The 46,041-nt window shown below is 67.4% G+C and carries 41 protein-coding genes, 1 tRNA gene and 1 pseudogene; 27 read left to right on the forward strand and 16 right to left on the reverse strand.

From position 1 onward, the window contains the following. Positions 1-267 (forward strand): annotated as a pseudogene (locus CHC08_RS40875) (inositol-3-phosphate synthase); the annotation flags it as partial. A gap of 100 nt (positions 268-367) precedes the next feature. On the opposite strand, the gene idi reads toward CHC08_RS40875, so the two are convergent. After that, complete coding sequence (gene idi, locus CHC08_RS40880; protein WP_089212767.1) at positions 368-949, reverse strand: isopentenyl-diphosphate Delta-isomerase; 582 nt, start codon at positions 947-949, stop codon at positions 368-370. Between the two features lie 128 nt (positions 950-1,077). Between idi and CHC08_RS40885 the strand changes: the two genes are divergently transcribed. Next, the gene (locus CHC08_RS40885; protein WP_089212768.1) at positions 1,078-2,376 is read left to right on the forward strand and encodes an MFS transporter; all 1,299 of its coding nucleotides are present in this window, start codon (positions 1,078-1,080) and stop codon (positions 2,374-2,376) included. On the opposite strand, the gene CHC08_RS40890 is transcribed toward CHC08_RS40885, so the two are convergent. Both CHC08_RS40890 and CHC08_RS40895 read right to left on the reverse strand, forming a co-directional pair. Next, a complete protein-coding gene (locus CHC08_RS40890; protein WP_245878881.1) occupies positions 2,330-3,586 on the reverse strand; it encodes an adenosylmethionine--8-amino-7-oxononanoate transaminase in 1,257 nt (418 codons plus the stop codon). The genes CHC08_RS40885 and CHC08_RS40890 overlap by 47 nt on opposite strands. After that, positions 3,556-4,953: a CCA tRNA nucleotidyltransferase gene (locus CHC08_RS40895; RefSeq protein ID WP_089212769.1), complete on the reverse strand. Its 1,398-nt coding sequence runs from the start codon at positions 4,951-4,953 to the stop codon at positions 3,556-3,558. The genes CHC08_RS40890 and CHC08_RS40895 overlap by 31 nt, the downstream gene beginning before the upstream one ends. Before the next feature lie 160 nt (positions 4,954-5,113). Here CHC08_RS40895 and CHC08_RS40900 point away from each other — a divergent pair, with 160 nt between their 5' ends. The 8 genes from CHC08_RS40900 (at position 5,114) to trxA (ending at position 14,314) form a co-directional block, all read left to right on the forward strand. Continuing rightward, positions 5,114-5,635, forward strand: coding sequence for an aminoacyl-tRNA deacylase (locus CHC08_RS40900; RefSeq protein WP_089212770.1), 522 nt, complete (start codon positions 5,114-5,116; stop codon positions 5,633-5,635). 46 nt (positions 5,636-5,681) lie between these two features. Then, on the forward strand, positions 5,682-7,820 hold the full coding sequence (locus CHC08_RS40905) for a DUF6049 family protein (protein WP_089212771.1): 2,139 nt from the start codon (positions 5,682-5,684) through the stop codon (positions 7,818-7,820). A gap of 21 nt (positions 7,821-7,841) precedes the next feature. Beyond that, a complete protein-coding gene (gene murJ / locus CHC08_RS40910) occupies positions 7,842-9,446 on the forward strand; it encodes a murein biosynthesis integral membrane protein MurJ (protein WP_089212772.1) in 1,605 nt (534 codons plus the stop codon). A gap of 195 nt (positions 9,447-9,641) precedes the next feature. Continuing rightward, on the forward strand, positions 9,642-11,174 hold the full coding sequence (locus CHC08_RS40915; protein WP_089212773.1) for a protein kinase family protein: 1,533 nt from the start codon (positions 9,642-9,644) through the stop codon (positions 11,172-11,174). A 114-nt stretch (positions 11,175-11,288) separates the two neighbouring features. Further along, positions 11,289-11,936, forward strand: a complete 648-nt coding sequence (sigM, locus tag CHC08_RS40920; RefSeq protein ID WP_089212774.1) for an RNA polymerase sigma factor SigM — start codon at positions 11,289-11,291, stop codon at positions 11,934-11,936. Continuing rightward, positions 11,926-12,861 carry a zf-HC2 domain-containing protein gene (locus CHC08_RS40925; protein WP_089212775.1) on the forward strand — a complete coding sequence of 312 codons (936 nt, stop codon included), beginning with the start codon at positions 11,926-11,928 and terminating at the stop codon, positions 12,859-12,861. Before sigM ends, CHC08_RS40925 begins: the two co-directional genes overlap by 11 nt. Before the next feature lie 155 nt (positions 12,862-13,016). Next, on the forward strand, positions 13,017-13,949 hold the full coding sequence (trxB, locus tag CHC08_RS40930) for a thioredoxin-disulfide reductase (protein WP_089212776.1): 933 nt from the start codon (positions 13,017-13,019) through the stop codon (positions 13,947-13,949). Between the two features lie 41 nt (positions 13,950-13,990). After that, positions 13,991-14,314, forward strand: coding sequence for a thioredoxin (gene trxA, locus CHC08_RS40935; protein WP_089212777.1), 324 nt, complete (start codon positions 13,991-13,993; stop codon positions 14,312-14,314). Between the two features lie 290 nt (positions 14,315-14,604). Here the strand turns inward: trxA and CHC08_RS40940 are convergent, their stop codons facing one another. Continuing rightward, positions 14,605-15,225: a GNAT family N-acetyltransferase gene (locus CHC08_RS40940; protein ID WP_089212778.1), complete on the reverse strand. Its 621-nt coding sequence runs from the start codon at positions 15,223-15,225 to the stop codon at positions 14,605-14,607. A 295-nt stretch (positions 15,226-15,520) separates the two neighbouring features. On the opposite strand from CHC08_RS40940, the gene CHC08_RS40945 reads away from it, so the two are divergent. From CHC08_RS40945 to CHC08_RS40955, 3 genes are all read left to right on the forward strand, one after another. Further along, entirely contained in the window at positions 15,521-16,753 is a 1,233-nt protein-coding gene (locus CHC08_RS40945; RefSeq protein ID WP_245878884.1) for an aminotransferase-like domain-containing protein, read from the forward strand. Between the two features lie 394 nt (positions 16,754-17,147). After that, a complete protein-coding gene (locus CHC08_RS40950; protein ID WP_089212780.1) occupies positions 17,148-18,101 on the forward strand; it encodes a D-alanine--D-alanine ligase family protein in 954 nt (317 codons plus the stop codon). A gap of 703 nt (positions 18,102-18,804) precedes the next feature. Further along, on the forward strand, positions 18,805-19,863 hold the full coding sequence (locus CHC08_RS40955) for a threonine aldolase family protein (protein WP_089212799.1): 1,059 nt from the start codon (positions 18,805-18,807) through the stop codon (positions 19,861-19,863). Positions 19,864-20,698: 835 nt separating this feature from the next. Here CHC08_RS40955 and CHC08_RS40960 read toward each other — a convergent pair. The 8 genes from CHC08_RS40960 to rpmH form a co-directional block, all read right to left on the reverse strand. Beyond that, positions 20,699-21,679: a ParB/RepB/Spo0J family partition protein gene (locus tag CHC08_RS40960; RefSeq protein WP_089212781.1), complete on the reverse strand. Its 981-nt coding sequence runs from the start codon at positions 21,677-21,679 to the stop codon at positions 20,699-20,701. A gap of 73 nt (positions 21,680-21,752) precedes the next feature. After that, entirely contained in the window at positions 21,753-22,679 is a 927-nt protein-coding gene (locus CHC08_RS40965) for a ParA family protein (RefSeq protein WP_089212782.1), read from the reverse strand. Between the two features lie 179 nt (positions 22,680-22,858). Next, positions 22,859-23,557 carry a 16S rRNA (guanine(527)-N(7))-methyltransferase RsmG gene (gene rsmG, locus CHC08_RS40970; protein WP_089212800.1) on the reverse strand — a complete coding sequence of 233 codons (699 nt, stop codon included), beginning with the start codon at positions 23,555-23,557 and terminating at the stop codon, positions 22,859-22,861. A 159-nt stretch (positions 23,558-23,716) separates the two neighbouring features. After that, complete coding sequence (locus CHC08_RS40975; RefSeq protein WP_089212783.1) at positions 23,717-24,220, reverse strand: Jag family protein; 504 nt, start codon at positions 24,218-24,220, stop codon at positions 23,717-23,719. Positions 24,221-24,255: 35 nt separating this feature from the next. Beyond that, complete coding sequence (yidC, locus tag CHC08_RS40980; RefSeq protein ID WP_089212784.1) at positions 24,256-25,206, reverse strand: membrane protein insertase YidC; 951 nt, start codon at positions 25,204-25,206, stop codon at positions 24,256-24,258. Positions 25,207-25,210: 4 nt separating this feature from the next. Continuing rightward, positions 25,211-25,489: a membrane protein insertion efficiency factor YidD gene (gene yidD / locus CHC08_RS40985; RefSeq protein ID WP_089212801.1), complete on the reverse strand. Its 279-nt coding sequence runs from the start codon at positions 25,487-25,489 to the stop codon at positions 25,211-25,213. Beyond that, positions 25,489-25,893, reverse strand: coding sequence for a ribonuclease P protein component (gene rnpA / locus CHC08_RS40990; protein ID WP_338055729.1), 405 nt, complete (start codon positions 25,891-25,893; stop codon positions 25,489-25,491). Before rnpA ends, yidD begins: the two co-directional genes overlap by 1 nt. An 81-nt stretch (positions 25,894-25,974) precedes the next feature. Then, on the reverse strand, positions 25,975-26,112 hold the full coding sequence (rpmH, locus tag CHC08_RS40995) for a 50S ribosomal protein L34 (RefSeq protein ID WP_089212786.1): 138 nt from the start codon (positions 26,110-26,112) through the stop codon (positions 25,975-25,977). A gap of 533 nt (positions 26,113-26,645) precedes the next feature. Here rpmH and dnaA point away from each other — a divergent pair. From dnaA to CHC08_RS41050, 12 genes are all read left to right on the forward strand, one after another. Continuing rightward, a complete protein-coding gene (dnaA, locus tag CHC08_RS41000) occupies positions 26,646-28,382 on the forward strand; it encodes a chromosomal replication initiator protein DnaA (RefSeq protein WP_420823609.1) in 1,737 nt (578 codons plus the stop codon). Between the two features lie 574 nt (positions 28,383-28,956). Beyond that, positions 28,957-30,096, forward strand: a complete 1,140-nt coding sequence (gene dnaN / locus CHC08_RS41005; protein ID WP_089212788.1) for a DNA polymerase III subunit beta — start codon at positions 28,957-28,959, stop codon at positions 30,094-30,096. Positions 30,097-30,171: 75 nt separating this feature from the next. Next, positions 30,172-30,903: a 3-keto-5-aminohexanoate cleavage protein gene (locus CHC08_RS41010; RefSeq protein WP_089212802.1), complete on the forward strand. Its 732-nt coding sequence runs from the start codon at positions 30,172-30,174 to the stop codon at positions 30,901-30,903. 32 nt (positions 30,904-30,935) lie between these two features. Continuing rightward, positions 30,936-31,877: a phosphogluconate dehydrogenase (NAD(+)-dependent, decarboxylating) gene (gene gnd / locus CHC08_RS41015; protein ID WP_089212789.1), complete on the forward strand. Its 942-nt coding sequence runs from the start codon at positions 30,936-30,938 to the stop codon at positions 31,875-31,877. Positions 31,878-31,979: 102 nt separating this feature from the next. Beyond that, positions 31,980-33,185 carry a DNA replication/repair protein RecF gene (gene recF, locus CHC08_RS41020; RefSeq protein WP_089212790.1) on the forward strand — a complete coding sequence of 402 codons (1,206 nt, stop codon included), beginning with the start codon at positions 31,980-31,982 and terminating at the stop codon, positions 33,183-33,185. Beyond that, on the forward strand, positions 33,175-33,939 hold the full coding sequence (locus CHC08_RS52075) for a DciA family protein (protein WP_245878883.1): 765 nt from the start codon (positions 33,175-33,177) through the stop codon (positions 33,937-33,939). The genes recF and CHC08_RS52075 overlap by 11 nt, the downstream gene beginning before the upstream one ends. A 292-nt stretch (positions 33,940-34,231) precedes the next feature. Then, positions 34,232-36,175 carry a DNA topoisomerase (ATP-hydrolyzing) subunit B gene (gyrB, locus tag CHC08_RS41030; RefSeq protein ID WP_089212792.1) on the forward strand — a complete coding sequence of 648 codons (1,944 nt, stop codon included), beginning with the start codon at positions 34,232-34,234 and terminating at the stop codon, positions 36,173-36,175. Between the two features lie 31 nt (positions 36,176-36,206). Continuing rightward, the gene (gyrA, locus tag CHC08_RS41035; protein ID WP_089212793.1) at positions 36,207-38,717 is read left to right on the forward strand and encodes a DNA gyrase subunit A; all 2,511 of its coding nucleotides are present in this window, start codon (positions 36,207-36,209) and stop codon (positions 38,715-38,717) included. Positions 38,718-38,789: 72 nt separating this feature from the next. Further along, entirely contained in the window at positions 38,790-39,443 is a 654-nt protein-coding gene (locus tag CHC08_RS41040; RefSeq protein WP_089212803.1) for a DUF3566 domain-containing protein, read from the forward strand. A 139-nt stretch (positions 39,444-39,582) separates the two neighbouring features. After that, positions 39,583-39,656: transfer RNA gene (locus CHC08_RS41045), tRNA-Ile, on the forward strand. Between the two features lie 181 nt (positions 39,657-39,837). Beyond that, positions 39,838-40,287, forward strand: a complete 450-nt coding sequence (locus CHC08_RS48905) for a hypothetical protein (RefSeq protein WP_143653560.1) — start codon at positions 39,838-39,840, stop codon at positions 40,285-40,287. 199 nt (positions 40,288-40,486) lie between these two features. Further along, a complete protein-coding gene (locus tag CHC08_RS41050) occupies positions 40,487-41,254 on the forward strand; it encodes a hypothetical protein (protein ID WP_089212794.1) in 768 nt (255 codons plus the stop codon). Positions 41,255-41,537: 283 nt separating this feature from the next. Here CHC08_RS41050 and CHC08_RS48910 read toward each other — a convergent pair whose 3' ends face one another. From CHC08_RS48910 to CHC08_RS41065, 4 genes are all read right to left on the reverse strand, one after another. After that, positions 41,538-41,726, reverse strand: a complete 189-nt coding sequence (locus CHC08_RS48910; RefSeq protein ID WP_143653561.1) for a hypothetical protein — start codon at positions 41,724-41,726, stop codon at positions 41,538-41,540. A gap of 78 nt (positions 41,727-41,804) precedes the next feature. Next, on the reverse strand, positions 41,805-42,581 hold the full coding sequence (locus CHC08_RS41055) for an ABC transporter permease (RefSeq protein ID WP_089212795.1): 777 nt from the start codon (positions 42,579-42,581) through the stop codon (positions 41,805-41,807). After that, a complete protein-coding gene (locus CHC08_RS41060) occupies positions 42,578-43,516 on the reverse strand; it encodes an ATP-binding cassette domain-containing protein (RefSeq protein ID WP_089212796.1) in 939 nt (312 codons plus the stop codon). Before CHC08_RS41060 ends, CHC08_RS41055 begins: the two co-directional genes overlap by 4 nt. Positions 43,517-43,558: 42 nt before the next feature. After that, positions 43,559-44,536 carry a hypothetical protein gene (locus CHC08_RS41065; RefSeq protein WP_218825734.1) on the reverse strand — a complete coding sequence of 326 codons (978 nt, stop codon included), beginning with the start codon at positions 44,534-44,536 and terminating at the stop codon, positions 43,559-43,561. Positions 44,537-44,741: 205 nt separating this feature from the next. Here CHC08_RS41065 and CHC08_RS41070 point away from each other — a divergent pair, with 205 nt between their 5' ends. After that, positions 44,742-45,431, forward strand: coding sequence for a MarR family transcriptional regulator (locus CHC08_RS41070; RefSeq protein WP_089212797.1), 690 nt, complete (start codon positions 44,742-44,744; stop codon positions 45,429-45,431). Positions 45,432-45,818: 387 nt separating this feature from the next. After that, positions 45,819-46,041 (forward strand): nuclear transport factor 2 family protein (locus tag CHC08_RS41075; protein ID WP_143653562.1); only part of this gene is annotated, 223 nt, incomplete at its 3' end.

Genomic DNA, 46,041 nt, shown 5'->3' on the forward strand with positions numbered 1-46,041 from the left:
AAGTGGGCCTACGTCCGCCTGGAGGGCAAGTCCTTCGGCGACACCCCGCTGAACCTGGAGTACAAGCTGGAGGTCTGGGACTCCCCCAACTCCGCCGGCATCATCATCGACGCGGTCCGCGCCGCCAAGATCGCTCTGGACCGGGGCATCGCCGGCCCGATCCTGTCGGCCTCCTCCTACTTCATGAAGTCGCCGCCGGAGCAGTACTCCGACGACGAGGCCCGTGACTACGTGGAGAAGTACATCCGCGGCGAGGTCGAGCGCTGAGCCACGACCGGCCTGTACCGCGCCCAGGCTGAGCGTTGAACGACAAGAGCCTCCGCCCGTTCAGGGCGGAGGCTCTTCGCGATGTCCGGGTCCCGCGAGCTCAGCGGGCGGCCGGAGGAAGATCCGCGGGGTCGGCGACCGGCCAGCCGAGCGGATCGGCCCCGAGCCCGACGAGCTGGCGGACCTGCTCGCCGCACCACGGTGAGATCTCCAGGCTGTGATCGAGCACGCCGTCGGCGAACTCCTTCCACGGCATCCAGCGCACGTCCCCGACCTCGTCGGGATTGGGCACGGCATCGGCTTCGGCGAGCACCCGGTAGACCGGGCACAGCTCCCGCTCGACGATCCCGTTGTCCATGACCGCCCGATAGGAGAAGCGCGGCAGCAGCAGGTCGACGCCGCCGACCTTCAGGCCCAGCTCGTGGGAGAGCCTTCGGATCACCGCGTCCGGGAGCGGCTCGCCGGGCAGCGGGTGCCCGCAGCAGCTGTTGGTCCACACCCCCGGCCAGGTGATCTTGTGTGATGCCCGGCGGCTGAGGAGCACCTGCCCCTGCCCGTCGAACACATAGCTGGAAAAGGCCAGATGGAGGGGGGTGTCAAGGCCGTGCACCACGGCCTTGGCCGCCGTGCCGATCGCGTTTCCCTCGGCGTCGACAAGCACAACGTGTTCATCAGCTGTCACTCGATCGAGAGTACGTGATCATGCCGATCGGCGCACCCGATCACGGATACACAGGGGTGAATGTCGCAGGCACGTCTCAGGGATGTTCCCTATGCCTGAGTCAGGGTCATCACGCGTAGGCTAAGCGCGTGTCATTCGTATCCGATCTACGCGTCGTCCTGGAAGGCCGGGACTTCCGGCGGCTGTTCGGGACCCGTCTGGTCTCGCAGTCCTCCGACGGGATCTTCCAGTTCGCGGTGGCCGGATTCGCCTTCTTCAGCCCGGAGAAGAGCACGAGCGCCGTCGAGATCGCCACCGGCCTGGCCGTGCTGCTCCTCCCGTACTCGATCCTCGGCCCCTTCGTCGGCGTGTTCATCGACCGCTGGTCCCGGCGGCAGATCCTGGTCATCGCACCGCTGGTCCGCGGGGCACTGCTGCTGGCGGCCGCCGCGCTCGTCGTCGCGGACGCCCCCGACGCGGTCTTCTACGCCGCCGCGCTCGGCGTGCTCGGGGTGAACCGGTTCTTCCTCTCCGCGCTCGGGGCGTCGCTCCCGCACGTCGTCCCGGCCGACCGGCTGATGGTGGCCAACGCGGTCACCCCCACCTCCGGCACCGTGATGACCTTCGTGGGCGTGGGCGTGGGCTACCTGCTACGGACGATCTTCGGTTCCGACCACCGGGGCACGGCGGTGCTGCTGGTCGTCTCCGGCCTCATCTTCGGGCTCAGCGCGCTGATCGCCAGGACCATGGACAGAGAGCTCCTCGGGCCCGCCTACGACCCGAACCGGCCGCAGGCCCGCGAGGCCGTGCGCCACGTGCTGAGCGGCCTGGCCGACGGCGCGCGGCATCTCGTCCGCCGCCGGGCCGCCGCCGCCGCGATGGGGGCGCTGGCCACCCACCGGTTCATGTACGGCATGTGCACGGCGATGCTGATGATGCTCTCGCGCTACTACTTCGCCGAGAACGCCGAGGACGCGCTGACCGTGGTCAGCATCGTGGTCGCCACCTCCGCGGTGGGCTACTTCATGGCCATCCTGGTCACGCCGTGGGCGACCGAGCGCTTCGGCATCGAGACCTGGGTCACGGCCATGCTCGTCACCGCGGGAGTCCTGACACTGGCGCTCTGCGTGTCGTTCCACCAGTGGGGCTTCGCGGCCGCCGGCTTCGTGCTCGGCATCACCGGGCAGAGCATCAAGATCTGCGCGGACACGGCCGTGCAGCGGGACGTCGAGGACGCCTATCTCGGCCGGGCCTTCTCCATCTACGACATGCTCTTCAACGGCACCTACGTGCTGGCCGCGGCCCTGGCGGCGCTCCTGATGCCGCAGGACGGCAGGTCCCTGCTGGTGATGGGGCTCATCACCGCCGGCTACCTGGGCGGCGCGGTGCTCTACCGGATGATCACGCCGAACCGAGCGCTCGCGCCGCTGCCGTCATCGCCGTCGTGATCATTGGCAGGTCCTCGCCGATCGAGTAGGGCGGCATCGTGTAGAGCAGCCGCCCGAACGGGCGCAGCCAGACGCCATGCCGCATGACGATTTCCTGAATTCTCGTGACGTCGATGGGATCGTGGGCCTCGATGACCCCGATCGCGCCGAGCACCCGCACGTCCTTCACCCCGGGAGCCCGTACGGCCTCCGCCAGCCCCTCCGTGAGGCCGGCCTCGATCCGCTTGACCTCCTCGCGCCACGGACGCTCCTGGAGAAGCTCCAGGGAGGCGCTCGCGACGGCCGTGGCCAGGGGGTTGCCCATGAAGGTCGGCCCGTGCATGAGCACGCCGATGCCCTGCGCCACCCGCTCCGTGCAGAGCGTCGCGGCCAGCGACATGTAGCCGCCGGTCAGCGCCTTGCCCAGGCACATGATGTCCGGCCTCACCCCGGCGTGGTCGCAGCCGAACAGCTCCCCGGTCCTGCCGAACCCGGTGGCGATCTCGTCGGCGATCAGCAGGATGCCGTGCTCGTCGGCGAGCTCGCGGAGCCTGCGCAGGTACGACGGGTGGTAGAAGTGCATGCCGCCCGCCCCCTGGACGACCGGCTCCACGATGATCGCCGCCAGCTCGTGGGCGTGCCGGGCGACCATCTCGTCCAGCCGGGCCAGGTAGCCCTCGTCGAACTCGGCCGGCGGCCGTTCGGCGAACACGTGCTGCGGCAGCACGTCCGAGAACAGGTGGTGCATGCCGTTGACCGGGTCGCAGACGGACATCGCCCCGAAGGTGTCGCCGTGGTAGCCGCCCCTGACCGTGAACAGACGGCTCCTGCCCGTGAACTGGAACGCCATCTTGATCGCGACCTCGACGGCCACCGAGCCGGAGTCGGCGATGAACACCTTCGGCAGGCCCGTCATGGTGGCCAGGGTGTGCGCCAGCCGTACGGCGGGCTCGTGGGTGAGCCCGCCGAACATGACGTGCGCCATGTCCCGCAGCTGGTCGGTCAGCGCCCGGTTGAGCCTGGGGTGGTTGTAGCCGTGGATCGCCGACCACCAGGACGACATCCCGTCGACCAGCTCCCGCCCGTCCGCGAGCGTCAGCCGTACGCCGTCGGCCCCGGAGACCACGTGCACCGGCGCCTCCTGCGGCACCGGTGCGTAGGGGTGCCACACGTGCTCGCGGTCCAGGTCGGAGATGGTGTTCAGGAGCCGATTCCGTTCTCTCGGGCCCACTCGCGAAGGGCCTCGGCCGCGGCCTCCTTGCCGATCACACCCCGGTCCAGGCGCATCTCCAGGAGAAACTTGTAGGCGAGCCCGATCACCGGGCCCGGCGGGACGCCGAGCTGTTCCTGGATCTCGTTGCCGTCGAGCTCGGGACGGATCTTGCCGAGCTCCTCCTCGTCGGCCAGCCGGGCGATGCGCTCCTGGAGCTGGTCGTAGGTCCGGGACAGGGCCTGGGCCTTACGCGTGTTGCGGGTGGTGCAGTCGGCGCGGGTCAGCCTGTGCAGGCGCTCCAGCAGGTGCCCCGCGTCCCGGACGTAGCGGCGGACGGCCGAGTCGGTCCACTCGCCCGTGCCGTACCCGTGAAAACGCAGGTGCAGCTCCACCAGGCGGGACACGTCGGCCACCACGTCCTTGGGGAACTTCAGCTCCGTCATGCGCTTCTTGGCGAGCTGGGCGCCGACCACCTCGTGGTGGTGGAAGGAGACCCGGCCGCCGGACTCGTGACGGCGGGTCTTGGGCTTGCCCACGTCGTGCAGGAGCGCGGCCCAGCGCAGAACCCTGTCGGGACCGCTCTCCTCCAGGTCGATCGCCTGCTCCAGCACGATCAGCGAGTGCTCGTAGACGTCCTTGTGCCGATGGTGCTCGTCGATCTCCAGGCGGAGCTTGGGCAGCTCGGGAAGGACGTGGGCGGCGAGACCGGACTCGACGAGGATCCTGAGCCCCTCGCGGGGGTGGTCGCCGCAGATGAGCTTGTCCAGCTCCTCGCGGATCCGCTCGGCGGAGACGATCTCGATCCGCTCGTCCATCGCGGTCATCGCGGCGAACGCCGCCGGGTCCACGGCGAAGCCGAGCTGGCTGGCGAACCGGGCGGCGCGGAGCATCCGCAGCGGGTCGTCGTCGAAGGACCGCTCCGGGGGACCGGGCGTGCGCAGCACCTTGGCGTGCAGGTCGTCGAGGCCGCCGTGCGGGTCCACGAACTCGCGGGACGGCAGGCGCAGCGCCATCGCGTTGACCGCGAAGTCGCGCCGGGCCAGGTCGCCCTCCAGCGTGTCGCCGTAGACGACGTCGGGCTTGCGCGACTTGGGGTCGTACGACTCGCTGCGGTAGGTGGTGATCTCCAGCAGCCAGCCGCCCTTGCGAACGCCGACCGTGCCGAAGTCGATGCCGATCGTCCAGATGGAGTCGGCCCAGTCGCGGATGAGCTCCAGGACCGTCTCCGGGCGGGCGTCCGTGGTCAGGTCGAGATCGTTGCCGATCCTGCCCAGGAACACGTCTCGGACGGAGCCGCCCACGAGGGCGATCTGGTAGCCCCTGGCGGCGAAGAGTTCGCCGAGTTCGTCAGCCACGGGAGCGATCTTCCGGAACAGCTCGCTCATGCCGTGGCGCTGATTCTCAGTCAGATTTGAAAGGGACAAGCCGGGTAGGTCCTTTGGTTACGGAACATGTTCCCCTGCGGGGATACACCTGAAGCGATCACCAGGTTACGGTCAGTCAGGAGATTCTCGGGGGCCGTGCGTCGAGGCAAGGAGCACACACATGAAGGACGCCCTCGCGATCCACCGTTGGCTCCTGGCCCACCAGATCCATCATGAGATCGTACGCCTTCCACGCGCGATGACGTGTGCCGATGAGCTTCCCGAGGTGCTGTCCGCGAGCCCCGCGACCTGCGTGGAGGTCACGGTCTTCGAGGTCACGACGCGAATCGGCCGCGAGCCCGCCGCGGTCGTCGCCTCGGTCGGCTCCCCTCCTCGGCCCGACATGATCGGGGGCATTCTGGGCGCCCGGCGGGTCCGTCCGGCCTCGGCCTTCACCGTGAACTCCGCCACCGACTACGCCTCCGGCCTGGTCTGCCCGCTCCTGTTGCCCCGCGAGCTGACCGTGCTGGTGGACGAGCGCCTCGGGGCGACCTCGGAGCTGGTTTACACCCCTACCGGAGAGCGCCGCACAGCGCTCCTGATTCGCGGAGATCACCTGGTCACCCTCATCTCGGGCAAGACCGTCGACCTGGCGAGGCCACGCTCCCGAAGAGAGCCGGTGACCTTTCCCCTCGCCGGATAGGCCATAGCATTGCGGGCGTGCGCCGTACTCCATCCCTGGCCGGCACGTGATCCGCAAGGCCACGCTGCTCGCCGTGCTCACCACCACGCTGCTCCTGTCCGCGGCCGTGGGTCTTCCTGGTGCGGTGAACGCCCAGGCGGCGGCGGGCCGTGCGAATCCGCAGATCGTGCTGGAGTCGACCGGCCCCGACGTCCCTCGCGAGCCGACCACCCAGATCAAGATCTCCGGGTCCCTGGTCAACACCGGTACCCAGACCCTGGACGGCATGCGGATCCGGATGCACTACGCGTCGCAGCCGTTCGCCCGGCGTGTCGACATGGAGGCCTACCAGGCCGGCCAGGGAGACGAGCCCGCCGCCTGGCGCGACGAGCGCTACCAGCAGTCGATCGCGCCCTCGGGGAAGCTGCCGTGGGAGTTCGTCTTCACCCCGCAGATGCTGGGCATCTCCCGCTTCGGCGTCTACCCGATCACGATCGAGGTCAGGAAGGTCGTCAACGGGCTGGACCAGCAGGTCGCCGCCCAGCGCACCCTCCTGACCTACATGCCCAAGGACCTCCAGGTGCCCCGCACCAAGCTCGCCATGGTCCTGCCGATCGTCGACCAGCCGCACCGGGCCGACGACAACACCTTCATCGACGAGAACCTGCCCGCGTCCCTGGCCACCGGCAAGCGCCTCGGCGACCTGCTGAAGATCGCGCAGGACACCGCCTCGGCCAAGGGCATCACCTGGGTGGTCGACCCCGCCCTGCTCGACGACGCGCAGAAGACGGGCAGGGCGCACACGGTCCTGTCGAAGGACACGACCCGGCGGCTCCCCGCGGACACCGAGGCCGTCACGTGGCTCGCCGGCCTGCGCACGGCTCTCCAGGACCATCCGGTCGTGGCCACCCCCTACGCCGACCCCGACGTGACGGCCCTGGCCCACAACGGCGTCGACGACTTCACGAGGATCGCGATCGCGCAGGCCGGCAGCGTCGCCAAGGACATCCTCGGGCGCGATGTGATCACCGACGTCAACTGGCCGGTGAACGGGATGGTCGACTACGACGGGCTGGACCTGCTGGCCACCGGTGGCGTCGACACCGTGCTGCTCAACGTGCTGAACCTGCCGCCGGTGATGGAGCCGGCCACCACCCCCGACGCCTTCTCGACGGTGCAGAGCGTGAACGGCCCGGTGACCGCCATGGTCGCCGACCCGGGCCTGAGCGAGGCCCTCGGGGCCGTCACCTCCACCCCCGGCACGGCGCTGCTGGGCCGCCAGCGTTTCATCGCGGAGACCGCGATGATCGCTTCGGAGCCCGTCACCACCACCAGGACCGTGATCGCCGCCCCGCCCCGGCGCTGGGACCCGGATCCGGCCTACGTGAGCGACCTCGTGAAGACGGCCGCCGCCCTGCCGTGGCTCGCTCCCGCCACGCTCGACACCGCGAAGCCGGGCAAGGGCGTTCCGACGCCCCGGGCCGGCCTCACCTACACCGACCAGGATCGGCGCAAGGAGCTCGGCAAGCCGTACATGACGGTCGTCAAACGGACCAACACCCGCGCCGGCCTGACCGCCGCGATCACCACGGCCGAGGACTACGAGGGGTTCGACCAGGCGCTGCTCCGGCTCGTGTCCTCCGCCTGGCGCGGCAGGCCGGGGACCGCGGCGCCGTACGCCGAGCGGGTCGGCGCCACGGTCGACGACCGGGTCGGAAAGGTCACGATCACCGGCACCGAGCAGTCCAGGCTCCGCACCCTGGCGGGCGCCAACGGCGAGGTGCCGATCAGCGTCCACAACGGGCTGACGGGCACGAGCAGTCGGGTCTCGGTCCGGCTCAAGGTGACCCCTAACCAGCGCGATCTGCTGACAATCGAGAAGTACAAGGACAGCGAGGACGACCTGATCGTGATCGAGGGCGGTCACAATCGGATCATCCGGGTTCCGATGACCTCCACGGGCAGCGGCCAGACCACCGTGACGGTCCAGCTCACCACCTCCGACGGCCGCAAGTACGGTAAGCCGGTCGAGCTGACCGTGCGGACCACCGGCTACGCCGGGATCGCCCTGTTCATCGTGGGGGCGGCACTCGTGGTGATGCTGGCCGCCGTCGTCATGCGCATCCTGCGCCGCCGTGGGGGTCGCCGCGCCGCGGCGGCCCGCTCGCCGAGGCGCGAGAGCGCGCCGGCCGGCTCCGAGTCCTGAGCACCTAGCAGAGGAAAACGCATGAGCAGGGTCCTGCGTGCGAGCGCGATCATGGCAGCCGGGACGATGGTCTCGCGGGTCACGGGTTTCGTCCGTACGGCGGTGCTCGCGGCGGCCATCGGCACCTTCGCGCTCGGCGACGCCTACAACGTGGCCTATACGATCCCGCTCATCCTGTTCGACTTCCTCATCGGCGGGATCCTGAGCAGCGTCGTGGTACCGATGATCATTCGGCGCCAGAAGAGCGATCCCGACGGAGGCCGCGCCTACGAGCAGCGGCTGATGACGCTCGGCGTCATCGCGCTGACGGTGGTGGCGGTGGTCGCGGTCCTGCTGGCCGGGCCGCTGATCAGCCTCTACAGCACCGACTGGAACGCCAGGAAGACCGAGGTCGCGGTCACGCTGGCCCACTACATCCTGCCCCAGATCGCCTTCTTCGGCATCGGGGCGATCGCCGGGGCGATCCTCAACACCCGTGACAGGTTCGCCGCCCCGATGTGGGCGCCGGTGCTGAACAACATCGTGATGATCGGCGTCGCGGTCGTCTACTACGTGAAGCTGGGCGGCGCGGGCACGGACGTCAACACGGTGACCGACGCCGACCTGCTGCTGCTGGGCCTCGGCACCACGGCGGGCATCGTGGCGCAGGGCATGGTCCTGGTCGTCTCGCTGCACCGGGTGGGCTTCCGGTTCCGGCCCCGGCTGGACCTGCGCAACGCCGGGCTCGGCGAGATGGGCCGGACCGCGGTCTGGACCTTCGCCTACGTCGGGATCAGCCAGATCGGCTTCCTGATCACCACCAGGCTCGCGACCGGCGCGGGCGAGCAGGTGCCGGGCGCGGGCAACTCCGCCTACTCCTACGCCTACCAGTTCTTCCAGCTCCCCTACGGGATCATCGCGGTCTCGGTGATCACCGCGATGCTGCCCAGGATGAGCAGGGCCGTGGCCGAGGGACGGCTGGAGTCGATCAGGGAGGAGTTCTCCTCGGGCGTCCGGCTGGTGTCGGCACTGCTGGTGCCGGCGGGGCTGCTGCTGATGGTGCTGGGCCCCGCCGTGACCGTGCTGATCTTCTCGTGGGGCAACATGACCGTCGACTCGGCGGTCTACATCGGCAACGTGCTGCAGATCTTCGGACTGGCGCTGGTCCCGTTCTCGATCTTCCAGCTCCTGCTGCGCGTCTTCTACTCCTTCGGCGACACCCGCACGCCGGTCTTCCTCGCCCTCGGCAACGTGGCGGTGAACGCCACGCTCAGCCTCGTGGCCTACTACACCCTCCCGCCGCGTTACATCGTGATGGGCCTGGCCCTGGCGTTCACCATCGCCTACGTGGTGGGCACCGCGGGCGCCTGGGCCCTCGCGGGCCGCCGCGTACAGGGCCTCGGGGGGCGCGAGGTGGCCCATGGGCTGTCACGGATGTACGTGGCCGCGGTACCGGCCGCGGCGGTCGCGCTCGGAGTTCTGTGGCTCACCCAGGAGCTGACCGACCTGAACGCGCTGAGTGCGGCCATCATGCTGGCCGCGGGCGGAGGTCTCGGTATGGTTCTTTACCTGGTGATCGCTCACCGGATGCGCATCCCCGAGGTGAGTTCGATCGTTGGAATGGTTGCAGGACGGGTAGGCCGGTAACCCCAAGACTTGTCCCAAGCGTCTGACAAGGCGAACACGGGCGGAACCGGCGCGGGACTACCATGGTGCGACGCGTGTGGTGACATGCGGCTAATGGAAGCAGGAGGGCGTGGGCGGATCCACCCGGCATCATGCGATGTGTCCTAATTTGCCGACCTGGCCTGGTGCTGTCGTGTTCTCAGTTGCGGAGCGTTCATGAGTCCCTCCGCCGTCGAACCCGGCACGAAGCTGGCTGAGCGCTTCCGACTGGAAGATCGTGTCCACGAGTCGGGCGGAGCCACGCTGTGGAAGGCCATCGACGAGGTGCTCGCCCGGCCCGTCGCCGTCCACACCTTCGACCCCGACTTCCCCCGCCTGATCGAGGTGGTCACGGCCGCGCGCGTGGCCAGCAGGCTGACCGACCCCAGGCTGACCCAGGTCTTCGACGCCACCGAGGACGACGGTCACTCGTACGTCGTCAGCGAGTGGGTGAGTGGCGAGGACTTCAGCGACATGATCGCGGGCGGCCCGCTCGACCCCGAGCGGGCGGCCTCGCTGGTCGCCGAGGCCGCCGAGGCGATGGCCCACGCCCACGAGGCGAACCTCGCGCACCTCTGCCTGACCCCCGAACACCTGGTGTGGACGGCGGGCGGCACGGTCAAGCTGCTCGGCCTGGGCATCGACGCCGTCCTGGTCGACGTGACGAGCGACGACCCCGCCCGCACGGACACCGAGGGTCTCGGCCGCCTGCTGTACGCCGGGCTGACCGGCCACTGGCCGGGCGACGAGCAGGACAGCGGCGGGCTTCCGGTCGCCCCCATGGACGACGGGCACTTCTGCACGCCGCGCCAGGTCACCGCGGGCGTTCCCGGGTATCTCGACACCATCGTCTGCAGGGCGATGCTGCCGGAGAGCAAGCGGGGGCTCGACCCGCTGACGACACCCGCGGAGCTCGCCGAGGCCCTGGCCTCGGTCTCCCGGCCCGCACCGCTGCCCATGCCGACGCCGATGCCCATGGCGCCGCTCCCGGTGGCGTCCTCACGCTCCGAGGGCCTGGACATCGCCGCGCCCTCGCGCGACGGCATGTCCTCCCCCACGCAGCACCAGCACCAGCGTCAGACGCGTCAGACGGGCGGCGGGCTGCTCAGCAAGATCGCCATGACCGTGGTCGTGCTGCTGGCGATGACGGCCGTCGGACTGGGCGCCTGGACGCTCGGACGCAGCTTCGGCAACGCCGGGGGCCCGTCCGCCGGCGAGAGCACCGCTTCCGCCTCTCCCAGCGCTCCCGCCGCGGCCACCGGCACCCGCGAGGTGAAGCCCAAGTCGGTCTCAGGCTTCGACCCGCTGGGCGACGGCCCGGAGGGCGACGCGCACACCCAGAACGCGATCGACGGCAAGAGTTCCACCGACTGGCACACCGAGACGTACAACAACACCCCCGACTTCGGCGGGTTGAAGGATGGCGCCGGCCTCCTGCTCGACATGGGGGAGTCCGTCCCGATCAGGCAGGTCTCGATCGAGTTCGGTGGCACCCCCGGTGGCACCGCGGAGCTCAGGCTGGGCGACGCGAAGGACCTCAACGAGCTGGCCGTGACCGGAAAGCCCACCGACGCCGTGGGCAAGAAGGAATTCAGCTTCGGAACCGCGCAGAAGAGCCGCTACGTCCTGATCTGGTTCACCAAGTTGCCCCCCTTCGAGCGGGGGTTCCGTGGTTCGGTGCTCGATGTGAAGATCCTCGCAACCAAGTGAAACCAGTGCGGTTTGATCTGTTTTACCCGACTTTTTGCAGATCGTTGAAGATTTCATGGCACCATCTATCACGTAGTGGTGTTCTCCCCGGACCGGTATAGCAGGACTCTTCTTGTGAATTCCCCACCTGAGACCCCGCCAGCGGCGGAGCAGCAGGCAGCTCGGGCACTCGTGTCCGACGCCGATCTGCTGACCCGGCACATCGCCGGGGATCCGCACGCCTTCAGTGAGATAGTCAAGCGACATAGAGACCGCATGTGGGCGGTCGCCCTGCGCACGCTGGGCGACCCCGACGAGGCGGCCGACGCCGTACAGGACGCTTTTGTCTCGGCCTATCGCAAGGCCGACAGCTTTCGCGGCGAGGCGGCCGTCACCACGTGGCTGCATCGCATCGTGGTGAACGCCTGCCTCGACCGCATGCGCAGGAAATCAGTACGCCCGGTCGCCGACGACGAGCTCGTGGAGGCCGCGGAACGCGACGCCCCGGTGCTCGACCAGACAGCCGAGCGCGAGGTCTCCATGGAGGTCTCGGCCGCTCTGAAGCTGCTGCCGTCGGATCAGCGGGCCGCGCTGGTGCTCGTGGACATGATGGGCTACTCCGTGGACGACGCGGCCCAGGTCCTGGAGGTGCCGAGCGGCACGGTGAAGAGCCGATGCGCGCGTGGACGCGCGAAACTCGCTCCGATTCTTTCGCATCTACGGAACCGATCCGACCTGTCTCGCGTCTCATCCGCGAAGGGAGCAGAACTTCGTGACGTGTGATTCGCACTATGATCTGGAGCTCTTGGCCGAACTGGCCGAGGGTCTTCTCGACGCCGCCACGGCCTTGCAGGTACGCGAGCATCTCGCGATCTGCGATCCCTGTGGTGAAAGCCTCGCCGACCTCGCAGCGGTCCGAGAGGTGCTCGCGGCGACGGCCACACCGGCGATGCCTATGGGAGTCGCGCTCAGGATCGACCGCGCGCTGGCCGCCGAGGCTGACAGCTTCCGTGGAGGTGGAGTGGGCCTGGTGGAAGCACCGGCCTGGGACGACATGATGCGGGACGCGCCCTGGGAGACGACGTCCCTCCCGCAGCCGGCGTGGAAGACGACATCCTCTCCTGAACCGGAGTGGGAGACGCCCTCTGAGCCCGAGCCGGAGCCGGTCGTACGACTGGGGGTCGTCGGCGACGACGGCACCATCGTTCCGGCCAGGCAGCGCAAGGCCACGCGGCGGCAGACCACGCGACGGCGCCGGTGGGCGATGCCCGCCGCGGCGGTGGGCGCGGCGGCGGCGGTGATCGGCGCGGCCGTGATGACGACCAGCATGCTCTCCGCGACCGGTACGGACGGTCCTCCGGTGGTCGCCCTGCCTCCATCGGTCGACAACCTGCAGTACACGCTGACGGACAGCAACTGGAACTACACCGACGGCGAGCTCAAGGGTCCGTTGCTGGACTACATCGGTCCGGTGACCATGACCGAGCAGGACGGCATGACCCAGAACTCCAAGCTCGCCCAGTGTGTGAAGGCGGTCTCGAAGAAGGTCGGCACGTCGCCCTTCGCCGTGGACCAGGGCTTCTACAACGGGCAAGAGGCGAACATCCTGGTCTTCTGGCGCGACAAGGCCAAGAACACGGTGGACGTCCACGTCGTGGGACCGGAGTGCGACAACGTGCGCAAGCCCGCTCTCGCACACTGGAAATAACCGGCTTGTAGGTAATCCGCGGGGAAAGACCTCGTTCGATCCTGGGAAGGCCCGGCACGGATTCGTCCGTGCCGGGCCTTCGCCGCGTTACGGGGAATCACCGACGCCTAGGATCTGTTGACGCCACTGGCAATGACATAGGGAAGGGCACAGCAGTGATGGACGTCCGGAATGTGATCATCATCGGATCGGGTCCCGCCGGTTATACCTCGGCTGTGTACTCCGCCCGTGCCGACCTCAACCCCCTCGTCTTCGAGGGGTCGGTCACCGCCGGCGGCGCGCTGATGAACACCACAGAGGTGGAGAACTTCCCCGGCTTCCCCGACGGCATCATGGGCCCCGACCTCATGGACGGTCTGCGCAAGCAGGCCGAGCGGTTCGGCGCCGAGCTGATCGCCGACGACGTGGTCGAGGTGGACCTGACCGTCACGCCGAAGGTCGTCAAGACCGCCACCGACACCTACTACGCCAAGGCCGTCATCCTGGCCATGGGCTCCGGCTACCGCGAGCTGGGCGTGCCCAACGAGAAGCGCCTGTCCGGCCACGGCGTCTCCTGGTGTGCCACCTGTGACGGCTTCTTCTTCCGCGGCCAGGACATCGTGGTCGTCGGCGGCGGTGACACCGCCATGGAGGAGGCCACCTTCCTCACCCGGTTCGCCGCCTCGGTGACCATCGTGCACCGCCGTGACGAGCTGCGCGCCAGCAAGATCATGCAGGACCGCGCGTTCGCGAACGAGAAGATCCGCTTCGTCTGGGACAGCGAGGTCGTCGAGATCCTGGGCGAGGCCAAGATCAGCGGAGTCCGCCTGCGCAACCTCAAGACCGGCGAGGAGAACGAGCTCGCGGCCAGCGGCCTGTTCGTGGCGATCGGCCACGACCCCCGCACCGAGCTCGTCAAGGGCCAGGTCGACCTCGATGACGAGGGCTACATCAAGGTCGCCTCCCCCACCACGCGCACCAACCTGGACGGCGTCTTCGCCGCGGGCGACGTGGTCGACCACACCTACCGTCAGGCGATCACCGCCGCGGGCACCGGATCCGCCGCGGCGCTCGACTCCGAGCGCTGGCTGTCCGACCACGACAACTGATTCGAACCGCATCACCGCACAACAGAGGGAGAGCAGGAACCTTGGGCGCAATCGAGCACGTGACCGACGCCAGCTTCGACGCCGACGTCCTGAAGAATGACAAGATCGTGATCGTCGACTTCTGGGCCGAATGGTGCGGCCCGTGCCGGCAGGTCGCCCCTATCCTCGAAGAGATCGCGAACGAGCAGGCCGAGAAGCTCACCGTCGTCAAACTGAACGTCGACGAGAATCCGGCGACCGCCGGCAAGTACGGCGTACTCCAGATTCCGACTCTGAACGTCTATAAGAACGGAGAGGTTGTGAAGCAGATCATCGGCGCCAAGCCGAAGGCCATGCTGCTTCGCGAGCTCGAGGGCATCATCTAGGCCCCCTGCGGCTGATCGCACCCCACGGCGCTGCCGTACCACCCGCTTCCGAGCGGCAACACCCACCCAAGTGAGAGCCCCCTCGCCACCCACGGCAGGGGGCTTTCACATGGTGCGACGGGCTTCCCCGGGGTCAGGGCGGAACGGCTCTCGCCTGTTTCCGCATCACCTCACGGCTCTCGCACGTTTCCGCCGATCGCCTCGCGGTCGGGACGGGGCCCTCACGGGTTCCGCTGTTCTCTCACGCTCGGCAGGCTCCGGCAGTCGCGTTCCGCGGGCTCCAGATCGCCTCAGACGGGTCGCAGCGCCCTCTCCGGGCTCATGGAGCCCAGGAGCCTCTCCAACGCCACCTCGACGTCCTCGCGCCACGAGACGGCATTCTTGAGCTCGAGGCGGAGGCGGGGGAAGCGCAGATGCGGCCGGACCGTCTTGAATCCCACCGAGAGCAGGTAGTCGGCGGGCATCAGGCAGCCCCCCGGCTGCTCCCATTTCAGGTCGCCGAACGCCTCGATCGCCCGCACCCCGCGCCGGGTCAGATCCTTGGCCACGCCCTGGACCAGCATCCGGCCCAGGCCGCCGCCGGAGAACTCCGGGATGATGTGCGCGGTCATCAGCAGCACGGCGTCGGCGCTGACCGGCGAGGTCGGGAAGGCGACCGAACGCGGCACGTAGTGCGGCGGCGCGTAGAGCACGAAGCCGGCCGCCACCCCGTCCACGTAGACGATCTTTCCGCAGCTCCCCCACTCCAGGAGGGTGGAGGAGATCCAGGCCTCTTTCTCCAGCCCGGGATCACCCGCCTCGACGGCTCGATCCGCGCCTACGGGATCCAGCTCCCAGAAGACGCACCGGCGACAGCGGCGCGGCAGGTCGTCGAGATTGTCCAGGGTGACGTTTGCCAGCCGACGCGACACCTGTTGGCCCCAATCCTGGCGAGACGAGTGCAAGCCATGGCGAAAAACGCGTGAAAACCGCGTCTCCAGCTGGCATCGTAACCCAGGGCGGGTACTGATTTCAGAGGGTCCCATCCCCACACGCAGACGACTACAGCCACTGTCATACTCTGGTTTCTCTGGCATGAGCACCGTGTGCTCCACATGAGCTAGGAGGTGGACCGTGCCGCAAGAATCCGATCACGGTCAGACCATCGCGACCCAAGGGTCACGAATCGACGCCTACGTGGACCGGTACGCAGCACGAGCTACCGGAATGGTCGCCTCCGAGGTTCGAGCACTCTTCGCCGTCGCGTCGAGGCCGGAGGTCGTCTCGCTGGCCGGCGGCATGCCGTACGTCACCGCTCTTCCCCTCGACGTCGTGGGAGAGCTCGTCGCCGATCTGATCGCGAAGCGCGGCCCGGTCGCGCTCCAGTACGGCTCCGGCCAGGGTGACCCGCATCTGCGCGAGCAGATCTGCGACGTCATGCGCCTGGAGGGGATCGAGGCCAACTCCAACGACGTCGTCGTGACCGTCGGCTCCCAGCAGGCCCTCGACCTGATCACGCGCATCTTCATCGACCCCGGCGACGTCGTGCTCGCCGAGGGCCCCTCCTACGTGGGCGCGCTGGGCACCTTCGCCGCCTACCAGGCCAAGGTCGTCCATATAGCCATGGACACCGAGGGGATCATCCCCGAGTCCCTCGCCCAGACCATCTACGCGCTGCAGACCGCGGGCAACCGGATCAAGTTCCTGTACACGATCCCCACGTTCCAGAACCCCGCCGGAGTGACGCTCAACACGGCGCGCAGGCACCAGGTGCTGGAGATCTGCCAGCGATCGGGCGTGCTGATCGTCGAGGACAACCCGTACGGCCTGCTCGGCTTCGACGGCGAGCCCATGCGGGCGCTGCGCGCCGACAACGCCGACGACGTCGTCTATCTCGGCTCGTTCTCCAAGACCCTCGCCCCCGGCTTCCGGGTCGGCTGGGCGCTCGCCCCGCACGCCATCCGCGACAAACTGGTGCTGGCGATGGAATCGGCGGTCCTGTCGCACTCCTCCTTCACCCAACTCGCCGTCGGACAGTATCTCGCCACCCAGCCCTGGCGCGAGCAGATCAAGACCTTCCAGGAGCTCTACCGCGAGCGGCGCGACACCATGATCAGTTCGCTTGAGGCCTTCATGCCCGCCGACTTCACCTGGACCCGCCCCGGTGGCGGGTTCTTCGTCTGGGCCACGCTTCCCGAGGGGCTCGACTCCAAGGCGCTCCTGCCCCGCGCGGTCGCCGAGAGAGTGGCGTTCGTGCCGGGCACCGGATTCTTCGCCGACGGCAGCGGCGCACGCCACATGCGGCTGTCCTACTGCTATCCGGAGCCCGATCGCATCCGGGAGGGCGTTCGCCGCCTGGCCGGGGTGATCGAGCAGGAGCTCCGCGTGCGCGACACGTTCGGAGCCAGCTCGTCTCCCGACCACGTCGGAGTCGACACCCCGGGCCCCGACCTCGCGTAGCCCTCTCCAGCGGGCGCCCCCGGAACGCGGGGCGTCCTCAGGGCGGGGCGTTCTCAGGACGCGGGCTCTCGGGGCACAGAGCGTCTCGGGGAGACGCTTCGTGACGCAGGCCCTGAGACACGGGGCACCTCGAAACGCAGGCACCTTGAGGCGCACAGGTACCCGGGGCGCGGGCGCATGGTGCGTGAGCGCATGAGGCGCGGGCGTATGGCGCGCGGGCGCACGGCGCGACACGGGATCGCCCGGCCCGCGCACACCGGTGCGACGCTGTACCGTACGGTGACTTCCTGTGCCGTTGTGCGGTGATCGATCCCGGTCCTCACGGGAAGATCGGACCGCGCGCGGTGAGCGACCGGACAGGCTCGGAGCGGGCCTTAACGAGAGGTAACTTCGGATGAGTGATCTGGGCCACGTGCTCGTCCTGGCAGGCGGACTGTCCTACGAGCGGGAGGTCTCCCTGCGTTCGGGCCGCCGGGTGAGCGAGGGGTTGCAGGGGGCGGGGGTCTCCGTGGAGACCCGCGACACCGATGCCTCGCTGGTCCCCTCGATGCTCGCGAATCCGCCGGACGCGGTTTTTGTCACGCTTCACGGCGGAGCAGGCGAGGACGGTGCCATCCGCTCGGTGCTCGAACTCCTCTCCATCCCCTACGTCGGCGCCGACCCCGATGCCTGCAGGGTGGCTTTCGACAAGCCCACCGCCAAGACGGTCGTCCGCTCCGTCGGCCTGCGTACGCCTGACTCGGTGACGCTCCCCAAGGAGACCTTCCACGACCTCGGCGCCTCCGCCGTGCTGACCCGCATCGTGGAGCGCCTCGGCCTCCCCCTGTTCGTCAAGCCGTCCCGCGGCGGATCGGCCCTCGGCGCCTCGATCGTCCGGGTCGCCGAAGAGCTTCCGGCCGCCATGGTCGGCTGCTTCGCCTACGGTGACACCGCGCTGATCGAACGCTGCATCAAGGGCGTCGAGATCTCCGTCTCCGTGATCGACCTCGGCGAGGGGCCCGTGGCCCTGCCTCCCGTGGAGATCGTCCCCGACGACGGCACCTACGACTACGCGGCCCGCTACACCGCCGGCCACACCGAGTTCTTCGCCCCGGCCCGCCTTTCGCCCGAGGTCTCCGCCGCCTGCTCCGAAATGGCCGTGACCGCCCACACCGCCCTCGGCCTCCGTGACATCTCCCGCACCGACCTCATCGTCGACGAGGACGGCCTGCCCCACTTCCTCGAAGTCAACGTCGCCCCCGGCATGACCGAGACCTCTCTCTTCCCCATGGCCGCCGAAGCCGCCGGCGAGGATTTCGGCACCCTCTGCCGAGTGCTCCTGGAACAAGCCGCCGCCCGCGGCGCCTGACCCGGCCACTCACCCTGACTCCTCGGGGGCATCACCGCCAGACCGCCCCGACTGGTTCCCCGGGGCGCGGTGCCAGGGAGTGGCAGCCGACTTCTCCGGGGCGTCGACGCCTGGCCGCTTAACCCGACTTCTCCGGGGCGTCGACATCTGGCCGCTCAGCCCGACTTCCCTGGGTGTCGACATCTGGCCGCTCAGCCCGACTTCCCCGAGATGCCGGTCTCCGGGATTCGGTGTCCTGCCGCCCGCTGCAACCCTCCGGACGTCGGTGCCCGGCTGTCCGGAACGCCGCCCGGTTTTTTCGTCAACCGGTGCGGAAACAGATCACCTCTCCGTCCCTTGACGCGGAACCACTCTCCTGACGTGGAACCGTCGCCTCCCACCCTCAGTACGGAACAGCCTCCGGCTCTTCCCCTGTCCGACCGGCACACGACCGCCACCGTCTTCTCCCCTGTCCGACCGGTGCACGAGCGCCACGGTCTCTCCCCCGGCCGCCCGGTGCATGACCACCACCGGCTCTCCCCTGTCCGACCGGCGCACGACTGCCACGGTCTCTCCTCCGGCCGCCTGGCACACGACCACCACCGTCTCTCCTCCGGCCGCTCGACGCACGATCATCACCGTCTCTCCCCTGTCCGACCGGGCACCGATCGGACAGGGGAGGCTGCGTTCACCTCCCCAAGTCGTGCCCCCTTACGCTGGCCGTGTGCTGACCTCCACTCCTTTCCCTAAAAGTTTCGCCAGCGACAACCACTCGGGTGTGCACCCCGCCGTTCTCGCGGCCATTCTCGAAGCCAACACCGGAGACGCCCCCGCCTACGGCGGAGACGCCTGGACCGAGACGATGGAAGATGTCTTCCGCGCCGAGTTCGGCGCTCAGGCGACCACCTATGCCATGTTCAACGGCACCGGTGCCAACGTCGTGGGCCTGAGCCTCCTTCTGCGGCCCTATGACGCCGTGCTCTGCCCGGCTACCGCCCATATCAACACCAACGAGTGCGGTGCCGCTGAGCGCCTGCTGAGCACCAAGCTGATCCCTCTCCCCACGGAGAACGGCAAAATCACCGTGGAGGACATCCGGGGCCAGCTCTCCGTGATGGGCAACGTGCAACACTCCCAGCCCCGTGTCGTCTCCATCTCTCAGGTGACCGAGTGCGGCACCTGTTACACCGCGGATGAGATCGCCGAACTCGCGGAGTTCATCCACGCGCATGGACTCTTCCTGCACATGGACGGCGCCCGGCTGGCCAACGCCGCGGCCGAGCTCGGCTGCTCGATGCGCTCCCTGACCACCGACGTGGGCGTGGACCTGCTCAGCTTCGGCGGCACCAAGAACGGCGCCATGGGCGCCGAAGCGCTCGTCGTCCTCCGTTCCGACCTGGACGTCGCAACGCTGTTCCTCCGCAAGCAGGGCATGCAGCTCGCTTCCAAGATGCGCTTCGTCTCCGCTCAGCTGACCGCGCTTCTCACCGATGACCTCTGGCGCGAGAACGCCGCACACGCCAACGCCATGGCCCACCGCCTGGCCGACGGCGTAGCCGACCTCCCCGGCGTCTCCTTGCACTACCCCGTGCAGTCCAACGCCGTCTTCCCGGTTCTTCCCGAGAAGGTCATCCCGGAGCTGCAGCAGCGCTACCTCTTCCACGTCTGGGACGCGACCGAGAACGTGGTCCGCTGGGTGACCGCCTTCGACACCACTCCCGAGCACGTCGATACGTTCATCGCGGACATCCGTCTCGCCGTACGCGACGCGGCCGACGCCTGAGGGACCACCGTTTCACGTGAAACATGTGCGCCTCTCCATCGGAGGGGGCCGTGTTTCACGTGAAACACACCGTCTGAAACACCCCGTCCTTCCCTCCAGCCATAGCTGGGCCGCACAAGAGGCAAGAGGGCTGTGCGGGGGAGCGGCTCCTTGACGACTCTGTCGATGCGGGACCTGTTACACCGCGGACGAGATCGCCGAACTCGTGGAGTTCATCCACGCACATGGGCCCTTCCTGTACACGGACGGCGCCCGGCTGAACCGTAGAGACTCCCCACATTTCATAGAGGGCTGACTCTCTGGATGAAGGAGCCCCCGAAGGCCCATCGTGCCGACGTCGGCACGATGTAACCATAGAGATCCCTGCGTCCAGAGAGCGCCGACTCTGTCAGAGGCGACAGCCCCCGTGCCTCGCCGATGCGGGCCCTGCCACTGCATGGCCCATAGGGATTCCCGCATCCGTAGAGTCGGGCCTGTGCCAGTGTGTCTCGCATCTCCATCAGGGATGTCGAGGATTCCTGTGTCTATAGATCCCGGGCCTGTGGAGAAAGCGGCCTTGAAAGCCGATAGATGTGGGCGCCACCGCGACCGGGCGGGTGGGACCACGGCGATCTCGATCTCACGGAGACACAGGTCGGATAACCATTGCGGACGCCATTGCGACGGGGCGGACGGGACGACGGCGATCTGAATCCACGGAGCGCGTGGCAGATCATTTCAGGCGTCTCCACGGCCGGCTCAAGGGCGGTGTCGGGAGAACGTCGCCTACGTGACGGAAACGAGAAGCGGCCCCTGTGTTTCACGTGAAACACAGGGGCCGCTCAGACAGAGAAAGCTACTCCTCCACCAGCTGCATGGATCCCGGGGCCATCGTGCTGATGATGCGTTCCAGATCATCGATGGTGGCGAACTCCACCACGATGCGCCCCTTGCGACGGCCGAAGTCCACCTTCACCCGGGTCTCGAAGCGGTCGGAGAGACGGTCGGCGAGGTGGCGGAGAGCCGGCTCCTCGGCCGGCTTCTCTCTGGGGGCGCGCGTGGTGGGTGCGGGGGCCGCCGTGGCGTCGCCCACGGCGACGATCTCCTCGACCGCGCGGACCGACAGCAGCTCGGCCACGATCCGATCGGCAAGACGCTCCTGTGCCTTGGGGTCTGCCAGCGTGAGCAGAGCTCGGGCGTGCCCGGCGCTGATCGTGCCGGCCGAGACGCGGAGCTGCACCTTGGGAGGGAGGTTGAGGAGCCGCAGGGTGTTCGTCACGTGGGAGCGGGAACGGCCGACCCTGGTGGCGAGCTGCTCGTGGGTGGCGCCGAAGTCGTCCAGCAGCTGCCGGTAGGCCGCGGCCTCCTCCAGTGCGTTGAGCTGTTCGCGCTGAAGGTTCTCGATCAACGCGTCGAGAAGAAGCTTGTCCTCCTGCGTGCTCCGTACGATCGCGGGGATCTCGGAGAGGCCGGCGAGCTTGCAGGCTCGCCAGCGGCGCTCTCCCATGACCAGCTCGTAAGTCTCCTCGCCGGTCGCACGGACCACGATGGGCTGGAGCAGGCCGACCTCGCTGATCGACGTCGCGAGTTCTTTCAGGGCCTCTTCGTCGAAGATGTCTCTGGGCTGGCGCGGATTCGGCTCGATCTTCCCAATCGGAATCTCGAGGAAGTACGCGCCATCCACCGGCTTCAGGCCCGACTGATGGTGCTGCGGAACGGACTCCTCCGCGACCATCGTCGCGGTCGCCGATGGTGCCGCGCTCCGTACCACGGGCGGACTCGTCGGGATGAGTGCCGCCAGACCCCTGCCGCCCATACCTCTCGGCTGCTTACTCACTGCCGCTCCTCCGGCTCAAGGATTTCCGCCCAGTCGTTTCCGCGACGTATGACGGCCGCGGACCTTTCAACGCTCACACGGCCGCGCCGCGATACGCCATCTCACGGGCGGCGTCCATATAGGCCATCGCGCCGCTGGAGCCAGGGTCGTAGGTCATGACCGACTGACCGTAGCTCGGGGCCTCCGAGACACGGACGCTCCGAGGGATCAGCGTGCTCAACACCGTGTCGCCGAAGTGGGACCGGACCTCTTCGGCGACCTGGGAGGCCAGTCGGGTCCGTCCGTCATACATCGTCATCAGGATGGTGGACAGATCAAGCGAGGGATTCAAATGGGCGCGAACCAGGTCCACGTTCCTGAGCAGCTGGCCGAGACCTTCCAGCGCGTAGTACTCGCACTGGATGGGGACCAGCAATTCGTTCGCGGCCATCAACGCGTTGACCGTGAGCAGGCCGAGCGAGGGCGGGCAGTCGATGAAGACGTAATCGAAGTCAATCGCCGTGTACGCGGCCAGCGCGCGCTGAAGACGAGCCTCCCGCGCGACCATGGACACCAACTCGATCTCCGCGCCGGCCAGGTCGATCGTGGCGGGGGCGCAGTAGAGACCCGGCATGTCCGGGACCTCCTTCACGACCTCCTCCAGGGACACGTCCTCCACGAGAACCTTGTACATGTCGGGCACATCGCCACGGTGCTCGATGGACAGCGCCGTCGAGGCGTTGCCCTGCGGGTCGAGATCGACCACGAGCACTCGCTGGCCGTGCATCGACAGCGCCGCCGCCAGGTTCACCGACGTCGTGGTCTTGCCCACGCCGCCCTTCTGGTTGGCGACGGTGAATATGCGAGTCTTGGGCGGCCGCGGCCAGTCTCCATCGCGGGTCCCAGCGGAGCCTCCGGAGGCAGCCGCGGTCTTCTGGGGCGATGTTTCACGTGAAACCACTGAGCTGAGTGCCTCTCGTACCAGCGGCGAGTCGCCGGGATTAAGGGGGGTCTGGGTCACGATCGTCGTCCTTTCAACCGGCCTGACTGCGGCGGGAGCCGGTACCGGCCAGCCCAGACCAGAAGGGCGGCCATACGTCAGAACGGCGGGATTCTCGGGCCAGCCGAGGCCACACGCCGCGCTGACGATCGCACTTACACGGTCATTCACTGGCCTTGTACTCGCTTTGCTCGGTTTATCTACTGGCCTCGTGCTTGCTTCGCTCGCGAGGCGCGATCTTTCCGGCGAGAGGGCTGGCGTGCTCCCTCGGGAGCCCGACCGGCGACCACCCGGATGAGAGTTGCAGGCGGCTCGACCTTACCGTGCCCGACCGATACAAGCTCGGCCGTTTCCACCCCACTCGACCTCAATTGCGCCTCTGCGTCCGCCAATTCCTCCGCCGCCCGCTCCCCCTTCATCGCAAGCAGCTCGCCGCCATCTCGCAGCAACGGCAGCGACCACTTCAGCAACCGCCCGAGCGGTGCCACCGCTCGGGCCGAGGCCACGTCGAAGTCGAGCTTGCCCGCGAACTCCTCGGCCCGGCCTCGCAGCACCTCGACATTGCCGAGTTTCAGCGACTCCACACACTCCTGGAGGAACACCGTCCGGCGCAGGAGCGGCTCCAGGAGGGTGACGGTGATGTCCGGTCGTACGATCGCCAGGACGATGCCCGGCAGTCCCGCACCCGAGCCGATGTCCACCAGCCGTACGTCCGCGGGGACGATCTCGGAAACCACCGCGCAGTTGAGCAAATGGCGGTCCCAGATGCGCGGAACCTCACGCGGCCCGAGTAATCCGCGCACCACTCCTGGGCCGGCCAGTAGCTCCGCGAAGGCCTCCGCCCGGGACCAGGCGGCCCCGGTGAACACCTCTCGCGCAACTTCGGGCGGCTCGGGCATCTGGTCGGTCACTCGACCTCACTCTTCCTTGGAAACTGTCTGGGTCAGGCCGGTCTAAGGCTAACGGGCCGCTCCGCAGCGACACACAAAGCAGGGCACGAAAAAGGCCGTCGTCCCTGGAAAACCAGGGACGACGGCCGATTTGTGCCCGGTGTGCCGCTATGCGGGCAGGACCACCACAAAACGACGGGGCTCTTCGCCCTCGGACTCGCTGCGCAGGCCCGCCGCCGCGACGGCGTCGTGCACGACTTTGCGCTCGAACGGAGTCATCGGCTGCAGGGACTTGGGCTCGCCGTTGCGCTTGACGTCTTCGGCGATCTTTCGTCCGAGCTCGCTCAGTTCGGCCCTGCGACGCTCACGAAAGCCACCGATGTCCAGCATGAGGCGGGACCGCTCGCCCGTCTGCCGGTGCACCGCGAGGCGGGTCAGCTCCTGGATCGCTTCCAGCACCTCGCCGTTGGAGCCCACGAGGTCGCCGCCCTTGATATCCACAACCGACACCACGGCGCGGTCACCCTCGACATCCATGTCGATGTCACCGTCGATATCGGCGATGTCGAGCAGACCCTCGACGTAGTCCGCCGCGATCTCGCCTTCCTGCTCCAGCGCAGCGAGATCCGGAGCCGCCTTCACGGTCTCCTTTTCGGCCTCGGCCTCGGTCACGTCCGGCCACTCCTTCGTGCTGTCGGGATGGGTCGTCAGGACTTCTTGCTACCGGTCCGCTTACTGCGGGGCTGGCGGGTCGGCTGCTGGCGGATCGGCTTGGGCTCCGGTTCCACGGGCGGCGCCGGGGGCTCCGGGGGCGGCTTCCTGACCTTGCTCAGCAGGCTCGGCTTGGGCTCAGGAGTCGTCACGTTTCCCTTGGCGTCGACCACGGGGGAGGGGTTGCGGCTGTAGAACCAGTGTTGCTGACTCAGGGTCCACAGGTTGGTGGTGACCCAGTAAAGGATCAGGCCGAGGGGGAAGTTCAGCGAGAAGAACGCGAACAGCGGCGAGACGTACATCAGCAGCTTCTGCTGCTTCGCCATCGGGTTGTCCGGCATCTGCGCTATCGAGCGGCCCACGCTCTGCCGGACGGTGAGGAACGTGGTCAGCGAGCTGATCGCCACGAAGAACGCGAGCACGATCTTCGTCTGGATCGGGTTCGCGCCGAACGCCTCGATCTCCGGGCCGGTGCTCCAGAAGGTCGCGGGCAGCGGGGCGCCGAAGATGTGCGCATGCCGGGCACTGTCGACGAACTGCTGCGTCATGCCGAACTTGAGCTGGCCGTGCGCCATGGCGTTGAGCACGGTGAACATCGAGATGAAGATCGGGAACTGGGCCACGACCGGCAGACAGCCGCCGAGCGGGTTGGCCCCCTGCCCCTGGTACAGCGCCATGACCTCCTGGTTCATGCGCTGCTTGTCGTTCTTGTATCGCTTGCGGATCTCTGCGACCTGTGGGCCCAGCTCCTGCATCTTCTTCGACGAGCGCATCTGCTTGAGGAAGAGGGGGAAGATCAGCAGCCGCATCAGGACCGTCAGCGTGATGATGGTCAGCGCCCATGTCAGCCCGCTGTCCGGGCTGAGGACGCTGCTGTAGCCCTGATGAATCCAGATGATGACTTGGGCGACTGCTGTATATAGCCAGTTCAGCCAGGACAGCTCCACCGAGCTAGCTCCCTTGCGTTTCGTCGGACCGGCCCGGGCGTGGGGGCACCGGGTCAAAACCTCCGGGATGGAATGGGTGGCAACGCCCGATTCTCCGGATCGTCAACCATGTGCCGCGCAGCGCACCATGGACGGTCAACGCCTCAAGACCGTAAGCACTACACGAAGGATGGAAACGGCAACGGGGGCCCAGCAGAGGGCTCACGTAGGCCCGGTAGAACCGGACCGGAGCCATCAGGACCCTGGCAGCCGGAGAAATCCCGGCGGTCTGCTGCGCCGTCATCATCGCCCATCCATGCGAGTCTTGGAAGACTCTCGCCGCCTGAGTAAACGATCCAACGCGACGTCAAGCTCGGCGGCAAGGCGCTCGCTCCGCGCGGACGCGGCCGGTGGATTGGCGCGTACAACCAGCAGGCTACCTCTCGGAAGCCTGTCGAGACGGTCTCGCATGAGGTGTCTCAACTGACGTTTAACTCGATTTCGTATAACAGCGCCTCCCACGGCGCGGCTCACCACGAATCCGATCAAAGGGGGTTCATCCGCATTCGGACGCATGCTGAGGTGCGCGACCAGTGTGGGGCGGCCTGCTCGGCTTCCCTTTCTGACCGCGTTGGCGAACTCCTCGCCCCGGCGCATGCGGGACACGGACGGCAACACGAGAGACCTTGATTGACCCTCGGCAGACACGGCTGTCGCCCGCCGACATCACGGCCGGCGGGCAACGGTGCGTGGCTGCCTTGGCCCGGCGAACCGGGCGCAACGGATGCGTCAGGCGGACAGCTCGACGCGGCCCTTGCGCCGACGGGCGGCCAGGATGGCACGGCCGGCGCGAGTGCGCATGCGGAGACGGAAGCCGTGAGTCTTCGCGCGACGGCGGTTGTTCGGCTGGAAAGTACGCTTGGTCACGAGTGGGCTCCAGGCTTAAGCGCATCCCCAGCACATGGGGACGCTCGACAGTGGCTGGCTTACCGGAAGCGGGGCATGCGAAATAGCCGTCGCGTGGCAAGCCGACCTTCGTACGTTAGGGGTCACGCGTGTCCCAGGTCAAACCGGGGGGCACGCCTATATAGGTTATCCACCTTTCCACAGGCCACTTTTCCACCGGCGCCTCGCCATCCACAGGATGTGCACGCAGTGTCCCTCGTGCTGCCACTAGGCTGTGGACAACGTCTTGTCCACAGCTGGGGACAGGGCTACTGTCGTCCCTTCCAGACCTTCTCTCTACTGCGAGAATGCGCCAGGGCCGCAGGTATCAGACTGTGCACACCTTGTGGATTCGATGTGGATTTCGAACAGTGCCCCCGGCGGGGCCACGGGGACGCCGGCATGTGGACAACAGCGGAATCCGGCACGCCCGGCGGCCATCGGTGTGGATAAACAGATCGCGGTGAACTAAGGCGGGACCGCGTCGGGAGGAGGAGAGCCGGACCATGGATGGAATGGATCTCAGCGCGGTATGGGCACGGGCGTTGGAGAACTCCCTCAACGAGAGCGTCCCCTCCCAGCAGCGCGTCTGGCTCAGCATGACCCGGCCCTTCGGCCTCATGAACGACACCGTGGTCCTGGCCGCCCCCACCGATTTCGCCAGAGATGTCCTGGAAAATAAGCTTCGTCCGCTTATCAGCCACGCACTCTCCAAGGAGTTCGGCCGCCCGATGCGGGTCGCGGTCATGGTGGACCCCGCCGCGGCCGGTTCGGAGCCCGGCCTCGCCCCTCGCCAGGAGCCTTATCCCCAGGCACCGCAGACGAGTTATACACAGGGCAACGGACCGCAGCAGAGTTATACACAGTCGGTAACTCCCCAGCACCACAACGGTTCTGGCCTGCAGCACCCCTATCCGACCCCCGGGCCCGCCGCCCCTCCGTCCACCGAATATCCACAGCATCAACCACAGGGCCAGCCGTTCTCCTACCCGTACCAGCACGTGGAGGAGTCCCCTCAGCCCTACCTCCCCGCGGAGCCCTCCCCACAGCCACCGCAGGGGGAGCCGAACTCCGGATACGGCCGCGGCGGCTACACCCCGCAACCCTCTCCTCCGCGCCCCGAACCGGACACCTTCGACCGCGGCGCGCAGAACCCGGGCCCCAGCCACGTGCAGAACAGGTGGGACAGCCGCGGCAGCCGTACGCAGGGAGAGCCAGCCCGGCTGAACCCGAAGTACACCTTTGACACCTTTGTTATCGGCTCCAGCAACCGGTTCGCCCACGCGGCGGCGGTCGCGGTGGCCGAGGCGCCGGCCAAGGCGTACAACCCGCTGTTCATCTACGGTGACTCGGGTTTGGGCAAGACCCACCTGCTGCACGCGATCGGCCACTACGCGCAGAGCCTCTACGACGGCGCGCGGGTGAGATACGTGAGCTCGGAGGAGTTCACCAACGACTTCATCAACTCCATCCGCGACCACAAGGCAGACGGCTTCCGCAGCCGCTACCGGGCCGTGGACATCCTGCTTGTGGACGACATCCAGTTCCTGGAGGGCAAGGAGCAGACGCAGGAGGAGTTCTTCCACACCTTCAACACGCTGCACAACGCCAACAAGCAGATCGTCATCTCCAGCGACCGGGCGCCCAAGCAGCTGGTCACGCTGGAAGACCGGCTCCGCAACCGGTTCGAGTGGGGCCTGATCACCGACGTCCAGCCGCCCGAGCTGGAGACCCGCATCGCGATCCTGCGCAAGAAGGCGATCCAGGAGGGCCTGGCCGCCCCGCCCGAGGTGCTCGAATACATCGCCAGCCGCATCTCCACCAACATCCGCGAGCTCGAGGGCGCCCTGATCCGGGTGACCGCGTTCGCCAGCCTGAACCGGCAGTCGGTGGATCTGCAGCTCGCCGAGGTCGTGCTCAAGGACCTGATCACCGAGGACGCCGGCTCCGAGATCACCGTAGCCACGATCATGGCCTCCACCGCGGCCTACTTCGGGCTGTCGATCGACGATCTGTGCGGCGGGTCACGCTCGCGCGTCCTGGTCACCGCCCGCCAGATCGCGATGTATCTGTGCAGGGAACTCACCGACATGTCGCTGCCGAAGATCGGCCAGCAGTTCGGCGGCCGCGACCACACCACGGTCATGCACGCCGACCGCAAGATCCGCTCCCTGATGGCCGAGCGTCGCTCGATCTACAACCAGGTCAACGAACTCACCACCAGGATCAAGCAGCAGTCGCGCAATGGATGAGGATTTCCCTCGCGTGATGCACAGGCTGTGGAAAACCTTGTGGATCATTGGCACGGCCGTGGCAAAAGAGCGCCATCGGAGCACCCAACCATGATCATCCGGGAGGTCAGCGTCCCGAACCCCGTTCGGGACGTGGGGATAACTCTGGGGAGAACTTGGGGACAACTTGGGGACAACTCGTGGATAACCTGTGGGGACCCTGTGAAGAGAGTTTTCCCCAGGGACAAAACGACCTCTTACCCGGTGGACAACCTGGGGAAACCTCGTGGATAACCGGTGGACAGAGGACCCAAGATCTGGGGATGGCCTGTGTGTACAACTCGGTTCTCCCCAGGCCCAAGAGTTCTCCACACCGTTCACCCACAGGCCCGGTGGATGAAAAAACAGGGTCTGAGCTGCGGAAACAACGGCTTTCCACAGTATCCACCGCCCCTAATGCGATGACCACTTGTATCTCTCAATAGGAAACCCAAGAGCCATAAGAGGGTTCCGGGAGAGCGCAGGTGCGGGACAGTGAACACTTGAACCCCAGGCACCGAGCGAACGGCGCTCGATACACAGGAGGCAGATCCACGTGATGTTCCGGGTCGACCGAGACGTGCTCGCTGAGGCGGTCGCATGGACGGCGCGCAGTCTGCCTGCGCGCCCCTCCGTGCCGGTGCTGGCCGGCATGCGTCTCGAAGTCACCGAAGACGGGCAGCTCAAGCTCTCCGGCTTCGACTACGAGGTCTCCGCCGAGGTGACCCTCGAACTGCAGACGGGCGAGGCAGGCGTCGTGCTCGTCTCCGGCAGGCTGCTCGCCGAGATCACCAGGGCGCTGCCCGCACAACCGGTGGAATTTGTTGTGGAGGGCGCGAAGGCCGTCGTCACCTGTGGCAGCGCGCGGTTCACCCTTCTCACCATGCCTGTGGAGGACTACCCGTCCCTGCCGGCCATGCCCCCGGCCGCGGGACGGATCGGCAGCGACGTGTTCGCCTCGGCCGTCGGCCAGGTCGCCGTGGCCGCAGGCAAGGACGACACCCTGCCGATGCTCACCGGCGTGCGCGTGGAGATCGAGGGCGACACGGTCACCCTGGCGGCGACCGACCGCTACCGCCTCGCCGTACGAGAGCTGAAGTGGCAGCCGGACCAGCCCGACTTCTCCGCGATCGCCATGATCCCCGGCAAGACCCTCGCCGACACGGCCAAGGCCCTGGGCAACACCGGTGCCGAGATCGAGATCGCGATGAGCTCGGTCGGCGGCACCGGCGAAGGCATGATCGGCTTCTCCAGTGCCGGCCGCCGCACCACCACCCGGCTGCTCGACCCCGAGTTCCCCAAGTACCGCTCGCTGCTGCCGACCGAGTTCTCCGCCCGCGCCGACCTGCCGACGAGCGTCTTCGTCGAGGCCGTCAAGCGCGTGGCCCTGGTCGCCGAGCGCAACACCCCCGTCCGGCTGGCCTTCCGCGGCGACGAGGTCGTCCTGGAGGCGGGCAGCGGCGACGAGGCCCAGGCGGTCGAGGTGCTCGCGGTCGACTTCGAGGGCGACGACATCAACATCGCCTTCAACCACCAGTTCCTGCTGGAGGGGCTCGGCGCGATCGACTCCGATGTGGCGCGCCTGCAGATGACCACGTCCACCAAGCCCGCCATCCTCACCGGTGGCAAGCCTGTGGACGACGGCGGGGTTCCCGACTACCGCTACCTGATCATGCCCATCCGCCTCTCCAGCTGATCCGGCACGCTGGGCGGCGAGCCGGACCGAGACGCGGGAGCGGATGTGGACGCGGAGGCGGAGGCGAGGCATGGGATGACCATGATCAAAGCCTGTCTCAACGGAAACAGGAGACCCGGCGACCACCCGGCCCTCCCTGTGACACCCCTGGAGCTCGCTGAAGCGGCCCGTGAGGCGCGTGAGGCGGGTGCGGACGCCGTGCACATGCATCCGCGCGACGCGACGGGCAGGGAGTCACTCAGCGCCGTCCACATCGGCGCGGCCGTCCGCACGGTGCGGCAGGCGTGTCCCGGGTTTCCCGTCGGGGTCAGCACGGGCCTGTGGATAACCGGCGGGGACGTCGAGGCGCGGCGCGAGGCCGTACAGGGCTGGGCCGAGCTGGAGCCGCGGGACCGGCCGGATTTCGCGTCGGTGAACCTCGCTGAAGAGGGCTTCTCCGACCTGTGGCAGGATCTGCGGCGGCTCGGAGTGGGTGTGGAGGCCGGTGTCTGGTCTGTGGACGACGCCGACGCGCTCGCCGCGACCGGGCTGGAGTGCCTGCGGGTGCTCGTCGAGATCATCGGCGGCTCCGCGGACACGTCCGTGTCCCGGGCACACGCGGTGCTCGCCCGCCTTGACCACCTGGGCGTTCCCGGGCCCAGGCTCCTCCACGGAGAGGAAGCCCCGGCCTGGATACTTGTGGACGAGGCGGGGCAGTTGGGTCTGGCCACGCGCATCGGCCTGGAGGATGTCCTCCACAGCCCTGTGGGCGATCCGGTTGACGGAAACGCCGAGCTGGTACGGCTCGCGCGGGCACGCCTGACGTAGGTGGATGATGGAACCCTGAAGGGGGTGCTCGTATGCAGATCGGCATGGTTGGGCTGGGCAAAATGGGCGGCAAAATGGCAGAGCGCCTGCGCCGCGGTGGCCACGACGTCGTCGGTTACGACCGCGATCCCGCGGTCAGTGACGTCTCAAGCCTGAAGGAGCTCATGGAGCGTCTTCAGGAGCCGCGCGCGGTGTGGGTCATGGTGCCCTCGGGGCCGCCGACCCACGCGACGATCGAGGAGCTCGGCAACCTGATGTCGCCCGGCGACATCCTCGTCGACGGCGGCAACTCGCACTACGTGGACGACCAGAGGCACGGCGCCTACCTCGGGACCAAGCAGATCGGCTTCGTCGACTGCGGCGTGAGCGGGGGCGTGTGGGGCCTGCAGAACGGCTACGCCCTGATGGTCGGCGGCTCGAAGGAGAACGTCGACCGGATGATGCCGGTCTTCGACACCCTCAAGCCCGAGCAGGACGGCTTTGTCCACGCCGGCGAGATCGGCGCGGGTCACTTCGCCAAGATGGTCCACAACGGCATCGAGTACGGCATGATGCAGTCCTTCGCCGAGGGCTGGGAGCTGCTTGAGGCCTCCGACATCGTGACCGACGTGCCCGGCGCCTTCAAGAGCTGGCGGACCGGCACGGTCATCCGCTCCTGGCTGCTCGACCTGCTGGTCCGCGCGCTCGACGAGGACCCGGCCCTGGAAGAGCTCGAGGGATACGCGCAGGACTCGGGCGAGGGCCGCTGGACGGTGCAGGCGGCCGTGGACCACGCGGTCCCGCTGCCGGTCATCACCGCCGCGCTGTACGCCAGGTTCGCCTCCCGCCAGGACGACTCGCCGGCCATGAAGGTCGTCGCGGCCCTGCGCAACCAGTTCGGCGGGCACGCCGTCACCTCCAAGGAGGGCTCGGTGGCCAAGGGCGCCGACTCCCCCGGCGCCGATGTCGTCCCGCCTGTGGAGGCCCAGAAGTAATCCCACGTTCGTACGGCTTGCGCCCATACCTTTTCCACAGGGGCAAGCCGTACAAACGTGGCGAGGCCCCAGTGACGGGCGTGGCCGACTAATCTTCCTGAGGTGCATGTCGCCAGCCTCTCCCTGACCGACTTCCGTTCCTACGAATCCGTTGACCTCGGGCTGGAGCCGGGGGTCACCGCCTTCGTCGGGCCCAACGGGCAGGGCAAGACCAACCTGGTCGAGGCCCTCGGCTACGTGGCGACACAGTCCAGCCACCGGGTCGCCAACGACGGCCCGCTGGTACGGCAGGGCGCGGCGCGGGCGATCATCCGGTCGGTTGTGATGCGCGAGGACCGGCGGGCGCTGATCGAGCTGGAGCTCAACCCGGGGAAGGCCAACCGGGCCCGGCTGAACCGCTCGCCCGTGGCCCGCCCGCGCGACGTCATCGGCCTGCTGCGCACGGTCCTGTTCGCTCCCGAGGACCTGTCCATGGTCAAGGGCGACCCCTCGGAGCGGCGCCGGTTCCTGGACGATCTCCTGGTGGCCAGGACTCCCCGGTTCGCGGGGGTTCGCGCCGACTACGACCGGGTGCTCAAGCAGCGCGGGGCCCTGCTGCGCACGGCCGCGCAGGCGCGGAGGGGCAGCCGGAGCGGGCGCAGGGCCGAGAGCGAGGCGGCGTTCGCCGCGGCCGGGGCGGGAGACCCGTTGAGCACCCTTGAGGTCTGGGACGCCCATCTGGCCAGGCACGGCGCGGAGCTGCTCGCGGCCAGGCTGGAGCTGGTGGAGGTCCTGCGGCCGCTGGTCGCGGCCTCCTACGCCTCCCTCGCACCCGACTCCGCCTCCGCCAACCTGGAGTATCGCGGCACGTTGTCCACAGGCCTGGGGACGGACCGCGCCGACGGTTCTAGCGACGCCGGCGTCGACCGCACCGCTCTCGAGGAGCAGATTCGGGCCGCCCTGCTGGAGGTCCGGAGCTCCGAGCTCGAACGCGGCATCACCCTGGTCGGCCCGCACCGCGACGATCTGTTCCTCGGCCTGGGAGAGCTGCCCGCGCGCGGCTACGCCAGCCACGGCGAGTCGTGGTCGTTCGCACTGGCGCTCCGGCTTGCCGCCTACGACCTCCTGAAGGCCGACGGCGGCGACCCGGTGCTGATCCTCGACGACGTCTTCGCCGAGCTGGACAACCGGCGACGGCGCCGCCTGGCCGAGATGGTCGCCCCCGCGGAGCAGGTGCTGATCACCGCGGCGGTTCCCGATGACGTGCCGGCCGAGCTGGCCGGATCCCGGTTCGACGTGGCGGAAGGTGGCGTGACCCGTGTCCGATAAGACACCGTCCGAGCTCAGGTTGGTCAGGAGTCCGGCGCCGGGATCGGCCCAGGGCTCCAAGCCCGGATCGGCCCAGGGGCCGGAGCGGGGATCTTCCCGGGGTTCCGAGCCGGGACCGACCCGGAGCCCGGCGCCCGGATCGGCCCAGGGTCCGAAGCTGGAACTGGTCAAGAGCTCCGAACCGGGATCGGCCAAGGCCCCCGCCTCGGATCCGGAGCGGGGATCCGATGCGGGATCAGGATCGGGGTCGGGATCGGGGTCGGCCAAGAGTGCGGCGGCCAAGGGCGCGGCGATGGCGAGGGAGAAACTGGCCCAGGCCAAATCGGACGCGGCCAAACGGGGTCAGCTGCCACGCCGCGAGCCGCGGCGCAAGGCGTACGGACCGCGCAGGGACTCCGGGGATCCCCAGCTTTTCGGCCGGGCCATAGCGGACCTTCTGGCCGACCGCGGCTGGGAGCAGCCCGCCGCGGTGGGCGGGGTGTTCGGCCGCTGGCACGAGATCGTCGGCCCCGACATGGCGGCCCACACCACGCCGGAGACCTTCGCCGACGGCGAGGTTCTTGTGGTCGCCGACTCCACGGCTTGGGCGACCCAGGTGAGATTGCTCGCCAGGACGCTGGTCAGAAGGTTGAATGAGGAGCTTGGGGACGGAACGGTACAGCGCGTGAAGGTGCGCGGACCCCAGAACGGCCCCCGTCCCAGCGGCGGTCTGAGGGTCACCGGAAGCCGCGGCCCGGGCGACACATACGGCTGATCGATCACACAGAAACGGATCAGTGGCCCGTCTGGCGTGGTGACCCCCATCCCCGTAGGGGGATGTTTGAGATGATGATCGTCGCGCGACAGAGGCTTCTAGAGGCCGTCAATGCCACACGATGTGTTCCGAGCCGCTAGAATGAAATTGAATTCCGGACACGTCCGTTTGCGTGTCACCCCGGCGTATGCGCCGATCCCTGGGTGAGCGCATCGGGGCATTCATGACGGTGACGGGCACGGCGGGGCCATGTGTTCCCGCGCCGCGTGTCCGCGGCAGGAGGATTTCGCACTTGTCCTACGACGCTAGCTCAATCACCGTTCTCGAAGGGCTTGAGGCGGTCCGTAAGCGCCCAGGCATGTACATCGGTTCGACCGGAGAGCGTGGTCTCCACCACCTCGTCTACGAGGTTGTGGACAACTCCGTCGACGAAGCCCTGGCAGGACATGCCGACAGGATCGAGATCACACTGCTCGCAGACAACGGTGTGCGAGTTGTGGACAACGGCCGAGGCATTCCCGTAGGAATCGTCCCCGGCGAGAACCGGCCGGCGGTCGAGGTCGTCCTGACCGTGCTGCACGCGGGTGGAAAGTTCGACGACAAGTCCTACGCGGTCTCCGGCGGTCTGCACGGCGTCGGCGTCTCGGTGGTCAACGCCCTGTCCAGGAAACTCGACGTGGAGATCCGCACCGAGGGTCACTACTGGCGGCAGAACTACGCCGACACCCGGCCGATCGCTCCCCTGGCCAAGGGGGAGAAGACCGACGAGACCGGCACCTCGATCACCTTCTGGGCCGACGAGACCATCTTCGAGACCACGACGTGGCACTTCGAGACGCTCACGCGCCGCTTTCAGGAGATGGCCTTCCTCAACAAGGGCCTGACGATCTCCATCAGGGACGAGCGGCCCGACTTCGTCAACGGCGAGCCCAAAGAGGTCACCTACCGGTATGAAGGCGGCCTCTCCGACTTCGTCAAGCACCTCAACGCCAAGAAGGAGCCCGCTCACCTCTCGGTGATCGACTTCGAGGAGAACGGCGAGGGCATCGCGGTCGAGATCGCCATGCAGTGGAACAACTCCTACAGCGAGTCGGTCTACACCTTCGCCAACACGATCAACACCGCCGAGGGCGGCACCCACGAGGAGGGCTTCCGCGCGGCGCTGACGTCGATCGTCAACCGCTACGCGCGCGAGCAGAAGTTCCTCAAGGAGGGCAAGGACGACAACCTGGCCGGTGAGGACATCCGCGAGGGTCTCACCGCGATCATCTCGGTGAAGCTGGCCGACCCGCAGTTCGAGGGCCAGACCAAGACCAAGCTGGGCAACACCGAGGCCAAGTCGTTCGTCCAGAAGGCCTGCAACGACCATCTGCGCGACTGGTTCGAGCGCAACCCCGGCGAGGCCAAGGACATCATCACCAAGTCCCTGCAGGCCTCCCGTGCCCGCCTCGCGGCCCGCCAGGCCCGCGACCTGACCCGGCGCAAGTCGCTGCTGGAGTCGGGGTCAGGCCTGCCGGGCAAGCTGGCCGACTGCCAGTGGAGCGACCCGGAGAAGTGCGAGCTCTACATCGTCGAGGGTGACTCGGCGGGTGGCTCGGCCAAGGGCGGTCGCGACTCCAAGTTCCAGGCGATCCTCCCGATCCGCGGCAAGATCCTCAATGTCGAGAAGGCACGGATCGACAGGGTCCTCCAGAACAACGAGGTCCAGGCGCTGATCACCGCGATGGGCACCGGTGTGCACGACGAGTTCGACATCGCCAAGCTGCGGTATCACAAGCTCATCCTGATGGCGGACGCCGACGTCGACGGTCAGCACATCACGACCCTGCTGCTGACCCTGCTGTTCCGCTTCATGAGGCCGCTGATCGAGGCCGGGCACGTCTACCTCTCGCAGCCGCCGCTCTACAAGATCAAGTGGGACCGGAGAGGCGACGACGCCTCCTACGCCTACTCCGACCGGGAGCGTGACGCGGTCATCCAGGCCGGCATCGACTCGGGCAAGCCCGACCCCCGGCCCCGTGACAACGTGCAGCGCTTCAAGGGTCTGGGCGAGATGAACGCCTCCCAGCTCTGGGAGACCACCATGAACCCCGACACCCGCTTGCTCCTGCAGGTCACCCTTGATGACGCCGCTCAGGCCGACGAGCTGTTCAGCGTGCTCATGGGTGAGGACGTCGAAGCCCGCCGCTCCTTCATCATCAGGAACGCCCGGGACGTCCGATTCCTCGACGTGTAGCGGTAGCCGTACCAGAAAAGGATTTTGACCTGTGACGGAAGTGAACACTCCGCCTGGACCTCCGATCGATCGCGTCGAACCGGTGGACATCCAGTCCGAGATGCAGCGCAGCTACATGGACTACGCGATGTCGGTCATCGTCTCGCGTGCCCTGCCGGACGTCCGAGACGGTTTCAAACCGGTCCACCGCCGTGTCCTGTACGCCATGTACGACGGCGGCTACCGGCCCGACCGTGGTTATTTCAAGTGTTCCCGTGTCGTCGGTGACGTCATGGGCTCCTACCACCCGCACGGTGACTCCTCCATCTACGGCACCGTCGTGCGAATGGCCCAGCCCTGGGCGCTGCGCTACCCGCTGGTCGACGGGCAGGGCAACTTCGGCTCGCCGGGCAACGACCCGCCGGCGGCGATGCGATACACCGAGTGCAAGCTCGCGCCGATCGCCATGGAGATGCTGCGCGACATCGACAAGGACACCGTCGATCTCGTGCCCAACTACGACGGGCGCTCCCAGGAGCCCGTGGTCCTGCCGGCGCGGTTCCCGAACCTGCTGGTCAACGGATCGGCCGGAATCGCGGTCGGTATGGCGACCAGCATCCCGCCGCACAACCTGCGGGAGGTGTCCGAGGGGGTCAAGTGGTGCCTGCAGAACCCCGAGGCCACCGACGAGGAGCTCCTCGAAGCGCTGATCGCCAGGGTCAAGGGGCCCGACTTCCCCACCGGCGCGCTGATCGTCGGCCGCCGGGGCATCGACGACGCCTACCGGACCGGTCGCGGTTCGATCACCATGCGGGCGATCGTGGAGGTCGAGGAGGACGCCAAGGGCCGCCAGTGCCTGGTCATCACCAAGCTGCCCTACCAGGTCAACCCGGACAACCTCGCGCTGACGATCGCCGAGTCCGTGAAGGACGGCCGGATCACCGGTATCGCCGACGTCCGTGACGAGAGCTCCTCCCGGGTCGGCCAGCGTCTGGTGATCGTGCTCAAGCGCGACGCGGTCGCCAAGGTCGTGCTGAACAACCTCTACAAGCACACCCAGCTGCAGACCACCTTCGGCGCCAACATGCTGGCCCTGGTCGACGGCGTCCCGCGTACGCTCCGGCTCGACCAGTTCGTCCGCCACTACGTCTCGCACCAGATCGAGGTCGTGGTCCGCCGGACGAAGTATCTGCTGCGCAAGGCCGAGGAGCGGGCGCACATCCTGCGTGCCCTGCTGCGGGCCCTCGACCGGATGGACGAGGTCATCGCCCTGATCCGGCGGTCGGCATCGGCGTCCGCGGCTCAGGGCGGCCTGATGACGCTGCTGGAGATCGACGAGATCCAGGCGCAGGCCATCCTCGACATGCAGCTGCGCAAGCTGGCGGCTCTGGAGCGCCAGCAGATCACCGACGAGTACGACGCGCTGATGGCGCACATCATCGACTACCAGGACATCCTGGCCTCGCCCGAGCGGCAGCGGACGATCGTCTTCGACGAGCTTTCCGAGATCGTGGCGAAGTACGGCGACGAGCGCCAGACGGAGATCATCGCCTACGAGGGCGACATGTCCATCGAGGACCTCCTCGCCGAAGAGGACATGGTCGTCACGATCACCCGCGGTGGCTACGCCAAGCGCACCAACACCGACCTTTACCGGGCGCAGAAGCGCGGCGGCAAGGGTGTGCGCGGCGCGCAGCTGCGCCAAGACGACATCGTCGACCACTTCTTCGTCACGACGACCCACCACTGGCTGCTGTTCTTCACGAACAAGGGCCGGGTCTACCGGGTCAAGGCCTACGAGCTGCCCGACTCCGGCCGGGACGCCCGTGGCCAGCACCTGGCGAACCTGCTGGCCATGCAGCCGGACGAGGTCGTCATGGAGGTCCTGGACCTCCGCGACTACGAGGTCGCTCCCTACCTCGTGCTGGCGACCCGAAGCGGTCTGGTGAAGAAAACTCGCCTTTCCGAATACGACTCGCCGCGCACGGGTGGCCTCATCGCCATCAACTTGCGCGAAGATGACGAGGTGATCGCCGCCAGGCTGGTATCGGAGGAGGACGACCTCCTCCTGGTCTCTCGCGGAGCTCAGTCCATTCGCTTCACGGCCTCCGACGAGGCGCTGCGGCCGATGGGCCGGGCGACCAGCGGTGTGATCGGCATGCGTTTCCTCGACGGAGACGAGCTGCTGGCCATGAACCGGATGGCAGACGGCGACCACGTGCTGATCGCGACCGAGGGCGGCTATGCCAAGCGCACCCCTGCCGAGCAATATCCTTTGCAGGGAAGAGGCGGAAAGGGCGTCCTGACGGCCAAGATCGTCAGCGCTCGTGGCAAGCTGGTTGGCGCGGCCATGGTCAGGCCCGAGGACGAGGTCTTCGCGATCACGTCCGCCGGCGGGGTTATCCGGACCAGTGCAGGGGAGATCAAGCAGTCCGGCCGCCAGACCATGGGGGTGCGTCTGATGAATCTCGCGGAGGGGGACAGCGTCGTGGCTCTCGCCCGAAACGCCGAGGCTTTGGAAGCAGAGACTTTGGAAACTGAGGAAAACGGGGAAGGGGAGTAGCCCGTGAATGCTCAGTCCAATCCGGGTCCACGTCCGGCCTCGTCATCGACACGCGATCAGGTGACGGAGAAGATGGACAAGACCGCTGAAACGAATGTCGTCGAGGTGGTCGAGTCACCGGCCGACGGTAGTGCGCCCAAGCCGGGGACCGATGATTCGGTAACCGACGAGCCCAAGGGCAGGCAGAGCGTGACGGCGATCGAGGACAACAAAAAGCAGGGCGAATCCACGGTACGGATCCGCCCGGCGGAGCCGAGCCGTACCCCGTGGTCGCCGGGGGGGCTTTCGTCTCCCCATGCTCCTCCGGAGGGTGCGGACAAGAAGGCGACTCAGGACTCGGCTCCTCGGCCGCCGCGCAAGGCACACCTGGTGCTGCGTCGCATCGAGCCGTGGTCGGCCATGAAGTTCAGCTTCGTGGTCTCGCTGGTCTGCTTTGTGGTGCTGTTCATCGCGGTCGCGGTTCTTTACATGGTTCTGTCTGGGCTTGGGGTGTTCGAGAACATCATCCAGACGGTGAACCAGCTGACGACGGCCGACGGCAAGTCCACCAGCGGTGTGGACGTCGCCTCCTGGTTCGAGCCGGTCCGCATCCTTGGCTACACCGCCCTGATCGGCGCGGTGAACGTGGTGCTGATCACCGCCATGTCGACCCTCGGCGCGGTGATCTACAACATCGCCTCCGACCTGGTCGGCGGCGTGGAGGTCACCTTCAGCGAGGCCGAGTAGGCAACCTGCCGCCATGTCCCCGGTTTGAGAGCCGGGGACATGGCGCGAGCGGGCGTCAGAACAGGGTAAGCTTTTCCCTGTTCGAGTGAACGGATTCGTCCTCGCCAAGCGAGTGCGGCACCGTTCGTTGTGTGTACGAGGGGCTATAGCTCAGACGGTTAGAGCGCTTCCCTGATAAGGAAGAGGTCCCAGGTTCAAGTCCTGGTAGCCCCACACAGTTCAGAGGCCATTTCCCACCAAGGGAAGTGGCCTTTTTGATCTTCCGGGTGACTAAGTGAGTGACTAAGGTCGTATCTCGTCCGAAGGTCACGAGCTACAGCCGGAACACTGAGCCTCCCCGTCCCGAGGTCCGCCCGGAGGATGAGCGGTTGTGGGGTCCTGGGGGATATGGGCGATGAAGCACCGCGCGCTGTTGTGCTGGATGGGTGCCATCCTTCTGTCCACCCTTCCTAACTGGGCTTTGTTGCCAGTAGATACAGAGATTCACATCTGCGCCTATCTGAACGCCGAAGACGGATACACCGGTCGTGATGTGCTCGGTCTGGGTTTCGGCGCGATGGCCACTCTTCTTCCCCCTGCTTTGATAGCGCTGGCCGTGGCCGCACGGCGATCACTGCCCCAAAGGGGCCGACTCCTGGCCTGGATAGGAGCGGGCGGAGCGCTCGTGACAGCTGCTTACTACGCACTATCGACCATTGCGTTCTTCTCCCCCTATTGCCCTGAGGGTTCGCAGGGGCCTGGGTTCGTGCTCCCGCTCTACGGCGCTATTGCTGCGCTCGTCCTGATCGCCGGCGTGCCACGAGCCGAAGACAAGCCCAACGCGGAGGCCGAGACGCGGTCATGAACAGCGTTCAAGCCTGCGGGAAGATCTGATCCATAGCCTCGGCATCGCCCTGATGATCTAGAGCCCTTCAAAGATCAGTGCAGGTGCTGATCGAGTGTCCAGTCCCTTGGGATGCCGATGCAGCGAGGTGACCATGGGCCCGGTAATGTAGCGATCTTCGGCTGGCGCAAGCTCCCGGAGTCCTTGAAGGCGAACACCCATGATGAATCTTGACCAGACGCCTGAACGCCTTCGTCTCGACGCCGCGCTGAAGCGCATGGCCGTCACTTTCCGCGGCATGACCGCCCGTCCCGACGAGAACAACTGCGAGTGCCACTGGGGCAGCGCGGAAGACCTCGCCCAGTTGAAGGTGCCGGATGTGGAGTTGAATCTCGACCTTCTGCATGCCACCTGGCGGGCCAAGGACTGGGATGACCACGCATCCGTGCTGCGCCGCATTCTGCCCCAGTTCTCCACGGCCCTCGTCAGCGGCCTTGTCGAGCCTTTCTCCGGCATGGAGGAGGTCGGGCATTCACTCGCTTCCGGCCATTGGCAGCTGTGGCCTGCCGAGCAGGCCACAGCGGTGCGGGAGTTCCTGCACGCCTGGTGGGCCCAAATTCTCACCGACCCGGATCCCGCTGTGCCCGCACATGAGGTCCTCGCCCTATGTGCCGAAGCCGCCGGCACGCTCAGCCCATGGCTACAGGTCTGGGAAGCGCAGACGCACGCCGTGGCCGATCATCACCTGGCCGAAGCGGTGGCGCACTGGGAGCGCGACTTACTGAGAGACCAACTCCCCTGGGAGACCTGGAACTGGGAGGACGAGGAAGAGCCGCGTGCCGAGTTGACGGCCTGGCTGATCCGCCACGCCCCTGCCCGACTGCACGCTCAGAATGCCCCCGAAGAACTGCTCCACCGGGTGCGACTGCTCGGCCTCGCCGGCCCCGCCCGCTGGGAGGATCCACACTGGCCCAACCGTAGCTACTGAGCCACCGCCTACCGCTAATTCCTGTACTCGGTCTCCTCGAAAGGCTGTGCTGATCGAGGTGTCTCGTCTCACTTGATGCTTGACGCTTTGGCATCGGATGATGCTTGACACTCCTAGCTGCTGTTTCGCTGTCCAGCATGCGCCTTGGACGTGATCAGGAAACCAGCACGGAGGTGCGGAGGATTACAGCTGCACGTGTGATCTCACCACGATGAGGTCGCCCGCACGGTAAAGGACGGGACCCGGGGTGCGGACAGGGCCGTCTGCCTCATCACCCTGATCCCTAGCCAATCTTTCGCTGCCTGGTATGCGCCTTGGACTTGATTCGCGTGATCTCCTGGGTCGTGGTCCGAGGCACCACCCGCAGCGGTTCGCCGTTGTCGTGGATGGCGATGCGGGTGTCGTCGACGGTCACGTCGAGGATCTTGCGGGCGTGCACCCGACCGATGTGGATCTTCTGGTCGACGACCATGATGCCGCCGCGGATGGAGACCGTGCGCTGCAGGAGCGCGACGGGTTCTTCGGCCGGCGGTGAGCAGCTCGCCGAGATCTAGCGGGCGGGGTCGCGGTTGTAGAGCTTTCTGGCCCACACGTAGCCGACCAGGGCGATGCCGGCGCTCCATGCGATGGCGACGGTCGCGTTGTCGCCCATCGGGGTGCCGAGCAGCAGGGATCGCAGGGTCTCGATGAGCGGGGTGAACGGCTGGTGCTCGGCGAACCAGCGCAACGCGCCGGGCATGGAGTCGGTGGGGACGAAGCCGCTGCCGAACAGGGGCAGGAACATCAGCGGCATGGGGATGTTGCTGGCGATCTCGACAGTGGGAGAGAGCAGGCCGAGCGCGGCCGACAACCAGGTGAGGCCGAGGACGAACAGGGTCAGGATGCCGAGCGCGGCGAGCCACTGCAGAGGGCCGGTGGTCGAGCGGAACCCGAGAAGTACGGCGATGCCGGTGACGACGGCGACCCCGAGCAGGGTCTGGATCATGCTGCCGAGCACGTGACCGGTCGGGACGGAGGCGCGGGTGATGGCCATGGTCCGGAAGCGGGCAACGATGCCCTCGGTCATGTCGGTTGCGACGGTCACCGCGGTGGCGGTGGTGGCTGAGGCGACCGTCATCAGGATGATGCCGGGGGTGACATAGGCGAGATAGTCGGCGCGGCCACCTGCCTGGCCGAGCCCCGCGCCGAGGGTGCCGCCGAAGACGTAGACGAACAGCAGCAGGAAGACGATCGGCATGCCGATGATCATGAGGGTGAGGGTGGGGTAGCGGAGCATGTGCCTCAGGTTGCGGCGCAGCATCGTGGCCGAGTCGTGGAGCGCGTTCATCGGGCGGATTCGCTTTCCTGGGTGAGGGCGAGGAAGACGTCGTCGAGGTCGGGGGTGTGGACGGCCAGTTCGTCGACGGTGACGGAGGCGCCGTCGAGCCAGTCGAGCAGCGCTCGCAGCGATCTGATGCCGCCGTCGCTGGGGACGTGCAGGGTGAGCGTCTCCTCTTCGCGGGAGATCGGGCGCAGCCCCTGAGACGCCGTCTCGAAGCCGTGTGGGTCGGCGAAACGCAGGCTGACGTGGCCGCCGGGGACCAGGCGTTTGAGTTCTTCCGCGGTGCCTTGGGCGACCATCTTGCCGTGGTCGAGCACGGCGATCCGGTCGGCGAGCTGGTCGGCTTCTTCCAGGTACTGGGTGGTGAGGAAGATGGTGACGCCGTGGTCGGCGACGAGGCCGCGGATGATCTGCCACATGGTGCGGCGGCTGCGCGGGTCCAGGCCGGTGGTGGGCTCGTCGAGGAAGATGATGCGGGGGGCGCCGACGAGGGTCATGGCGAGGTCGAGGCGGCGTCGCATGCCGCCGGAGTAGGTCGCGGCGGGTTTGCCGGCGGCCTCGGCCAGGTCGAACTGCTCGAGCAGTTCCCGCGCCTGCTCGCGGCCCCGGGATCGGCCCAGGTGGTGCAGGTCGGCCATGAGGCGGAGGTTCTCCTCACCGGTGAGCAGGCCGTCCACCGCGGAGTACTGGCCGGTGACGCCGATCGCGGCGCGTACGGCCTGGGCTTCCCTGGTCAGGTGGTGGCCGGCCACCCGGACGTCGCCGCCGTCGGCGGAGATGAGCGTCGAGAGGATCTTCACCATGGTGGTCTTGCCTGCGCCGTTGGGGCCGAGGAGGGAGAAGACGGTGCCGGCCGGGATGTCCAGGTCGACGCCGTCGAGTACGAGGTGCTTGCCGTAGGCCTTGCGCAGGCCGGTGGTGGAGATCGCCGGGTCGGTCATGATCGGGTCCTTGAAGGTCGGGTGTGGGCTCGGGGCGGCGTTTCAGGCTGAGGTGGCGATCAGCGGGCGGGGCCCCGCGTCGATGGCCTGCCGTACGGCTCGCCTGGCCGCGATGATCGTCCAGGCGGTGGTGAGCGCGGTGACCAGCGCCGTCGCGGCGAAGGTGGCGAGGGTGGCCGAATCAGGGTGGATCAGGGACTGGCCGCGTGCGGCCTGCCAGGTCACGACGGCGACCAGGCCGCTGTAGCCGAGGGCGGCGGAACCCACCAGACGGGCACGCACTCGCTCGTCCCGCAACCAGGCGTACCGGGTGGCCAGGGCGGCCAGGACCGCGGTGAGGACGAGCAGCACCTGGATGCCGTGCAGGCCGAAGAAGTGCGGGACGCGGAAGTCTCCACCGGTGACGCTCCAGTTGGTGAGGGGCATGCCGTGGCCGTCGGGGTCGCCGATGCCGTGGCCCTGGTACATGGGGATCTGGGCACCGTTGGCGTCGGTGACCGTACGGGGATGGATGTCGGTGACCATCCAATAGAGCGGGATGAGCATGCCTACGGTGGCCAGCCCCAGTCCGGCGCGGATCGCGCGGGTGAGCGCGGGACCGGCGGTGCGCTGGACCAGCACCATGATCCCGATGATCAGTTGCGCGATCAGGATGATCATCACGCCGTAGGTGAGGAACGGGACTAGGGCCAGGGTGACGGGATCGCTCTGGTCGGCGTTGAAGTGACTGATGGTGCCACGGGCCGCCTGCAGGGTGATGACGCCGACCTCGACGGTCGCGGCGACGGCGAACACGGTGCCGACCCACCAGCCCAGCCGCCTGCCCTTGGTCAGCTTCGACAGCAGCCAGGCGAGCGTCCCGGCGTAGAGGCCGAAGGCGAAGCCGAACTTCAACGGTTTGACCCACACCGACTCACCCAGCAGCGTGCGGTCGTCGATCAGCAAACCGGCAAGGCAGACGAACATCAGGGTGCACATAAGGCCCGCGCAGATCAGCAGCGGACGATGCCAGGACTTCACAGGAACTCCGATCAAGCTTTTCGTTTCGATATGCAAAAAGCTAGCTTGCATTCAGATATTCGTCAACGATGAATCTGCTGGTTGAGTGGGTAAATACGGAGTAATTGCAATGGACTGTCGATGAATGCAAGTGGCTGACTTGCAATGAGATGAGGGTGGATGCAAGACTGCCCGTCCGTGCGGACGCGACCAGGAAGGCACATCCATGCCCGGAGGCAGGCTGACCCACCAGGACCGCCGGCAGATCGCCGACGGCCTGGCGGAAGGGCTCACCTATACCGAGATCGCCGTCCGCCTGGACCGGCCGCTGTCCACCGTCACGCGTGAAGTGGCCCGCAACGGCGGACCCGAGGGCTACCAGGCAGACCAGGCGCACGAGGCCACCCGGGAACGCGCCAGGAGGAGCCAGCCTGCCCCTGGGGAACGCGACGTCGAGGCGGTCGACGCCGTGGAGGAACAGTTCATCGAGATCTTGATCAGCACCGGTCTGTCGCGGATGACCGCCCGCGTGCTCGCCAGCCTCTACCTCACCGACAGCGGCAGCCTTACCGCCGCCGAACTCACCCGGCACCTTCAGGTCAGCCCGGCCTCCGTCTCCAAGGCCATCGGCGAGCTCGAACAGCAGGAGATGGTCCGCCGCGAACGCGACCCGCGCAGGCGCCGCGACCGCTACATCATCGACGCCGACGCGCTCTTCCGCGCCTGGATGGCCGGCGCTCGCCAGAACGCCCTGCTGGCCGACTTCGCCCGCCGGGCGGCTGAGACCCTCGGGGCCGCCTCGCCCGCAGGGGGCCGGCTGGGGGACGTCGGCGACTTCTTCGACCACGTCGGCCAGGCGATGCTGCAGGCGGCCGAGCAGTGGCGCGAGGCCCACAACGCCAAGCAAGAGCTGTGAACGGCCGATGCTGCTTTAAAAAGATCGAGCAACTATCGGTGACCGCCCGAGACGTGCTCGCCGAGATTGATGACTCCCGCCTGCCCGAGGCAGCCTAGCGATGGACGGCTGAACCTATCTCCAGCTTCCACGAGGGTGAGGCCGCCAGTCACCGGTCGTCGCCGGCCCGCTGCCGTTCCGCGGTGGGGTCGACGGCAAACGGGATGGACAAGCGGAACGTAAGCGTCAGGCCCGGCGAGCGCGGCAAGGGTCTACACGAATTTGCCTCGGCTGGGAGATTGCTGGGCATCCCTGGCGTGCCCGCGACGGCCTCGTGGTCCATAGTCGGCCTACTCGTGGATAGCGTGATATATGGGTTGATATATCGACCGCGGAGGGGGAACATCCATGGTCGACAAGTGGGAAATCAAGCGCGGGATGGCCGACGCGATCAACGCCCATGACGTGCATCGGTTGCTCGATCTCTTTACCGAGGATGCCATCTTTGTCTCTCCCGTAGGAATGGCAGAGGGGCACGAACAGATCGCGTGGCTCTTTGAGCAATTCTTCAAGGGATTTCCGGACCTCCACCTAACGGTGTGGTACGAGGCCACCGACACCGACAACCCCA

It is taken from the genome of Streptosporangium subroseum (assembly GCF_900188345.1).
GTDB lineage: Bacteria > Actinomycetota > Actinomycetes > Streptosporangiales > Streptosporangiaceae > Streptosporangium > Streptosporangium subroseum.

Bases quoted from the DNA above. Each gene is read 5' to 3' on its own strand.
- CHC08_RS40895 (WP_089212769.1), bottom strand. From the start codon at position 4,953: ATGAGCGAGCTGTTCCGGAAGATCGCTCCCGTGGCTGACGAACTCGGC.
- CHC08_RS40900 (WP_089212770.1), top strand. From the start codon at position 5,114: ATGAAGGACGCCCTCGCGATCCACCGTTGGCTCCTGGCCCACCAGATC.
- murJ (WP_089212772.1), top strand. From the start codon at position 7,842: ATGAGCAGGGTCCTGCGTGCGAGCGCGATCATGGCAGCCGGGACGATG.
- CHC08_RS40915 (WP_089212773.1), top strand. From the start codon at position 9,642: ATGAGTCCCTCCGCCGTCGAACCCGGCACGAAGCTGGCTGAGCGCTTC.
- CHC08_RS40945 (WP_245878884.1), top strand. From the start codon at position 15,521: ATGGTCGCCTCCGAGGTTCGAGCACTCTTCGCCGTCGCGTCGAGGCCG.
- CHC08_RS40950 (WP_089212780.1), top strand. From the start codon at position 17,148: ATGAGTGATCTGGGCCACGTGCTCGTCCTGGCAGGCGGACTGTCCTAC.
- rsmG (WP_089212800.1), bottom strand. From the start codon at position 23,557: ATGCCCGAGCCGCCCGAAGTTGCGCGAGAGGTGTTCACCGGGGCCGCC.
- yidD (WP_089212801.1), bottom strand. From the start codon at position 25,489: ATGACGGCGCAGCAGACCGCCGGGATTTCTCCGGCTGCCAGGGTCCTG.
- dnaA (WP_420823609.1), top strand. From the start codon at position 26,646: ATGGATCTCAGCGCGGTATGGGCACGGGCGTTGGAGAACTCCCTCAAC.
- CHC08_RS41010 (WP_089212802.1), top strand. From the start codon at position 30,172: ATGACCATGATCAAAGCCTGTCTCAACGGAAACAGGAGACCCGGCGAC.
- gnd (WP_089212789.1), top strand. From the start codon at position 30,936: ATGCAGATCGGCATGGTTGGGCTGGGCAAAATGGGCGGCAAAATGGCA.
- CHC08_RS41040 (WP_089212803.1), top strand. From the start codon at position 38,790: ATGGACAAGACCGCTGAAACGAATGTCGTCGAGGTGGTCGAGTCACCG.
- CHC08_RS48905 (WP_143653560.1), top strand. From the start codon at position 39,838: ATGAAGCACCGCGCGCTGTTGTGCTGGATGGGTGCCATCCTTCTGTCC.
- CHC08_RS41050 (WP_089212794.1), top strand. From the start codon at position 40,487: ATGATGAATCTTGACCAGACGCCTGAACGCCTTCGTCTCGACGCCGCG.
- CHC08_RS48910 (WP_143653561.1), bottom strand. From the start codon at position 41,726: ATGGTCGTCGACCAGAAGATCCACATCGGTCGGGTGCACGCCCGCAAG.
- CHC08_RS41055 (WP_089212795.1), bottom strand. From the start codon at position 42,581: ATGAACGCGCTCCACGACTCGGCCACGATGCTGCGCCGCAACCTGAGG.
- CHC08_RS41060 (WP_089212796.1), bottom strand. From the start codon at position 43,516: ATGACCGACCCGGCGATCTCCACCACCGGCCTGCGCAAGGCCTACGGC.
- CHC08_RS41070 (WP_089212797.1), top strand. From the start codon at position 44,742: ATGCCCGGAGGCAGGCTGACCCACCAGGACCGCCGGCAGATCGCCGAC.